The following is a 57,671-nucleotide window of genomic DNA, read 5'->3' on the forward strand; positions in this document are numbered from 1 at the left end:
CGTGCAGGTCTGGGTTTCGCCGTTGAGGTCGGTCTCGGTCGTGCCGTTGCGTACCGACCACACCCGCCCGCCCGGCCGCTTCCTGGCCTCGAGCACGGTCACGTCGTAGCCCGCCTTGCGCAATTCGTAGGCCGCGCACAGTCCGGCGGGCCCGCCACCGAGGATCGCGACCGACGCGCCCGCGGCCGACGTGCCGAGAAGATCGCCCCTGGCGGGGGACCGGAACGGCACCTGCGCCGTGGCGGGCGCCAGACCCAGCGTCGACAACGCTCCGTAGGCCAGCCCCGCGCCGCCGGTGACCCCGAGGCTCTGCATGAATGATCTTCTGGTGACTGCCATGGGGCGCTCCGTCCGCTGATCCGCGATGTCCGTTCCGTGAAAGTCTCGAAGGGCGCTGCGGCGGTGGCGCTACGCCGCGGAAAACGTTCACCGGGTGGCGAGTGAGAGGGGCGGCGGCACTTTCTCGCTCGGTGTCCACCGACGGACTCACCACCGCAATATCGCCGAAACCCGCTCTGGTTAGGGTCGCCCGCACCGGCGAGCACGCGTCGCCGGCGTGGGAGGTGTGTGGTGACTGCTCTGGCCGACGCGGTCGCGAGGTCGTTCGCGGCGGGCGAACCCGAACGGCCCGCGGTGTCGCCGTTGCGCGCGCTGGGCCGCAGGCAGCTCTCGGGCGTCGCGCTGCTCGGTCAGTCGGTGGCCACGACCGCGCCCGCCGCCTCGATGGTGCTGCTGCCGGTGACCATGCTGACCCACGACGCGCTGCTACCCGGGCTGGTCACGATCGTCGTCGCGACCGTGGTCGTCACCCTGATCGCGCACTGCCTGGCGCAGTTCACCCGACGGCTGTCCGCGGCGGGCGGGCTCTACACCTTCGTCAGCCATGGCGCCGGGCCGCGGGCGGCGCTGACCTGCGGGGTCGGCATGCTCGTGAAGTATCTCGGCAGTGCCGCGCTGACGATGTATCACGGCTCGCAGACCGCGCTGGCGCTGGCCGCGCAGCTCGGAATCACTGTGCGCGGCTGGGGGATCGGCGCGGTCTACCTCGCCATCGCGGTGCTCGTCGGCGCCGTGCTGGTGCGGGGTGTCCGGTTCGCCGCGATCGCGATCCTGGCGGTCGAGGCGTGTTCGCTGAGCTTCATCATCGGTCTGATGCTGGTGTCGGGGCCCGCGGTGCCGATCACCCCGGTCGCGCCGAATGTGCCCGCGGTGCTGGCGATCGCGCTGTCGGCGCTGTTCGCCCTGGCGGGATTCGAGAGTGCCACCTTCTTCGCGCCGGAGACGCGGCGTCCGCTGGTGACGGTGACCCGCACCGTGCTGTGGACCCCGATCCTGTGCGGTGCCCTGTTCATCTTCGCGTCCTGGGCGGCCTGGTCGGGGCGCGCGGGGACGGTGGTCAACGCGTATCTGCACGGCACGGCGGGCGGAGCCGGCCTGCTCGTGGTGATCCTGCTGGACGCGGGACTCACGTGTTCGTGGCTCGGCTCGTCGATGGCGTCGTCGAATGCCGCCTCGCGGCTGGTCTATTCGATGAGCGTGGAGGGTGTACTGCCGCGGGTGTTCGGCCGGGTGGGCGCGCGGCTGCGGACCCCGCACGTCGCGTTGATCGTCAGCACCGGCACGGTCGCGGCGGGCGGTCTGCTCTTCGTCGCGCTCGACGGGGTGCCCATGCCGGTGAAGACCGTCGTGCGGACCGCGCTGGCGCTGTCCTACATCCTGGTCGCGGTGGCGGCGGTGCGGTTTCTCGCCCGCATCGACGAGCTGAGCCACCTGGATCGCTACGCGGGCGGGACCGCGAGCTCCGTCCTCGCCGTCGTCCTCGGGTATCTGACGGTCTCCGACGCGCGGCACGGTGTCCTGATCGCGCCCGTGATGGTCGTCGCCGTACTGCTCGCGGGCGCGCTCTGGTACCGCTATCTCCGGCGGGCGCATCCCGAAAGCCTCCGCGCCATCGGGGTTTTCGACAGCCCCGAGTCGGCCGACGTCTTACCGGGCGCCGGGGTGTTCGCCGTCAACGCCCGCGGCGCGATCGCCCTGGTCGGGGTGCGGCGAAGCGGGGGGAATCAGGCCGGGCGGCGGCGGTTCGGCCCCGGCGAACGATGACCGCGACGACCCGCCGGGACGGCCCGACCGGACACGAGCCGCGCGCTGTCCAGAAGGCCCTGGCCCTGCTGGAAGCGGTGGCGCGGCTGGGCTCGGGCGCCACCGCGAAGGAGATCGCCGCGCAGACCGGGATCGCCCCGGCGACGGCCTATCGGCTGCTGAATCTGCTCGTCGCCGACGGCTACCTGGTGCGCATCGAGGACCTGTCCGGCTTCGCGCTCGGCCGCCGCACTCGCGAATTGGCCGGTGCCGCACCCGAACCCGCGACCGATCACCGTCAGGTACTCGAGGATGTGCGTGCCCAGGTGCGCTTCGGCATCCATCTCGCCGCGTTCACCGGCCACCGGATCCGGATGATCGACAAGGATCCCGATCACGAGCTGAGCGGGGAGAAGATGCTGGTCCGCCATCCGCATGCCTCGGCCATCGGCAAGGTGCTGATGGCACAGCACCCCGAGCTCGCCGAGGGCCCACTGCGCCGGGTGACGACCTTCACGATCACCTCCCCGGCCGAACTCGCCGCCGAATTGCGGCGGGTCAGCGCGCGCGCCGTCGCCACCGAGGTGAACGAATGTCGCGTCGGCCGCAGCGCCGTCGCGGTGCCGGTGCGCGCGACCGACGGCACCGTCGCGGGCGCGCTGGCGGCCATCGGCACGACCGGCCGGCTACCGGTGCACGACCGCGATCTCATCGATCTGCTGGCCGCCTCGGCCCTGCGGGTGAGTTTCTGAGGGGAAGACCCCGCGGGAGCCGCGCAGCCGGCCCCCGCGGGACGCGATCACTTCGCGTAGTCGTAGAACCCGCGGCCGGACTTGCGGCCGAGGCGGCCCGCGTCGACCATCCGGCGCAGCAGCGCGGGCGGGGCCAGGTGCGGCTCGGCGAACTCGGCGTAGAGCGACTCCGAGGCGGCCAGGGCGATGTCGAGGCCGACGGTGTCGAGCAGGGTCAGCGGACCCATCGGGTAGCCGCAGCCGCCCTTCATGGCCGCGTCGATGTCCTCGGCGGTGGCGTAGCCGGACTCGAGCATCCGGATCGCCGAGCACAGGTAGGGGATGAGCAGCGCGTTGACGATGAAGCCGGAGCGGTCACCGGCCTGCACGGTCATCTTGCCCAGGGTGTTCTTGGCGTAGTCGGTGACGGCCGCGGCCGCCTCCGGCGCGGTCACCAGGGTCGAGATGATCTCGACCAGCGGCATCACCGGCACCGGGTTGAAGAAGTGCACGCCGACCACGCGCTCGGGACGCTCGGTGGCGCCGGCCACCTTGATCACCGGGATCGAGGAGGTGTTGGTGGCGAGGATGCCCTCGGGCTTGACGATCTTGTCGAGCTTGCCGAAGATCTCGTACTTGACCGACTCGATCTCCGGCGCGGCCTCGATCACCAGGTCACGGTCGGCGAACTCGTCGATGTCCAGGGTGACCCGCACGCGCGCGATCGCCGCGTCGGCCTCCTCCTGGGTGATCTTGCCGCGGGACACGCCCCGGCTGATCGAGCTCGCGATCCGCTGCTCGGCCGCCTCGGCGAACTCCGGCTTGGTCTCGAGCACGAGCACCGAGCTGCCTGCCTTGGCACACACCTCCGCGATGCCGGCACCCATGGTGCCGCCACCGATCACTCCGATCAACTCCACTGCAGAACTCCCAACATCGCATTGCCCTGGCTGTCCCGGGGATTATTTCACCCGAGCTGGCACTGAGTGCCACAGGCTGGCGAAAGCGCTGGCCACCGGGGGCACGGACGCCCACCGGGCCGCCACCGCCTCGATGGTCGAGCGGTGGCGGCCCAGCGGGTTTCGGCTATCGGACGGGCGTCAGCTCCGGCTCGGCCGGCTCCCGTCGCCCGCGACCGAGGACCGAGTGCCGACGGCCGTAGGCGAAGTAGACGACGACACCGAGGGCCATCCAGATCACGAAGCGCAGCCAGGTCTCGATCGAGAGGTTCACCATCAACCACACGCACGCCAGCGCGCCGAGGACGGGCACCACCGGAACGAACGGGACGCGGAAGCCACGCGGCAGATCGGGGCGGGTCCGGCGCAGCACCAGCACACCGACCGACACCAGCACGAAGGCCACCAGGGTGCCGATATTGACCATTTCCTCGAGCGTGCCGAAGTCGACGAACCCGGCCAGCAGCGCGCAGACCACGCCCACGATCACGGTCAACCGGACCGGCGTGCCCTTCTTCCCGGTCTGGGCCAGGCCGCGGGGCAGCAGCCCGTCGCGGGCCATGGCGAACAGCACCCGGGTCTGGCCCAGGAACATCACCATGACCACCGTCGACAGACCGGCCAGCGCGCCGATCGCGATGATGTTCTTCACCCAGGTGGCACCGTGGATGGCGAAGGCCGTCGCGAGGGTGGCGTTGCCGTCGGCCAGCGCGGTGTAGGGGACCATGCCGGTGAGGATCAGCGAGACCGCGATGTAGAGCACGGTCACGATGGCCAATGAGCCCAGGATGCCGCGCGGGATGTCGCGCTGCGGGTTGCGGGTCTCCTCGGCGGTGGTGGCGACCACGTCGAAGCCGATGAAGGCGAAGAACACCAGGCTGGCCGCGGCGAGCAGGCCGTACCAGCCGTAGCTGGTGCCGCCGGAGCCGGTGAGGAAGGCGAACAGCGACTGCCGCAGGCCCTCGGCCTTCTCCGACGGTGCCGACGGCGGGATGTAGGGGGTCAGATTCGACGGCGTGAAGTAGGTCGCGCCGACCACCAGGACCAGCGCGATCACGCCCAGCTTGATCGCCACGGCAATGGCCGACACCCGCGAGGACAACTTGGTCCCGGTGGCCAGCAGCACGCCGACCACCGCGATGATCAGCACCGCGCCCCAATCGAAGTGCAGCGAGCCGATCTGCACCACCGGCGCCGACGACCCGAGCACATTGCCCAGATACTGCGACCATCCCTTGGCGACCACCGCGACCGCGAGTGCGAACTCCAGGATCAGATCCCAGCCGATGATCCAGGCGATGACCTCACCGAAGGTCGCGTAGGCGAAGGTGTACGCGCTGCCGGCGACCGGCACGGTCGAGGCGAACTCGGCGTAACACAGGGCCGTCAGGCCGCAGGCGACCGCCGCGAAGACGAAGGCGAGCGAGACCGCGGGTCCCGCCACCGTGCCCGCGGTGCGCGCGGTGAGGGTGAAGATGCCCGCGCCGATCACCACCGCGACACCGAAGATCGTCAGGTCCTTGGCCGTGAGATCCTTGCGCAGCTTGGACTCCGGATCGTCGGTGTCCCGGATCGACTGCTCGACCGATTTGGTGCGGAACAAGCCGCTCGTGCCGGTCATCAGAGCGACCGGGGGATGGCGTCGAGCCGGCGTTCGGCGAACCGGTTGGCGGCGGCGCCGGTCCCGATCCCTGCCGACAGCGCGGCGGCGATGATCTCGCGGCAGCGCGGGTAGATATCGGCGACCTCGGCCTCGACCTCGGCCGGAGCGGCGCCGCGCAGTTCACCCGCGACCTGGATGAGGCCGCCGCCGTTGGCGACGAAGTCGGGCACCCAGGTGATGCCGCGGTCGCTCAGCGCCTGCTCCACCTCGGGGGTCGCGAGCTGGTTGTTGGCCGCGCCGCAGATGAGCTTGGCCTCGATCGTCGGTGCGCTCGCCGCGGTGAGCGTGGCGCCCATCGCGCACGGGGCGTAGACGTCGACCGGGGCGGTGGCCACCGTGGACAGCAGCCGCACGGCGGGCTGTTCGTCGGCGATGCGCCGCAGGGCCGCCTCGTTCACATCCGTGACGCAGACCTCGGCGCCGTCGGCCAGCAGCAAAGCGGTGAGCTCGCGGCCGACCTTGCCGACGCCTTCCACGCCGACCGTGCGACCGGCCAGTGTCGGTGCGCCCCACACGGATTCGGCCCCGGCGCGCATCGCGTGAAAGACACCGAGGGCGGTCAGCCTGGCGCTGTCGCCGCTGCCGCCCGCGGCGACGCTGCGGCCGGTGACGTAGCGGGTGTGCCTGCCGATGACATCCAGGTCATCGGTGTCGGTGCCCACATCGCCCGCGGTGATGTAGCGCCCGCCGAGGGTCTCGACGAAGCGGGCGTAGGCCGCCAGCAGTTCTTCGCTCTTGGCGGTCGCCGGATCGCCGATGATCACCGCCTTGCCGCCGCCGAGGTCGACCCCGGCCGCGGCGGCCTTGTAGGTCATGCCCCACGACAGCCGCAGCACGTCCTGCAGCGCCGCGGACTCGTCGGCGTACGGGTAGAAGCGGGTGCCGCCCAGGGCCGGACCGAGCGCGGTCGAGTGGATGGCGATGATCGCCTTCAGCCCGGACCTGTCGTCCTCGCAGAACACTACCTGCTCGTGGGCGCGGGCGCTCAACTCGTGCGATCGGCCGAAGACTCCCGCTTCGGTGTGCACAACGGTCACTGTCGATTCCTTTCGGTGGCCGCGCACCACGGGTCGTGCCGGGGTGCGTCGGTGTTGTGGTGCCGCGGGTGTGCGGCGGTGGGGCGCACCACGGGGGTCGTGGTGCGGTGGCGCACGACGGTGGGATCGTCACCGCCGGTGCGCGACGGGTGTCGCGGAGCTCCGCAGTGGGCGCGCCGCAGGGTGTTTCGTCAGTACTCGATGCCGAGCTCGCGCAGTCTGTCGCGGTACAGCTCGACATTGGCGAGCTTGATGTCCTCGTAGCCGCGCACCACGTCGGGCAGCGCGGCGGCCGCGGTGGCGGTGTCGTAGTTCTCCGGGCGCAGCTCGGCCGCCAGCCGCCGCACCATGTCGGTGTAGTGGGCCAGCAGTTCCCGCTCGACCTTGCGGACGTGGGCATAGCCGAAGGGGTCGAGCTTGGTGCCGCGCAGGAACTTGCCCTTGGCCAGTACCTTCAGCGCCACATGCGATTTCGGCGCCAGCCCGATCTTCTTGCGCCTGCCCAGGGCCCGCAGTACCGGCGGATGCAGCCGGTAGGTGAGCTTCTCGCCGCCGGGGACCTGGGCCCCTACCTCGTCGAGGAATGCCGGATCGACCAGCAGCCGGGCCACCTCGTACTCGTCCTTGTAGGCGGTGAACTTGTAGAGCCCGCGTGCCACGGCCTCGCTGAAGTCGGTGCGGTCGGTGACCTTCCGCTCCGCCGCCCAGGCGATGTCGACGGTCTCGATGTAGCGTCGGGCCACCTCGGCGTTCTGGTAGCCGATCAGGTTCGCCGCCCGCAGCTCCAGGAGCCGCCGCACCTCGCCGTCGAAGTCGGTGTGCGCCAGCAGTTCCACCGGCACCCGCGGGGGAGTGCGTCGCGGCTGCCCCTCATCGACAGCCGCGGCGAACGCGGCCGGATCGGCGACGGCGACCCGCCCCCATCGGAACGCCGCGATATTGGCATCCACCGCGACCCCGTTGATCCCGATGGACTCCTCGATCGCCGCCACCGGCAGCCGCAGCCCACCGGACTGCACGGCCGCGCCGACGATCAGGAAGTTGGCCGCCGCGGTGTTGCCGAACAGGGTCTGCGCCGCCGCGAGGGCGTCGAGCTGGTGCGTCGAACGCGATACCGCCGCGAGCCGATCCAGCAGCGTCTCGGTGGCGGGGTAGGCCACCGACTTGTCGTAGACCATGTCGCCGGTGGGGGTCTGGCTCGTCGAGGCCACGGCCACGGTCCGGGCCGCGTCGCCGTACTGCAGATACCGCGATTCGGTGGCGGTGAGCAGGTCGACGGCGAGCAGGCAGTCCGCGCTGCCCGGGGTCAGCCGGTTGGCCGGCTCCAGCTCCGCACCCGAGAACCGCAGGTGCGAGACCACCGGACCGGCCTTCTGGCTCATCCCGATCTGGTCCAGGCTCTCCACCTCGTAGCCGGCGCGCAGGGCAGCGGTGGCCAAGACCTGATTCACCGTCACGATGCCGGTGCCGCCGATGCCGGCGATCAGCACGTTCTGGGTGCGTGGTGGCGCGCCGAGGCCGGGATCGGCGACGGTGGGCGGTGCGGTGGACTTGCGGCGCTTGGTCTTTCGGGGCTTGTCGGGCACCGTCTCCACCGTGACGAACGACGGGCAGTCGCCGTCGAGGCAGCTGTAGTCGGTGTTGCACGAGGTCTGATCGATGCGGGTCTTGCGGCCGAACTCGGTCTCGACCGGCTGCACGGACAGACAGTTCGACTTGGTGCCGCAGTCGCCGCAGCCCTCGCAGACCGCCTCGTTGATCACCACCCGGGTGTTGCGCACCGGCAGCGCGCCGCGCTTGCGCTGCCTGCGCGCGTCGGCGGCGCAGTGCTGGTCGTAGATCAGCACGGTGACGCCCTCGATCTCGCGCAGCCTCCGCTGGGCCTCGTCGAGCCGGTCGCGGTGCCACAGCAGCGTGCCTTTGGCGAGCGAGCGCTTCCGGTGCCGCCGAGGTTCGTCGGCGCAGATGATGATCTGCCGCACGCCCTCGGTGGTGAGCTTGTGTGTCAGCTGCGCGACGGTGAGCACGCCCTCCACGTCCTGGGCGCCCGTCATCGCGACGACCTCGTTCCAGAGCAGCTTGTAGGTGATGTTCACCCCGGCCGCGACACACGCCTGCACGGCCAGCTGCCCGGAGTGGAAGAAGGTGCCGTCGCCGATGTTCTGGAACAGGTGCGGCACATCGGTGAACGGCGCCTGGCCGATCCACTGACTGCCCTCCCCGCCCATCTGGGTCAGCCCGGTAACCGCGCTGTCGGCGCGTCCGGACATGGTCACCAGGGTGTGGCAGCCGATGCCGCCGCCGCCGATCGAGCCCTCCGGCAGCGCGGTGGACCGGTTGTGCGGGCAGCCGCTGCAGAAGTACGGCGTGCGCTTGGCGGACAGGACCTCCAGCGGAAGTGCCGGGGGCGCTGCCCTTTTCAGCTCCACCCGGCCGCGGAGGACCCGGCGCAGCGGGGCGAGCAGCCGACCGGCGGTGAGTTCGCCGTCGACCGGCATCAGGCGCGCGCCGCGCTCGTCGTGCTTGCCGAGGACGCGGGGTGCGTCCTGGGTGCCGTAGAGGATGTCGCGGATCTGGGTCTCGATGAACGCGGTCTTGTCCTCGACCACCACGAGCTCGTCGAGGCCGCGGGCGAACTCGGTCACCGCGGCCGCGCCGACGGGGTACGGCATGCCGATGCGCAGCAGCCGGATACCGGCCCGATGCATGGCCGCCTCGTCGACGCCCAGGTCGAGCAGCGCCTGGCGGACCGCGTCGAAGGTGGTCCCGGTGGCCGCGATGCCCAGCTTCGCCCCGGCCGGATCCACCTCGACCACGTCGAGGGCGTTGGCCGCCGAGTACGCCTGCACCATCGCCCAGCGCGGACCGTAGAGGTCCGCCTCGGCGAGCACGCTGTCGGCGGGCGCCGCCATCGGCCGCTGCCGGTAGCCGAACGGCTTGCCCTCCCACTGCACCTCGGGCACGGTGACGGCGAGATCGGCCACGCTCGCGTCGACGGTCCAGGCGCCGTCGGCCACGTCGGCGACGATCTTCAACGCCACCACGCAGCCCGAGGCCCGCGACAGCGCGATGCCCCGCATCCCCAGAGTGATGATCTCCTCGGCATTGCGCGGGAACAGCACCGGCACGCCCAGCGCGGCCAGCGAGCGTTCGCTCACCGCGGGCACGGTCGACGACTTCGACGCCGGATCGTCGCCCACCAGCAGCAGTACGCCACCCCGCGCGTTCACCCCGTACATGTTGGCGTGGCGGATCGCGTCGGTGGCGCGGTCGACGCCGGGCCCCTTGCCGTACCAGACGCCGACCACGCCGTCATGGGTCGCTGTGCCGGCGGGCAGCTCGGCCTGACTGCCCCAGACCGCGGTGGCGGCCAGTTCCTCGTTGAACCCGGGGACGAAGGTGATGTCGTGCTCGGCACGCACCTCCGGCATCCCGAGCAGCATCTTGTCCACCCCGCCCAGCGGACTGCCCTGATAGCCCGAGACGAAGGTCGCCACCCGGCGCCCGGCGCGCAGATCGCGCACATGCTGTTCCACGAGCAGCCGCGCGATGGCCTGGACGCCGGTGAGCAGCACCGGTCCGGCTCCGGAGCGATAACGATCGGCGAGGTCGTAGGGCGCGGCAGGCTCGGCCTGCGGCCGGGCGGTCGGACAGACGACGGTGGTCATGGACGCCTCACTGCAACGAAGGAACTTGCTATCGGTGCCGCGAAATCTGCCGTGGGTGGGTGATGGGTGTCAACAGTCAGTCGAAAAGTTGATCAGTCTGCTCAAAAGTGATCTACGCCACTGGGGTGGGGGTGTCAATCTGCTCGAGCGGGGAGACCTTGGTCACATCACGTCTGGTCCGTCTCGCCCGAGTCGCGCCCCACCCGCAGTACGGCGTCGAATCCCGCCGCGACGCAGTCGCGCAGCGCCGGGAGATCGGGAACGGCCGCGGTGTCGGCGTTGATGCCGACACCGCAGATCCCGGTATTCGTGGTGAGCGTGATGTTGAACGACGCGCCGAGCGTCGGGCTGAACGCGTACAGGCGATCGATGCGCGCCCCGGCGAGAAACTGCGGCACCGGGGAACCCGGGACATCCGAGGCGACGAAGTCGATGTGTTCCAGCATGCTCGAGATCAACCGGATCGGGACCGGTTGAGGACAGCGGCGGCCGCGCCCGAGTAGTGGACGCCCGGCTCGTTCCGCTGGGCGGAAACCGCTGTGTCCACCGCGAGCATCAGGTCGGTGGCATCGGCGATGTCCGCCGGGACCACGAAGCGGGCGAGGCTGATCCGATTGCCGCCGAGGGGATCGTCCGTGGCGCGCAGGCTGATCGGCATGGTCACCCGCAGCCGGTCGACGGTCGCGCCGTGCTGGTCGTGGTAGCGGCGCAGGCCGAGGAGGACCGCGGTCAGGAAGGCGTCGTTGATCGTGCACCCAGCGGTGTGCGCGCTGCGCCGCAACTGCTCGGCGGGAAGATCGAGCACCGCGAGCCTGCGTCCGGTGCTGCGTTCGGTCATGACCGGTGACAGGGTCGAGAGGACCGGTTTGACCAGGCGAGCGAGGGAGGTCACCGCCGTGGCGGCGCCCCGCACGGATCGCACGCGGTGGGCTGGGCCGGAACGCGTGGCGCCGGCCGCCGGTCCGGTGTCCGAGCGGTGCCCGGCTGCCTCGCCATCGCACATCGCGGACAGCATGCGCATACCGCCGACGCCGTCGGTCAGGGTGTGGTGGACCGTCAGCACCAGGGCGGCGGTGCCGTCATCGGGTCCCTGTATCAGCTGCGCTCGCCACAGCGGACGGGCGCGATCGAAGACCGCCATCGCCTCCGCGCGAGCGAACTCGAGCGCCACGGAGGCATCCACCGGGCGGTGAGTTCGCACCTCTCGCAGGTGCCACGACAGGTCGAAGGCCTGGTCCGGTACCCAGTGCGGCGGACGCAGGCCGAGGCGTTCGCCGACCAGCTTGCTCCGGAATCCCGGCACCGCCCGGGTCGCGCGCTCGACCGCGCCGACCAGCCGATCCCAGCCGGGTGCGGAATCGAGGATCAGCACCGCGACGATCGTCGGCCGCAGGATCGGGTTCTGCTGCAGCCGCCACGTGAGGAAATCGGTCTCGGAGAGTCGGGACCCGCGCATGGGTGCCTTCTGTCGTCGGTTGGTGCTGTCACCTCCAGCATCGTCGTCGGCCGATCGCCCCGGCCAGGGCCGCAGGTCCCGCAGGCCGAGGTCTTCCGTCGCCGTCGCGGCACCGGTCGGCGACGGCGAGTCGTCGAAGTGGCGACCCGACTCCGCTACGGCTGATTCGGCCGGTGGGTCAGATGGTCGACCAGCGGCAGGCTCCGGTAGCCGATCGGGGTGGCCAGCGCGAGCATGGTCTCGGTGTGGTTGACCCCGTCGATGGCGTGTACCCGCTGGATGATCTCCAGCAGGTCCTGCTGTGACCGCGCCGCGATGCGGACCAGCAGATCCGCCCGTCCGGTGGTGGCGTGCACCTCGAGCACGTGCGGGAAACCGCGCAACGTCTCGATGATCGGATCCATCTTGTTCTGATCGAGTTCGACCCCGAGGAACGCGTGCACGGCGAAGCCGATCGCCTGCACGTCGATGTCCGGCGGATAGCCGCGCACCGCGCCCGAGGATTCGAGGCGCTTCATCCGCGCCTGCACCGTATTGCGGGCGATTCCGAGCCGCTGGGCCAGCTCGAGGATCGGCGCCCGTGGGTCCGCGGCCAGTTCGGCCAGCAACGCGGCATCGAGTGCGTCGAACTTGATGGTCATGCCGCATTCTGGCACGGCGGAAGTGTCTCTTCCCCGGGCCGGGACGCGGAGTTACCGTTGATGATGGCCGAATCTGCTGACGTCATCGTCGTCGGAGCCGGACTCGCCGGATTGGTCGCCGCGGCGGAGCTGGTCGACGCGGGCAAGCGGGTGCTCATCGTCGAGCAGGAGAACGCCGGCAATGTCGGCGGACAGGCGTTCTGGTCCTTCGGCGGGCTGTTCCTGGTGAACAGCCCGGAGCAGCGCCGGGTCGGCATCACGGACTCCTATGACCTGGCATGGCAGGACTGGCTGGGCAATGCCGGATTCGATCGTGCGCGTGAGGACCACTGGCCGCGCAGGTGGGCGCAGGCCTATGTCGAATTCGCGGCCGGGGAAATGCGCGGCTGGCTGTCCCAACGCGGCTGGAAGTCGTTTCCGATCGTCGCCTGGGCCGAGCGGGGTGGCTACGGCGCCTACGGGCCGGGCAACTCGGTGCCGCGTTTCCACATCACCTGGGGCACCGGGCCGCGGATCGTCGACATCATCGCGTCGCGGGTTCGCGACGGCGTCGATCGGGGGCTGGTGACCTTCGCGTTCCGCCATCAGGTCGACGAACTGGTCGTCACCGACGGCGCGGTGACGGGTGTGCGTGGCACCGTGCTCGAGCCCTCGGACACGGCGCGTGGTGTCGCGTCATCCCGGAAACCGGTGGGGGAGTTCGAGTTCGGTGCGCAGGCGGTGATCGTCAGCTCCGGCGGCATCGGGCACAACCCGGAGCTGATCCGCCGGAATTGGCCGGCGAGTGCGGGTCGCGCGCCCGAGCACATGCTGGCGGGGGTGCCCGCGCACGTGGACGGGCGGATGCTCGAGATCTCGGAGCGCGCAGGTGCGAGCGTGATCAACCGCGACCGGATGTGGCACTACACCGAGGGCGTCATCGACTACGACCCCGTGTGGCCCAACCACGGCATCCGCATCGCCCCCGGTCCGTCCTCGCTCTGGTTGGACGCCACCGGCACGCGGCTGCCGCCTCCGCTGTTCCCCGGCTTCGACACGCTCGGCTCGATGCGGTACATCAACCGCACCGGCTTCGACTACACCTGGCTGGTGCTGGACCAGCGGATCATCGAGAAGGAATTCGCGCTGTCCGGGCAGGAACAGAACCCGGACCTGACCGGCCGCAACATTCGGCTGCTGCTGGAGCGGGTGAAGAAGGGCGCGCCGGGCCCGATCGAGGCGTTCAAGCGCAAGGGCGCCGACTTCATCGTCGAGAACGAACTGGACGACCTGGTGCGCCGGATGAACGAACTCGCCGGTGACGATGTGCTCGACGTGGCGAGTGTGCGGCGTGAGGTGACCTCGCGTGACCGCGAGCTCGACAATCCCTTCGGCAAGGATCTGCAGATCGCGGCGATCCGCGCGGCGCGCGCCTACCGCCCCGACAGGCTCATCCGGGTAGCCGCACCGCACAAGCTGCTCGACCACCAGGCGGGCCCGCTGATCGCCGTCCGCCTGCATCTGCTCACCCGGAAAACGCTGGGCGGCATCGAAACCGACTTGTCATCCCAGGTCCAGCGACCAGACGGGACGGCGGTCGAGGGCCTGTACGCGGCGGGTGAGGTCGCGGGATTCGGCGGTGGCGGGGCGCACGGGTATCGGGCGCTGGAGGGCACGTTCCTGGGCGGCTGCCTCTTCTCCGGACGCGCGGCGGGCCGCGCCGTCGCGGGCCGGGTCTGAGGCGGCCCCGCGGATCGGCGCAATAGTGTCGCGCACCAGAGTTCCGCTCTCGTCGGGTGATTCCCTGAATGGTGTCGAGTCGAGCGCCTTGACGCACGAAGGTCGAGCGCATATTTTGGGCTGCGGGCTTTGAGGCGAGGGGGAAAGAAAACTGGAGTCCGCGCTCGTCGTCTGAGCTGAGTCGGGCATTCTCTTGGGTTCCGGTCATTGCACGACCGTGCCCCGTGCGCGTTCGATGGGGGTGTGTGGCGGCGGGCTCGGCGAATTCGATAGGTGGCGTAGCTAACCATGTCGGCCCCGTGTCGAGGGCGCGATCCGGTTGGTGGCCAACCGGTTTCGTCCCGGCGGTGACCTGCCGGGCGCCCCTGCGCACGCGCGTCGCCGCATTCGCTCGGTCATATTCTCGGAGGTTGAAAACAAATGTGTGGAATTGTCGGATGGGTCGACTTCTCGAGAGATCTCGAGACGCAACGATCGATTGTTCGGCGAATGACGGAGACGATGCTCCTGCGCGGACCGGATGCCGGCGGGGAATGGATTTCCCGGCACGCCGCACTCGGGCATCGTCGATTGTCGGTCATCGATATCGAGGGCGGTGTCCAGCCGATGGTCCGCGATGACGTCGTGTTGACCTACAGCGGCGAGATCTACAATTTCCGGGAATTGCGGCAAGAATTGGAAGGCGCGGGTCACCGGTTCACGACCAAGAGCGACACCGAGGTGGTGCTGCGCGCCTACCTCGCGTGGGGCATCGCCTGCGTCGAGCGCTTCAACGGCATGTTCGGGTTCGCGATCTGGGACGAGCGCAGCCAGGAGTTGTTCCTCGTGCGGGACCGGGTGGGCGTCAAACCCGTCTACTACTACCCGACCCCCGACGGGATCCTGTTCGGCTCCGAGCCCAAGGCCATCCTGGCCAACCCGGCGGCCGAGCGAAAGGTCGATGTCGACGGTTTCGCCAGTTTCCTTGTGTTGCAGGCGAATATGTCGGGCCAGACGCCGTTCGACGGTCTGCTGGAATTGCAGCCCGGCGAATACCTGCGGGTCGGCAGAGCGGGAATCGAGCGGCATCGCTACTACCGGTTGACGGCCCGCCCGCACGAGGACGATCTCGACACCACCGTGGAGACGGTGCGCGCGTTGCTGGCCGACATCGTGGAGCGGCAGCTGGTGTCCGACGTGCCGATCGGCACGCTGCTGTCGGGCGGCATCGACTCGAGTCTGCTGACCGCGCTGGCGACTCGATCCAACACCGCGGCCGATGTGGTGCGGTCGTTCTCCATCGATTTCGTCGGGCACGCCGACTTCTTCGAGACCTCCGCCGACATCCTGCGCGCGACCGAGGACGCGCCCTTCATCCGCGAGGTGGTCGACTACGTCGGCTGCAAGCACGAGGGCATCGACGTGGCGACCGCCGCGCTCTGTGACCCCGACGTCCGGCGCCGGGTGCTGCGGGCCTGGGATCTGCCCAACCACCTGGGCGACATGGACGTCTCGCTGTACCTGCTGTTCCAGGCGGTGCGGGAGCGCTGCACGGTGGCGATCTCCGGGGAAGGCGCCGACGAGGTGTTCGGTGGGTACCCGTGGCTGCACGACGAGAAGGTCCTCGACGTGCCGATCTATCCGTGGATGGCGTTCCAGCTGTTGCAGGGGACCCCGTCGACGTTCAGCCTGTTCGACGGCGGCGTGCTGGCGCGTACCGGCCTGTTCGAGCGCATCGGCGGGATGTACGCGCAGGGCATCGCCGAGGCGCCCCGCCTCGACAGCGAATCACCCCAGGACGCGCGGATGCGGGCGGCCAACTATCTCGACCTCACCCGATTCATGCGGCCGCTGCTCGACCGCAAGGACCGCATGAGCATGGCGGTCGGGCTCGAGGTCCGCGTCCCGTTCTGCGACCACCGCCTGATCGACTACCTGTTCAACGTGCCGTGGTCGATGAAACAGCGCCCGGGCGAGAGCAAATGGCTGCTGCGCGCCGCCGCCGGTGATCTGCTGCCGGACGCGGTGCGCAACCGCCCGAAGTCGGTCTTCCCGGCGACCCTGGACACCGGCTACGACGACATGCTGCGCAAGGGCCTGAACGAGGTGCTGACCGGCGCCGACGAGCCGATCCGGGAGTTCCTGAACGTCGACGCGGCCACGGCGATCGTCGACGGCACCGATACCGCGGGCAGCGGCTCGTGGGCCCGCCTTCGGACCGAGACGATTCTGCGCGCCAACGCCTGGATCAAGGAGTTCGACGTCGATATGAGTGCGCTGACCTGACGGTGGTGCGCCGGGGAGTCGCGCTCTCCGGCGCCCCTTACCTCGCGGAGAAAAAGGGCGCACAATGATTCCGTACACCGGCTTCAAGGTTGCGACCGACGGGTAGCCGAATCTCTGCCGGGCTGGACTCCGGCGGGCATCGTGCCGGCAGTGTCTTCGTATCGGGTAGTGACGATTGGCTTCGCCGTCGGCATCGCGCACACCCCACTGAACGCCGGGCGCGGCGAACGCTGCCTGTAGCGACTGCGAGCCTTCGCCGGTTCGGCGTAACTACTGGATAGGACACGCCATGTCAGAGCAGAACAAGGCTGCCGCCAAGCGCATCTTCGACGCGTGGAACTCGCGCGACCTCGACGTTTTCGACGAGGTCATCGCGCCCGACTGCATCAACCACGATCCACAGAACCCCTTCGCCGAACTCCATGGACCCGACGGCCTGAAACGACTCGCGCAGATGTATCTCGCCGCGTTCTCGGATCAGCGTTTCCTGGTCAACGAACAGATCGCCGAGGGCGACTTCGTGACCACCCGATGGACCGGGACGGGAACCAACGACGGCGAGATGATGGGCATGCACGCCACTGGGAAATCGGCGGTCGTGCAAGGCATCACGGTCAATCGCTTCCAGGACGGCAAGATCATCGAGAGCTGGGCCTGCTGGGACACGCTCGGCATGTTGCAGCAACTCGGCGTCGTCCAGGCCGCCCACTCCGCGACAACCTGACCGCCCCACCGTCGCCGCTCGCGCGGAGGCCGCCACTGCCTCCGCGCGTCGTACTCGCAGCCCTGCTGACCGGGCCCTTCGTCGCCGAACCGGGAATACCGAGGGGCGACGCACGCGTTGAGGATCCTGGGTAAATCGTCGAAAAATCGTAGAGAGCAGGGGTGGACCCCGAAGATGCCCAGGTCAGCGGTGGTATAGGCTTTGTCGGTCATGAATTCGGCGCAGCATTTCCGCAGGTTCCCAAAATTGCCCGCTCGTTCCCGATATATCGCTGTTTTCGCAGGTGGATGGCTTTTCGGAGATCTTGAAACTGCCAGGTCATTCCCAAGAATTCCTGTACTAACCCGGGTGAATTTCGTAAAAAAATCGTAGAAAGTACCCGCAATGAAACGGGGGCCGGTGATTGGCCTGGGCAAGCCGTTCCTTAGCGCCAGTGCCAAACCCTCGGGTACGAATGGGCGCGGGCCATGGTCTTGATCTTGGTTCGTGTGCGCCAGCAAGTCGCAGGCTCGAAACCCGCTTCGCGACACGTTCGCGCAGAATGCAGGGTGTGGCCATCTGGATACTGCCGCGACTGCGTAGGTTGAGGAGCGGACCTGCTGACAGCTAGATGCAAACCGGCTAGAGAGGCTCGACGGTTCGTTCCGCCAGTGTGCGGACGGCCGTGGCGAACTCGCTGAGGGCGAGTCGCTTGTGTCCGCTTTGAAGTGCCTGCGGGCTGAAGCCGATTTCCTGGTACGTCACGATTTGGATCTCGGTGGGCACGAGCCGTGGCGCAGTGGTGTTTACCCATGGCCACCGTTCGCCGGCGTCAGGTGCTTCGCTACGGGCGGCAACGTAGTCGGGGTCGAATGTCGGCTCGTCGGCAATTTCAACGACGGCGTAGCATCCATGGGCGTTCTTTGAGTAGATGAGCACCAGGTCGCCTTGACGGAATCCTGGTTTGCCGCGTTTCGAGCTTGAGAACCAGCCCTCCCCGCGCCAACCGTCGAGGTATGGGTCGTGATGCTGGGCTTTGACCCAAAGGGCTCGTCCTGGATCGCGTGCGTCGGCTAGGAGTTGTTCGACGTCGCGGGTTGTCGGGGCTGACCCCCTGCCATTCGTTGGGACGTATTTGGCCGCTTTTGGGAGGTTGGCGGCTTCTGCGGCGAGTCGGGCGAGTCGATGGGAGTCGACCAAGTCACCAGTCCACCAGCTCGTCAGTATGTGGCGAGTTTCTTCGATAGCCTCCCCCTGGAGCAGTACGGACAGTTCGGCGTTCGATGTGGTTTGAGTGCCCAGCCCGGTACCGGTTAGATTCGCAGATCCGACGAGGGCGAAGTCGTCGTCGACAATGTAGGCCTTGGCATGTAGCCGCGGATGATGCCCGATTTCCACGCCGACGTCGAGCAGCCGTTGCAGCCCCTTGATCGGGAGGTAGCCGTTGGCCGTGGCGACCGGACTGAGGCAGGTCAGGAAGCGCCACTTCACTTCTGAAGACACTCGATCGGCTAGCCGCGTCGCGAGATCGATGGTGAGGTAGGGGCTGGCTAGGAACACGTCGCGCCTGGCCGAGGCGATGGCCTTCAGGAGGTGGTCGCCTGCGAGTTTCGTGATCGTGTGATCCATGTGTCGACGGTACCCGGATGGGCTTCAGTAGGGCTGCGACACTGGGTCCTTGGCGACTTGTATTCGGTGTCCGCCGCCGGCTGCCAACGCCCGTTCGTGCCTGCTGTATGGCGCGCCGAAGTTCACACCGCGAACGGATCTCAGCGGCAGGGGTGGATGCGTGCTGGCCGAAACCCTATGTGGGCCTTCCTGCGCGCCAAATCGCGTGGTCCACCTCCCACGGTGAAATGTCACGACCGAGTCGGTCGGTTAGAGATTCCGCCACCTCGCGCAGTAGGCGCCGCGCTCCCTTCTCGTCGACAGGGAATCCGGCTCGTGACAGCCATCGAAGTACGATCCGATCGGGCTTTACCGTCCATTGGTCGCCGATGAGCATCCACAGGTACCCACGCCTCACACCCGCAGCGCCCTCGCCCGGAACCCTGCGCAACGCGTGGTTGATCTGCTCGAACTTCTGATCGTTGGACAACGCGGCTCGCGCATCCGCCAACGTGTTGACACCGTGACGGTCCAGGATCCTCGCGTAGCGCAGGACGGCGTCTGCTTTGCGGATCCCGCCCCGTGTGGATGTGTTCTGCCGATTCTTCGTCACCGCAACAAGCGCATCCGAATCCGGATACCGACCGAGCAACGCACCGAGGGGGACCGGGTCGGCAGTCAGCGCCGCCGCTGCCGGAGCAGTCGCCGGGACATCCACTCCGAAGGTGGCAGCTACGCGCTCCACGACCGGCACAACGTGGTAGATGTAGTTCGCACCGATGCTGTACACGGCATCGAGGACACAGAAAGTCAGACTCACCCACTGCCGTTCGCGAGGCCGCGGATCCAGCCCTGCGACCACGTCGACCAGCGTGGTGATCGAAACGTTTGTCTTCATATGATCGGAATGTAGTCTTAGGCACCGACCTCCCTGGTTCTTCGGTGTGGTCACTCGGCTGGCCTCAGCGAAGTGACAGTCGGGGCGGCCCCCAAAGCGCCGGACTCGCGTCTATTCGTGGTGAATCCGCAACCGCCAAATCCATGCTCGCTTCTCAATGCCGTATGCGGGCCTTCGGCAACAGTCGACAGACGTCATCGGACGCTGGGGTCGGTGCTATAGCCGAGGTTGCGCCGATCGCTTCCCCTGCCTCGCGCCGCGGCAGGTCAGAACGGCCGCAGCCGATGATATTTGGGGCGGCGCCAATTACCTGTGCCGCCACGGTTCTCCGGGCAACTGTGAACGGGTGCCGTCACGGACTCCAGCCAACTCGGGGCCGGAAGTGATCTCGCCGATGATGAAGAGTTCGAGACCGGCTGCGGCGATCTCGCTTATGAGAGATTCCACAGCGGATTTGTCGACTGCTGCAACCAGTTCGAAGTCGACGGAGTCTCCGAAGACGAGGTCGTGGACTGGCACGGCCAGTACCTTGGCAGCGGCCGCGACCGAGTCTGACACAGGAATACGGTCGATGTCGACATCGATGCCGACGTTGCTGCCTGCGCATAGGGCCTGCAGTGCGCCGGTGAGTCCATCGGATGTATCGACGCAAGCTGTGACGCCCGAAGACTGGGCGAAGATTCGGCCATGCGCGAACCGAGGGGCCACTCGACGCCATGGGTGTAGCAGCACCTCGAGGTGGCTGCTTGAAAGGGATGGGACAAGTGTGGTCCGCGTGAAGTACTTCATGGCGGCTCCGGCTAGTCCAGTCATTCCAGTGAGAACGACCACCTGACCCGGTGACGCACCGGAACGGGTGAGCAGATTTTCGGGTTCGACTGTGCCCATCGCCGCTCCAGACAGAATGACTCGCTCGGCCGTGCCGATGTCACCGCCGACGTTCTCAGTGCCGGCCGCGCGGCAACCGTCGCGGATCCCGCGCATGAGTTCCTCAAACTCGGCATCTTGCATATCTTTCGGGTAGCGGACAACGCTAACCAGGCCGAGTGGGGCGGCACCCATAGCGGCGACGTCGCTCAAATTCGCGCCGGCGAGGTACCAGCCGATGTCGTAGTTTGAGAGCAAGCCCAGCTCGTAGAGCGAGAACTTGGTTCCGCGTACATAATCGGACCCGAAAACGATAGTTTGTTCACCGCTGATCTGAAACGCGGCGCAGTCGTCCTGTTCGGCCACGCTGAGTACTCGGGACGCAGTTGCCCCATTCCGGAGACCCTGCAGATTCGCTCGTGTGGGCCCGAAAAGGGGTGTAACGATTTCTGAAAGCTTTGTCGGTTCGTCGGAGTTCGACATGCTCACTCTTTCTCGCAGATCGTGCTCGGATGCGTAAATGCGGAACTGCAGGCGGAAAGCGTTTCTGAGGTTTCCTCTGACTCTGCTGAGCAGTCAAGAAGCCTTAACGAGGCATCGAATTGCTTTCCAAGAGCACCTATGAACCAGTCGACATCTTCGGGTGGCTCTGTGGATAAGGAGCAAAGGATTGCCCGCGTCACCTGGCGAATCTTTGGTCGGGGCTTGCCGGTGAACCACCAAGGACCGAGCGACCCGACGACGTAGCTATCCATCGATTGCGCCGCGTTCATCGCCGATTCTAGTGACGTAGCAGCTTTGACGTGAAGGAGGTTCTCGCAAAGGACCTTTTCAAGATCGGGCCACGTCCGCAATCTCGGGTCGATCGGGCACACGTGAATATGTGCGTGCCGTACGCACGACGGTCCCTCGTAGTTTGAGGAGAGGCCGTGCTCGAGCAAAATAACCGGTTGCTCGGCACATTTTGAAGAGATGCGGCATCTCGCCTGTTCTGCGAGCGCCCAAACGTCTAGGAACTCGATCGAAGTTAGTGCATCGGTTGATGTAACGTGAGCGACTGGCACGACTAAGCTGTGCCCCAACGACACAGGCGAGATGTCCACGAGAGCCGCACTTGTACGAGAGTTCATGTACCGACGTGCTGAATGAATAGAAGCACGGAACTCGTCAGCAGCCTGGCAGAGTCCGGAGTCGTCGCATCGGGTGACTGAAAAGCTCACAGGTCCAAAGCCTCCCGGAGCAGATGGAGGTTCAGTGTGGTACGGAGAAGGGGGAATGATTGGAATTTCTCCTGTCCAGCAAGGACGAGGTACATCACTCGCTGATACTCGGTGTCGATCTCTCCTTGGCTGAACTTGGCGCCTTGGTTTCCGAGCACACTAGCGAGCCTCTCGCGTACCGTCATCACCGACTTGGCCATTACCGTCAGCCTGCGTCGGGCGAAGTCGCCCCGGAATTGTGAAGCGATCTCGTAGGCATCGCCAAGCAGCGTCCTATTTAGTTCCCTGTCGACTTCGAGAAGGCAATGCGGATTAATATCCCGCGGGAAAGCCTTGAATCTCATCGAGGACTCAAGCATTACATAGTCCAGAAACAGGTGACCTTCTGTGTGTGCCCAAGCGAAGTCAATTAGATCTAGACCGAGAAGATCTGATAGTACGATATTGCTGGGGTGAAGATCGCCATGTATAAAGCTCGCGCGGAATTTCCCAACTCTGCGACGCTGCAGCTTCCGCTGGTGTGGGCCCAGTGGGTTGTGGGGAACTGCCACCCCGTGTAGATGCAATCCTTGGGGATTACCTTCGAACAGGCGCGCGATGCGACTATCGTGCTTTTCTCGCTGGTAGCGCCGAAAAACCTGACCGTACGTTGGATTTGGTCCGGAGCTGTTGATGAGAACGTGGGCCTTGCCGAATCGCCCCAGGGCGGCGTCCAGGTTTGGAAACAACTTCTGATTAGGCAAGTCTTCATCATTCGAATCTAGGCATATATTGTAGATGTCATTCAGGTCCGCGACGCCATCGCCTCCGTCCGCGCTCTCATGCAATTCATACAAGACGCCCTGAATGGAGATGCCAGCGACGCTGACGCGCACACCCATCCGAACTCCCGCAACCTTATTTTTGGCTAGTTCAAGTCCTCTCAGCTCCTCGGAAATGTCCTTCTCGGTGGATATCTTCAATATTTGAGGAACACCCGGTTCGTCAATACGCTCGACCACTAGCATCTTTGCGCCTGAGAATCCAAATCTAGTAAATGGCCTAACCGACGCCTCTGACCAGCCGCTTGTCTCAACCGCCTTTTTGACGATCTCGAATTCGTCTGAGTTCAGCAGGTCGACCTGTATCTGTGGATTCAATCGAATTCCCGTTCATTAGCGCCGCGATTAGTGTTTAAGTCGAAAATGGAGGGTTGGCGGCAGGTTCCATTTTGAACCAGCGCGCTGGGTCGGGCTATTTCGCTGCGGCCATCGCCATGCATCTCCTTCCCTTAACCTGGTGAACCTCGAAGATCGATCTGTCGAATTCGCTGACGGCTCAGCAACATTGCCGCGCACGGGTGCTCGCGGAGTCCGACGCGGTGAGGGGCGGCCTGTCTCGGGATGCAATCAGTGGGTGGAGGTCGGGTTGCCAAGCTGGCCCCGCCGTCGCCGTGTGACTGTCAGTCCCCATTGCGGGCGTGCCGTAACGCCGCACCAGCCGTATCCAGCCTCATCGAGCGCGCACCCTCCTCTGCTGCGGAGGCAGCCATAGCCCGCGGTACAGGTAGGGGCAGACCATCGCATGTCTGTGCCAGCGCTGGCTTGGCCTCGACCTGAAGACTTCGACGCGCATCCGCAGAGAGATCGCGCATTCGCAGCGAGGATATCGCACTACATGCAAATGTGCGCCAGTTCGCGACCTTTCACTGGTGAGTTCGATGTAGTGGTCGCAAGCGGTCGGACGCAGCTTCGCGCTTGTTCCGCCGCCGACGCTTCAGGTGTCAAGTAGAGCATCGCGCAGGTTTGTGCCGGATCCACCGAGGTCGCCTGGGCCCGCTCTGCCCCCGCAGGAAGTTCGCCGAAGGCGTCAACACGCCCAACGTCCACACTGAACCTCATCCCCGGCGACGCCGCCGCGGCGTCATGAACCAGGTTCCCGGTCGCCTTGGCTCGATCCTGCTGGGTACGAATCGACCTTGAGCACCGGAGGCCCGCTCTCACTCCTTGCCGTTCGCCGGCGCTGAGCTGCAGCACGGCAAAGGCGGTCCGCCTGTCGAACCCGCCGCGCGCGAGCACCTGTACGCGCCGATCACGGTGATGGCAGCCAAACCGGGTTCGTGATGAATGCACACCTACCGAGCCGGTGAAGCGAAGTGATCCGGCCGCAACCGAGATCGTGCGCGCCCACGAGCGCTGATCCGGCCGGAGAGACCTCGACGGGCAAACGCACCCGGTAGTGGTGCTGGCGCGGCAGGAGGCCCTCCGACGAGGGTCCCCTGCCGTGCATGTGGCCGATCCAGTTCGGGTGCTACGGGTTCCGGCTGATGTCGACGGGAGTGTGAGAGCCGGGGCGGATCTCGACTTCGAACTGCTGCCCATACAGGATGCACAGCACGACTCCGACCGTGATAGCTGGCCACTTCAGCTTCTTCGCCTTGCTCAGCAGCTTTCGTCCACTGAGCCGGAAGGAGCCGTGCATGACGACGTCGAACGAGAGGTCATCGAGAGTGTTCGGCTGATCTTTACCGGAACGAGACTTGTCGGGCGTACCTTGGGGCAAGGGCGTACCTCCTGTTGGTGATCTGACTGGGAGTTGGAGAACTAGCTGATGTGTTGCCGTTAGTGGCGCTTCCCCTGGCCGGGAGGCGCCACTTCTCTTGCGACGAGAAGTCGCCGCATTCCTCAGATTACTGCCGCGTAGGCGTATGTACAGCTACGATCGAAGTCCGAAAGTGGCGCGGCCTCCTGAACATCGAGGTCGGACCGCGACCACTGCGTCGGTGCTGTGGATTGGCCACACATTGGCGTCGATTCAGGGGGAAGGATGCCGGTCGCAGTGGTGGATTCGGCCGCGCGGAAGTCGGATGTCGCCCGCAAGCGCAATACGCGGGAAAAGATCCTGGACGCTGCGTATGCATTGGTCACCAACAGCTCCGAAGCCAGCTCGACCTTCCTGACTGAGCCGACTCGGGCCGCCTTGGCGAAGCAGGCGAACATCCATGTGTCGACACTTCGGAACCACTTTCACGACTGGGCCGAGGTCTGCGCGGCTCTGACCGAGCGCTGCCGCATCACCCCCGGGATCACGCCGCCGGACAACATTCGGCACTGGGCCCAGGAATATTACGACCGTGAGGGGCGCGACAAGATCATCGCCGCACCTATCGGTACCGAAGAACTGCGAAATCGGTTCGTGGCAGCTGCTGGCGCCGACGACGACGCTGATCTGGCGCGGTCGGGCCTTGCGTTGGTGACCAAGCTGTCAGGCAAACCCGCGGACCTGCTGATGCACGCGCGAGAGATCATCGAGTGCGCCAAGACTGTCCGCGCTCGCCTCGATGCGAGTTCGATTCACGAGGCGCTCCATTGCGCGTTGGCCATCAACGACGTTGCAGTGCAGGCTCACCGGCACTTTGCCAGCGGGCCGGGCGGTAGTGGGAACGGTGCTTCTGAGCAGGCACGGCTCATCCAGCAGATCAGTGACGACAGCGACGGCGACAGCGTCGAACAGACCCGCCAAATGGTCGAACGTGCACTGCACGAACCGCAGCACCTTCAGGCGATCATCCACATCAAGAGGTGGGACCAGCAGATCAGCGAGCGGCTCGGGCTGCGCGTCAGAGCAGTGCTGTCCAAGTTTCATGTTGCTCGTGCCGAGGCGATGATCGGCAAACTGCCAGAGGACGAGATCGCCTCCCTCAAGGAGGTCGTGGTCGCATTGCATCGTCTACGGAAGGGGGAACCGCCGGAGCACGCCGACACGACCGACATCGTGATGCTGGTCGCGCGCCTGGCCGGGGTGAGCCTGGCCTATCCGGAACTGCTGAAGGCCGGAGAACTCGACGAGACGCGTACCGACCTTCTCCGACTGTTCCAGACCAATGATCACGAGAACCGCCAGCTCAAGGTCGATGCACAAGCGCTGTTTAAGCTCGTGGACGGCGAATCAGTCGAGGCGACCGCGCTGCTTCGCGCGCTCCGCTTTCAAGGTCCGGGTGACTACCTGATCGCCCGCTACCTCGCAGACCAAGCCGATATGAGCGACCAGGACATTGAAGACCGCTTCGGCACATCACTCGGACCGCCAGACCACGTGCGGATCTTGTTGCTCAACCGAGCCTGCAGCTGCTTTGAGCGAGTGAGCACAACCTCGCGGGTGAGTGGCTGCGCCGCCCGGCTCGCCGGAATGTCGAGGGCTGACACCCTAGTCGCCCGCACGAAAATTGTTAGCCTCAGCGGCAATTCAGACCTTCCTTCGACGCCCACTGGCGAGCAGACTATCGACCACTTGCTGCGCAATATCAATGACCTCGTTCACCGTGCTGTTTTGGGCAATGTGATGGACAAGCGACAAGTCGCCACGCTGGTTAACGCCCTAGACCCCATTCGGACCTTCCTGATGGGTCGGGCAATACATAGGCTGTGACGGTCGTACGCCGCAGCTTGACGTTGTCTTGACGCACTCGGCCCGTACATCATCGAGCCACTCGGATACGCGGTAACGCCGCCCTTCTGATCCGTCCTGGCCAGTGTCACCCCTACGTACCAGCACGCATTGCTCGACGCGCGGAACCTGCTCCTGACAGAGCTGCGTTCGAAGCAATCCTTCGGCAGCGGGCTGCGGCAGACGAGCGCTTTGCCGAGAAACCGCAGAGTCCGCAAGTCTCAGCGCCAAAAGCCGACACTCGAACCACCCTGACCAGCAAAGATCCCGGAACGTGGTCACCGTCGCTTCCCGTTGCCGCCGATTGAGTGGTGCGACTACGGATGTCGGGGCGCTAACGGAGGCCCTCTGTGATTCGATGAAGGAGCCATGGTGACCCGCTCCTACCGTGGTGTGAAGAATCGGATCGCGTACGACCGCGGCGAACTCCTCAGCAAGATCGTCACTCCTGACAACGTCAACCAACGGATGGCCGAACGATACAACGGTCCGATCGGAGCGCTGAACCGGTGGGTCGACGGTGTCCGGGCGGCAACCGGCGAGAGCATCCCCTACTTCGATCCCCGAGCGGCTTCGGACGGCGCAAAGGTGCTACTCCTACTCCAAGACCCGTCAGGCGCGGCGGACGGCGAATCCGGGTTCATCAGCCGCCACAACAACGACCAGACTGCCCACAACGTGTACCGCCTGGGACTCGAGACATCGTTACGCTATTCCGACTGCATCGGCTGGAACGTCATACCGTGGTGGGTGGCAAACCCCGCGAAGGAACCGCGAACGCTTGCGGCCGAGGCGAGGCGTGCCCGGCCCTATCTGGAGGAGATCATCGAGCTCCTTCCTGGCGATCTTGCGGCAGTGATAGTGATGGGCAAGTCGCAGACGTGGCCTGCCTGGAACGCCGCGATCGGCCACCGTCGCCAACGCTTTCATGGCGCGGAGGTTCGGTTTACGGCCCATCCCGGGCCGCTGTCGATCAATCAGACGGACAAGGACACTGGCCGGCGCAACGGTGATCTAATAACCGAGGCGTTCACTGAGGTCGCGAGCATGTTGGCCTAGTCCGGACCGCTGCGAGCCTCGGCGATCGGGCCGTCCGTCATCGGTGTCCACCGTCGAGGCTTCCAGGGCAATGGCCATCGCCTGACACCGAATCCGACATCAAGTCGTGGTGCCGATCGACGTTGCGAGGGGCTTGCGGCGAACTCGGCAACACCATGGCCGACGAGTCGTTCACCGCTGACACACCGGCATCAGCGCCGTCTATTGGCGCTGGCGGATGCCTTCTCTGAGGCGGCGATGGATCAGCGCACAGAGGAGTTAACGGTCGGCGTTAAGGTTACCGCGGCGCCCTACGTGTAGCTTCCGCGCTAGGGCGGAAAATCGCACACTTGAGCTCGAAGCGGACACTTCGGCAGTTGTTTCGGTCTACCAATCCTCGCCATTGAGCCGTGCGAAGTAGGCGTCGTCCGCTGCCTGAATTTCAGCCTCGGTCATGGCAGCCGGGGCTGTACTCGCTAGGTTCGACGAGTCTGCCTGCAGTTCTTCGATGCCTGCGCGGAGTTGTGGGTCCGCCGCCTGGAGAAGACGGGCGGCTTGGGCTTTGATGTCTGTGCGTGCGCTGCGGTGGCACTCGACGAGGACGTGGCTGAGTTGCGCGGCGCTCCACGACATCGCGCCGGGTGCGATCCGCAGCGAGGTGATGTCGCCTGTGGCGTCGACTTCGACCGTGATGCCGCGGGCTGTGCCGTGACCTCGTAGTCGTGACAGGGCAGTGGAGAACTCGGCGGCGTGGTGGCGGATGTCGCGGAGCCGTTCGTCGAGTTCTCGGTCCCAGTCTGGTGCTGAAGTCATGGTTGGTCGTTGCCTTCGTCGTCGACGAACAGGGAACGGATCCCGGGCTTGTTCGAGATCATCTGGATCAGCCACAGCGGAGACTGTCCGCGGTGGTTCTCGATGCCGGCGTCCGCTCCCCGGTCCCGCAGTAGCCGGACGACCTCGGGGGTGCTCCACGGGCTGCGGAACGCATAGAACAGGGGGGTGTCGCCCTTGTCGTCTTGGGCGTTGGGGTCAGCACCTGCGTCCAATAGTGTTGCCACGGTGTCGATTCCGCCGTATTGGGCGGCGAAGTGTAGGGGAGCGAGGCCGGCTTCGTCGCGGTCGTTGGGGTCGTAGCCCTCGGTAAGCAGCTGTTGGATCTCCGCGGTGCGGGCGCCGTTGGTGTCGGCGGCGGCGTAGTGCAGTTCGGTGCGTCCCGCGCGGTCGCGTTGGATTTCTTGCTTCTTCGGTTTTTTCCACACAGTCGACCCCTTTATCTCGGCGCTTCGTAGATGTGTCGGGAGTTTCCGGGCGCGTCTTCGATTCGATAGAAGCTCGGATTGTTGACGTAGTCCCGGAATTCGGCCCACGTCATATTTTGTCGCATTGCTTCTTCGCGTAGGCGCCAGAACTCGTGACCTGCTTCGTGTCCCATGACCGGTGTCGAGTTGACAGGGTACTTCATGCCGTTGGCGCCGAGATAGTACTCATTGCGTGCGTCCATCGGGAGTTGCCGGATCGCTGGGTCGGAGTACTTGCCGCTCACAGGGATGAGCACAGTGGGGTCGGTGGCGCTGAGGTAGAACTCTTGCCCGTTGACCGTCACCTTCGGCGCCGCCTCCTGGACCGGTCTGGTGGTGGTCACCCGCAGATACGGCCGGGTCCGCGACAACAGTCGCAGGTCGTCCAACGTCAGGGGGTTGATCGCGCCGGTCGCCTCGGCGGTGGCCAGCCCGGCCTGGGCTGCCAGCAGCGGGGACAGTTCGGCGACCGAGCGGGCGAACGCGCCCGAGGCCGCGACGACCGGCAACCCGGTCATCTGCGCGGTGGTCGCGAGATTGCGGCACAGGGTGGCGATTCTGCTGCCCACGACAGCCGCCCGCGCGGCCAAGGCCGCGGTCCCGCCCGCCGCGGTCAGGCCGAAGCTGTAGCTGGCCAGACCCCAGGACACGACTTCGCCGATGACGAAGACCGCGGCGAACTCGCCGAGGAGGGTCAGGATCTCCTTGCGGGTGTTCTCGATCGCGAGGGCGTAGTCGGCGCAGGATTTCGCGAGGATCTTGAACTGGGCGGTGAGGGTTTTGCCCTGGTTCTCGAGGATGGTGATCTGGTCGAGGATCTGCTGGACTTCGGGGGTTTGCTGCCCGCTGATCGCGTCTCGGGCGGCTTGGAAGCTGTGGTAGGGCAGCAGCTCGTCGCCGTAGAAGCTCCACTGGGTGGCGACGTTGCGCAGATTCTCCGGGTTGCCGCTGGGCCACACCTCGCCCTGGGTGTACTCGGCGATCTTGTCCCACCACGACGGCGCTTCCGAGCTGCCACCGAACAGGGCAGGCAGGGTGATCGGTTGCATCCAGGCCAGCGAACCGGCGCCGAAGGCCAGGTCGGTGTCGGCGCCACCGATGACCGAGAGTTGGTTGGCGTTGGCGTGGTTGGTCGCGGTGGCCTCGAGGAGGTCGTGCATCTGGGCGAGTCCGCTCACCCAGGCCGCGGCCGCGGTCATCGCGTCCTTGGCGGCGGGGTCGAAGCTGGCCGACCAGTCCCGGCCGGGCTTGTCGCTGCCCGCGCAGCCACCGTATTGCTGCAGGTTGGCGGCCATGGCGCGGATCTTGGCAGACGCCAGGCCGTGGGCGTTTTCGAAGACTGTTGCCGCGGTGCGGATTTCGGTGGGAGTGACGATCACCGGCGCCATCTACGGCCACATCCGGGTGTTGTGGGTGATGGCTCGGGTGTAGTTGGTGTGCGCAATGCGGGCGACCTCACGCAGTTCGTCGAGGTTTTCCTGCATCTCATCGACGCCGGCGACCCATTTGTCGTGGGCGGCGCGCTGGGCGGTCGCGGCCTCGCTGGCCCAGCTCAAATGCAGCTCGGCGATGCGGCGTTCGACATCGGTCAACCAGCCCGCGACCTCGGCACCGAACGCTTCCATGGTCGTGATCGCGGCGTCGAGCTGTTCGAGGTCGACCCGGAACCGGTCATCGCCGGTCACGGCAGCTGTCCGTGGATGCGCTCGGTGGCCGCGGCGTTGGCCTGGTCTTGGGTTTCGTAGGCGTTGGCGGCCTCGAGGAGCTTGTCGGCGGACTCGGTCAGTGCCGCGGCGACGGTTTCGGCGCCGGCTTTCCATTCCAGCCAGCTCTCGTCGTAGGCGGAGGCGGCCTTGCCCTGCCAGCCATCGGCGAGGAGTTCCTTACCGATGGTGTCGTCGAGGTTCTTCACCCGGTCCCGGATCGCGGTTGCTTGGCCGGCAACAAACGCCGCGGTGCTGCGCAGCTCACCGACGTCGACATGCAGCTCACCCTCACCCGACACCAAAGATTCCCCCTCGTTCTCCAGCCGGCGACGCCGAACCCGTCTTCTTGCCTTGTTGGACGCGCCCGGTCCGGTTTCGGTTCCACAGAGTATCGGACCAGCGGCGAGGTCAGCGCTGTGCTTGCCCGGCCGGATTGTCCTTGTATTCGGATCTGGGGCGCAGTGCGTAGGCGGGTACGAGTTGATCGGTCAGCTGTAGCGGTGGGCGTCCGTCGGCGTAGGGGATCGAGTAGGTGACCCGGCCCAGCCAGTCCCCGGCGTAGGTGGGGACCCAGTGGGAGAGCAGGCCGGGGCGTTCTCCTGTCATGTCCAGTCCGGCGCCGTTGACGTGGCGGGGTGTGCCGGGATCGCGGATGACGATGGCGTCCAGGCGCACCCAGACCGGCTTCGGCGACTCCACCACAGTCCGTGCGAAGTGCCCCTGCAACTGCGGGTACAGCGGCCGCGGAGAGGTTCCTTCGGTCCGCGCGACCTTGCTCGACTTGTCCCTGCCGCCGCTCATCACACTCAGTCAGTCCACGGGGTCAGATCGACCAGCCGCATCGAAAACGCATACGTTCCGGGGGTCTGCAGGGTCGACTCGGTCCGGGCGTAAGCGTCGTCGATCTCGAGGATCCTGAACTGCGAGACCCCGCTCGTGCCGATCCGGACTAAGTCTCCTACCTCCACAATCGCTACTATAGTCGAACGTATGTTCCCATCGGTGTGTGAGTCGACGCGTGCTTACCTGCGCCTCGGGGTCTGGACGGAGCCCTCGCCGCGGTTCTGTCCGAACGGGCACCGGCTCGCCGCCGGGCGCGCGATCGTCGCCGCGATGCCATGCCGCCGAATCGGTGGGCACCACAGGGCCCACACCTGTCTCGCGTGCGGCGCCACGACCTACAGCCCGCCTGTGCACAACGACTGCGAGCACTGAACTCCGGCAACGCCGAGTACTCGAACCTGTTGGGCCAGCGACGGTTACGGTGAAGCCCATGAGCGAGTCCAGTACACGGACGAACCTGGCGGCGACCCGGTTGGACATGATGCTGAGTGGGCGAGTGGCGAACATGCTCGCGCGGGCCGGGATCGCAACTCTTGCCGACCTGCTGCACTACACCCGCCGCGACCTGGAGAGCCTCGTCAGCTTCGGTCCGCTGACGAGCGCCGAGATCGAGGCCGCACTGGCCGAACGCGACCTGCACCTCGCTGGACCCGCCCCTGACCTCGAACCAACGCTTGCGGAGGAGTTCGACGTGGTCCTCGCTCAACGTGACCAGCTCGTCGGGTTGATCGAGCGGATCGGCACCGCGGTCGATCTCGCCGCGGCACACCGCGAGATCGCGACGACGATGGCCGGCATCGACCTCACGCCCACGACCCGCCAGGCAGCGATCGCCCGACATCGCCACGAAACGTGAGGCCGAGACCGACCGTGGCGGGCGTACCACACCCCGTGGAGTGATCACGGTGTCCGTGGTCGCCGCGGCGTCGCCTCTGGTTGCCGGCGAGGTCTACTTCGCCGCGGTGAGGTCGACGACGGTGGCGCTTGCGGCGTTGGACTGCACCGAGGCGATGCCCTTTTTCGCCGCGTCCTTGGACTCATACGCTTGTGAGGAGGCGATGATCTCGCCGTTGCCCGCCTTGAGTCGCCACCGGAACTTACTCGACGCATCGGCGAAGATCTCGAACTTTCCTGCCATGACCGGGACTCGCTCTCACTCGAAGGAAAACGCGCCTACCAGTGCAGAATAGACCTCCTGGCAAGGGTCAATGCTCGAACTTCGCGCCGCGGTGCATGGCGAAGCGGGCCGAGGTTCGCCGCTGCCGGCTGCTGCGCTGTTCCTGCTCCGCGCTCGACGAATTTCGTTGCGAGCCCTCGGCTCGATGTCACACCACCGCTCGGACGAGGCGGACAAGGCGAAGGTCAGTCCAGCCAAGGCTGGTCGCAAACCTCGAGTACGCGGCGAGCAGCGAACCGGCTGCTGCTGCATGCCCGTTCCGGGTTCGGCCGCACCAACGAAACCAGGAAGGGTTTCGTCGCCGCAGGAACTCGTACAGTTTCGGCCTCTCCAGTGAGAGCGCGAAGGGGCTGGGCTCTGCCCCGGATTAACGGCAGCGCCGCCTGATTGATTCAGTCGGTGCTGTTGTGTCGGCGAGAGATGCCGTAGCAGACGAGCAGATCACTGATTCGCTGTTGGACAACCCAGACCTGCGGATCGTCCGGATCCAGGAGCGCTTGGCGGTCGACGGAGTCCATTCCCATGACCGGTTTGGACGGGCCAGGCGGCGTGTGAGTTCCCGCGGCGATGTGACTGACCTGCACTTCGCCTCATGTTGGTGGGAATGGCGGCCCGGTGTCGCGCCTCGTTGAGCGGCGGTGCCCGAGCTGACCGTGCCGGGTGGCTACTCGGTGGAGTGGCTGAACAGCAGAGTTGGCTCGGAGAGGATGTCGCGGCCGAGCTCAGCCAGGTAGATCGTGTCTACGCTGCCGAACTTCGCCTGGCTGTAGTCGAGTCCGAGGTCGGCTGCGGCACGGCGGACCGAGGATTCGTCGGGGCCCTCGATTTCTAGGAAGGTGGGCAGGTCCGGCCAGGTGTCGAGATCGAAGACGACATCGCCGAGGCTCCACTCTTCGCGGTAGTTCTCCTGGTACCGGGTCTGTGTGAGCCCAATCGCGGTGAGGATCTCGGCCATCGCGTGCAGGTCGCCGACGGCGGTCTCGACCTCGGTGGTGCCGTCGATAGTGGTCGAATCGGTGACGCGTTTGAGCGTCAACCTCGTTCGGGTGCCTTCATCTCGGAGGCGGACCCAGGCTCCTTCGGGCACCATCTCGCCATCGAAGATCTTGCGGGTCAACAAGGTCCGAGGGAACCGCTGTGTCGCACCGAGCGCCGCGAGCTTCGCTCTGATCGCGTCGACGTCCACCGCCAAGAAGGTGGCTTCGTATTCATGCTTCATCGAGCTCGCGCCCCTTCGTCGAGGTGTTCAGACTTTGCAGCGAAAAGTACACCCACGTGGGGGCGTGGTCGTGGACTTGGAGCAGTCCAAGGAACGGTTGTTCGATGAGCGGGGCACGCACCGTTGCGCGCCGGCCCTCTCGCAGGTTCGATTCCTCGGCGGGGCACATCGAAGATGGGAACGCGGATGACCTGGGCAGATGCTCCGGTGAGCTGATTGTCGAAGCGGATTTCGCACTTGGCTGAGGTGGGCTGCGGTGTTCACTCTTGCCTGTAGGTCCCCGATCGCTGGGCCTCGATCTCACACTCCCCCTCGGCCGATAGCTTCGGGCGTGGACCACGAGCGAAGTCGATCTCCCGGGTTCGATGATGATGGTGTCGAAGCCGGTTTCGTTCAACGAAACCGGCTCTCCTACTTGTCGGTGCAGCTGCCAAGCTCCCGCCAATTCTCCTCCAGGATCAGGCTTGCCAAGAGTCACCCCCGGGCTGTCAGACCGCTCCGATAGCCTGTGGCAGCGTCCCTAGTCCCTTCCAGAATCCGGAGAACCAGCCATCGTGTCTGTCCTGTCCGGCTTTGTGTGGAGTGTCGCAGACACTCTCCGCGGCCCTTACGCCGAGGCTGAGTACGGCTCGGTCATCCTTCCCTTCACGGTGCTGCGCCGCTTGGAGTGCGTCATGGCCCCGCACCGAGAGACGATGGCCGAGATCGTTTCGCGGTTTGAGGGTGAGCAGCAGCGTCGCACCCACCTGAAGATCAAAACCCGGACGGAGGACAGTGCGGGGCTGTCGTTCTGGACGACGAGTGACTACACGCTTGAGAAGGCGCTGCAGGACCCGGACAACCTCTCCGCGAACCTCATCGACTATGTCGGCGGATTCTCGACGAACCTGGACGTGTTCAAGTCCTTCGACTTCGAGAACGTGATTCGCACCCTCGATACGCGTGAGCGGCTCGCCCAGGTGGCCCGCCACTTTGAAGGGATCGATCTCTCACCTGCTGCCGTCTCGAACGCTGACATGGGCGATCTGTTCGAGAACCTCATCTACCGGTTCGCGGAGTCCGCCAATGATGGCGCCGGGCAGTTCTACACCCCCCGCGACGTCGTCCGGCTGCTCGTCGATCTGGTCTACGCCGAGGACACGGAAGCTCTGCGCGAGCGCGGAACGGTTCGCTCTATCTACGACCCCACAGTCGGTACCGGCGGCATGTTGACCGTCGCCGACGAACACCTTCACGGGATCAATCGTGACGCTTCGACGGCTCTATTCGGGCAGGAGATCAACCCACGCACCTACGCTATCTGCAAAGCCGACCTGCTGATCAAGGGGCAAGACCCCTCCAATGTCCGTCAGGGTGACACGCTCGTCGTTGACCGTTTCGAGGACAGGCGCTTCGACTACGTGCTATCCAATCCGCCTTTTGGCACCGACTGGAAGGCTGTGGAGACCCAGGTCAAGAACGAGCACGCCCGCGGCGGTCAAGGCCGTTTCGCCCCCGGGGTGCCTGCCGTCGGTGACGCCGCCATGCTGTTCTTGCTGCATGTCACATCCAAGATGCGTGACGTCGACGAGGCCGGCCGCGGAGGCAAAGCTGGCATCGTCCTGAACGGTTCCCCGCTGTTTAACGGAGGCGCGGGTTCAGGGCCCTCTGACATCCGGGGGCATATGCTCGAGAAGGATTTGGTCGAGGCTATTGTTGCCCTGCCAAATGACATGTTCTACAACACTGGCATCGCCACGTATCTGTGGATCCTCTCCAACGCGAAGCCCGACGATCGCAAAGGCAGGGTTCGGCTGATCGACGCCACCAGGCTGGGCTCGAAGCTGCGCAAGTCGATCGGCTCCAAACGCGTCGAGATCTCCAAGAAGCACCGCGATGCGATCGTACGAGTCTTTTCTGGGGCAGCGAACGAGGACGACGAAAGCGCGGTGCCAGTCAAGGTGTTCGCGAACCGGGATTTCGCATACTGGACCGTCACCGTTGAGCGTCCCCTTCAGCTCCGGTTCCAGTGCACGCCCGAAACGATTGCTGAGGTGGCTGAGCACAACACGTTGAGCAAGATCGCCGGACTGGTCGAGGCCCTTGAGGCGTTCGGGGACGAGCCGTACCTGAACCGGGAGAAGTTCAACCGGGAGCTCACCGGCCACCTTCGCGAGCACAACCTCAGCCTGACCGCGGCCCTGCGCAAGACCCTCTGGCAGACTATCGGCGTTCATGACCAGACCGCCGACATCTGCGAGTACACGTCAGGCGTCCGCAAGGGCGAGCCGGAGGCCGACCCGACGCTGCGTGCCACCGAGAATGTGCCTTTCGGATGGGGCGGATACCCCAAGACCCATGAGGCCCTCGAAGTGACTGCGCAGGCCTATTTCGACGCCGAGGTCAAGCCCCATGTCAACAACGCCTGGATCGACTGGACCAAGACCAAGACCGGCTACGAGATCCCATTTACCCGACACTTTTACACCTACGAGCCGCCCCGGCGGCTTGGGGAAATCGACGCTGACCTGAACCGAGTAGTCGGCGAGATTATGGATATGCTCCGCGAGGTGGAGGCGTGAGTTTCGTGGCACCGAGCGCCGTCGCGGAGCGGGTTCACAAGTGGCTGGGGGAACTTCCATCAGGATGGACGGGTGCCCGGCTGTTCGAGATCGCGGACGCCTGGACGAGCAATGTCGACAAGCACACGGTGGAAGGTCAGCTGCCGGTAAGGCTCTGCAATTACGTCGATGTATACAAGAACGACTCCATCGTGGGCTCCCTCGATTTCATGATCGCGACCGCCACGCGTGAGCAGATCAAGAAGTTCCGGATCCGAGTTGGAGACACACTTCTTACCAAGGACTCCGAGACCGCAGACGACATCGGCATCCCCGCGTTCGTAGAGTACGAAGCGAAGGACCTCATCTGCGGCTATCATCTGGCGATTGTCCGTCCAGATCGACGCAAGGCTGTACCGAAGTTCCTGTACTGGGCGCTGCGGTCCGAGCCCATCGCCCGCCAGTGGGGTGTCACCGCAGCGGGTGTGACCCGCGTCGGAATCCGCAGCACTGACCTGAGCAAGGTCACAGTCCCACTTCCGACGCTCGACGAGCAGAGCGCCATCGCCGATTTTCTGGACCACGAGACGGCTCGCATCGATGCGCTCGTGGCAAAACAGGAGGAACTGCTGAATCTGCTCGCAGAGCGGAAGCGATCGGTGCTCGATCACGAGCTGTCAGAGGTCTGTGGCGAAAAGCGTCGCCTTCGATGGCTTTACCGACCTTCCAGCGTGGCCAACAAACCTGATGAGGAAGTGTTGTCGGTCTACCGAGACCACGGCGTTGTCCCGAAAGCCTCGCGTTCGGACAACTTCAACAAGACACCGGAGAACGTCAACCGATACCTGTTGGTTCGCCCTCACGACTTGGTGGTCAACAAGATGAAGGCCTGGCAAGGGTCGCTGGGTATCTCTGCTCATCGCGGAATTGTCAGCGGCGACTACGAGGTACTTCGCCCGACCACTTCAGATCTGGATCCAGACTTCGCTCACTTCATTCTCCGGTCGCCAGAAATGATATTGGCTTACCGAGTTCGTTCCCGAGGGATTCGACCCTCCCAGTGGCGCTTGTACTGGCAAGACCTGGCCGACATATCAGTTGTCGTTCCCCCTTTGACGCAGCAGCGAAGTGCTGCCATCCGGATCAAGACAGAAACCGATGCGATCGACGCCCTGATCGCCAAAGCCAAAGAGCACATCGCCCTTGCCAAGGAGCGCCGATCTGCGCTGATCACGGCAGCGGTAACAGGGAAGATCGACGTATACACAGTATGAATGGCGGACTGAAGAAGATGGCGGCACACGACGGCACACGCGAGGCCGCGTTTGAGGCCGAGATCGCCGAATATCTCGGCGCGCACGGCTGGGAATACAGCGAGACTGATGACGGATACGACGTAGCGCGGGCGCTGTGGCCCGAAGACGTGTACAAGTGGCTGTCCGAGTCGCAGCCCGACGAGTACGCCAAGGTTGTCCGGGTCGGCACCGGGGCAGAACAGGCGGACCGTGAGGCGCTGCTGGACTCCCTCGTGTCTCGGCTGGACACGCCGATGAGCTCGGGCGGTGGCACTCTGAACGTACTTCGAAGGAAGTTCTCCCACACGCGCGGCGCGACGGCGCACCTGCGGATGTGCCAGTTCAAACCTGCCACGACGCTGAATCGGGAAGTCACCGAGCACTACCGGAATGTGCGGCTGCGGGTAGTTCGCCAGGTGCACTTCTCGCCGAAGCGCGGAGATTCCCGTTCGATCGATCTGGTGTTCTTCGTCAACGGACTACCGGTGGCGACATGCGAGCTGAAGTCGTTCTTCAAACAGCAGTGGCGCAGTGCGGTCAGTCAATACCGCACGGACCGGAGCCCAGCGGGACAGCCGCTGCTAGGGTTCGGCACTCGTGCGTTGGTGCACTTCGCGGTCGACGATGACCAGGTCCACATGACCACGAAGCTCGCCGGCGAGAAGACCTACTTCCTGCCCTTCAACCGAGGGCACGAGGACACGGGTGCAGCTGGGAATCCACAGAACAAGAACGGCGCCGCCACGTCCTACCTGTGGGAGCAGGTGCTGCAGCGGGATAATTGGCTGGCAATCCTTGGTTCGCAGATGTTTCTGAAGACCGAGGCTGATGAAGATCCCGCGACGGGAAAGATCAAGCGGTCTACGACGTTGATGTTTCCGCGGTACCACCAGTGGCGCGCGGTGAGGAAGCTCGTGCACACCATCACCGAGGAGGGGCCAGGTCGCCGGTACCTGATCGAGCACTCCGCTGGATCAGGTAAGACGAACACCATCGCGTGGACCGCGCACAGACTTGCTCGGCTTCACGACCCGGCGAACGAGAAGGTGTTCGACAAGGTACTCATCGTCTCCGACCGCCGAGTTCTGGACGCGCAGCTGCAGCAGGCCGTCGAGCAGGTCGACGACACCGTCGGCACCGTCGCGGTCATCGATTCCGCAGCTGTGCGCCGCTCCGGTGGCTCGAAGTCCCGGGCGCTGATGGATGCGCTGACCGGGTCATCGCTGATTATCGTGGTCACCATTCAAACGTTCCCGTACGTAAAGGGTCTCTTGGAGACCTCGTTGGGCGACCGGAACTTCGCGGTGATCGTGGACGAGGCGCATACCTCTCAGTCCGGGAAGACGGCCTCGGATCTGAAGAAGGTTCTCACCGACGACGGTCAGGTCTCGACTGAGGAACAGGTCGATACCCAGGATGTCGTCAATGAGCTGGTAGAAGCTGACGTAGCGCGGGAGAGGCAAATCGCTGCCGAGACCGCTGCCCGTGCCGGTGCGGCGAACCTGTCGCTGCTCGCGTTCACCGCGACCCCCAAGGCCAAGACGAAGATGCTCTTCGGCCGACAGGACGATGGCGGGAAGCCTGTGTCGTTCGACGTCTATCCGATGCGGCAGGCGATCGAGGAAGGGTTCATCCTCGACGTACTGCGCGGCTACCAGACATACAAAACTGCCTTCGAGATCGAGGTGCGCGGCGATAATGGCGTTGTCACCTCCATCACCGGCGGCGCTGGAACCGACGATGGCGGAGACCGTCTGGTCGATCCGAAGGTCGCAACCCGGAAAATCATGCGGACCGCGAACCTGGATCCGACCAACATCGGCCAGAGGGTCGAGATCATCGTCGAGCACTTCCGCACAAACGTCGCCCACCTTCTTGACGGGCACGCAAAGGCTATGGTCGTGACCGATTCGCGGCAGGCTGCGATCCGCTACAAGATCGAGACCGACAAGTACCTGGAGCAGAAGCGCTACGGGTATCAGACGATCGTGGCGTTCTCGGACAAGATCAGCGACGACAAGTACGGGGTGGTCGATGCCACCGAGGCAACGATGAACCCCGGCCTCGGCTCGGATCTGGCCCGTGAGTTCCGTCGCCCCGAGTATCGATTGATGCTGGTTGCTGACAAGTTCCAGACCGGGTTCGACCAGCCGCTGCTGTGCGCCATGTATGTGGACAAGAAGCTCCCGGACGTCCACGCGGTGCAGACGCTCTCGAGGTTGAACCGCACCTACCGGGCACCTTCTGGTGAGGTGAAGGACCGTACGTTCGTCCTCGATTTCGTCAACGACCCCACAGAGATCCAGGAGGCGTTCCTCACTTATTATCTTGAGGCGCACGTCGAGACCGCCACGGACCCCAACCTGGTCCATCGGCTCGCGGCGAAGCTCTCCGAGGCGAGGATCTACGTGCCATCCGATGTCGAACGTTACGCCGAGGCATGGTGGGCCCCCACCCAGTCGCACGCCGCGCTGGCGGCGGCGGTCACCCCCGCCCGTGACGAGTTCGCCGGCCGGTGGGCCGAGGCAGCCGACAAGCAGGATCAGCAGGCGCTCGATGATCTGAGGACCTTCCGCAAGGACTGCGGTTCGTATGTTCGCCTGTACGACTTCATGTCCCAGGTCGTGGACTACGGAACTAGCGACCTGGAGAAACTCGCAGAGTTTCTGCGCCAGCTGACCAGACTGCTCCCCACTGATGAGCCCGGTGCCGACGTCGACGTATCTGGGCTGGAGCTGCGACGGGTCCATCAGATCGACCAGGGCAAGGCTGATATAGGCCTATCCGGGGACCAGCCGACCCCGGAGCTGCGGGGGATCAGTGGGGTCGGATCACGGGCATCGCGTCAGGACCCACAGCAGGAGCTCTTGTCCGAAGTGGTAGCCCGCATCAATGCCCTGTTCGGCTCCGAATTCGCCGACTCGCAGATCGAAGGGTTCGTGATTGCCGCGGCAGGGATGGCGGGGGAGGATCCTCGCCTTGCCGAGCAGATCGATCACAATGCGCAGGACCAGTTTCTTGCTTCGCCCGACCTTCGCGAGACGTTGACCGACGCGGCCGTGTTGAACGAGGGCGCGTTTGGGAAGCTCACGGGCGCACTGACGGGTGACAACGACCGTGCGGACGAGCTCATCCGTATCATCGGTCAGTACCTCTACCAGTCGCGTCGGCTTCGGGTGACCGACGAGCCCATGCCGGGGGAGCCTGACGCAGCTCCGGGCGAGTGACCGCTTGGGCACGGCCGTCTTGAAGACCAGGTCGACCCCGGACTGTGGGCGGAGCTGAACTGAAACAACAGGTACGTCGCGGAGGGACGGTTTCATGGAGAACGCGCACCCGGCAGTTCGAGTCGTTCTTCAGGACCCCAAGGACTTACCATTCTCTGACCAAGATCGCAACTCGGTTGGATTGGAACAGACGACGAGCGTGTCCTTGGCGCGGGCTCTTGCCGTGGGGTGCCTCCACCGCCTCGATCCAGGTCTCACATCCGTTAATGTTTGGGATCCTGCGGCGGGTTCAGGATTCGCTGGCTATGTCCTCGTCGAAGCGCTGCGGTCGGCCGGAATAGGGGTCCGGTATCGCGGCCAGGACATCAGCGAGGCTGCGGTGTCGACCAGCATGCACCGTTTCGAGGGTGTTCCCGACGTCGAGCTCGCAGTCGGGAACACCCTGGAGCGGGATGAGTTCCGCGACTTCGCAGCCGATTTGGTGATCGTCGATGCGCCGTCGGGTATGAGCTGGACGAATTCGGCGAGGGCGGTCGAATCCCGTCAGAGCGAGGGCGAGTTCGGATTTGGCGTCCCGCAGCGTTCTGACAGCACGTGGCTTTTTATCTCACTTGCGCTAGAGAAGCTGCGTCCGCCGGTAGAGGGTGGCGGGCGAGTCGCAGCATTGGTCAACCCCGGAGCACTGAGCGCAGGCGGTGCCAGCGCTGCTGTGAGGCGAAGCATCCTGGAAGCCGGTCTGCTTGAGTCCGTGACGCGGCTGCCCGAGGGGTTAGCGCCGAACACGTCCATCCCGCTGTACCTCATAACCTTCACCAACAGGACAATCGAAGCCAGGCGGGGCCAAGCGCTGATCGCCGATCTACAGACGCAGTTCACCACTGAACGTAGGTATAGGGCGATGCCCGCGTCTGCATTGTGGGAGCTTGAGTCAGGTCTGAGGACGGGGAAGCCGGGACCCCGTAACCGACGCATCGGTCTCCGGCAGTTCATCCGCAGGGATGCCCGACTCTCTAGACGCTCGAGCGAAGGGCGCCAGCTCTCATGGCGCCTCACGACGTACAACGATACGGCGATCGACGCCCCGCTCGTGGAATCTCGCTACGGCCTGGGTTCCCACGTGTCGATTGACGAGGAGCCGCGTGAGACCTTTGACCTGGACCCCAGTCGCATCTTTGGAGACAACTCGCAGGAACTGCTGAAGGACATGCAAGTGAAAGGATGGCCGAGCCGACGGCTGAGCTGCCTCCTCGCGACAGAACCCGAAACGGTCCAGGGCCCAATCGAAGGGGCCCGCGAGGGGCAGCTGTTCATCCCGACGACCCGTGACAGGAGAGTCACGGTTGATATGCCTGACAACGAGCTCGGTGGTCGAATCCTTTCGGTCCGGCTCGACGGCGATCTGGTGCAGCCGGGGTTTTTGGCTGCGTGGCTCAACTCTGAGCAGGGGATTGCGAGTCGGCGCCGGGCGATCGACGCTAGCAGCTCAGGCACTTATGTGCGGGCACTGAGGTCAGACACAAGTTCGTTGATGCGCTGGGCCGACGACCTCATCGTCCCTGTGCCCGGACCGGCGACGCAGCTGGCGCTCGCTTCGGCGGACGAGCGCCTCGCCTCCTTCCACGCTGAACTGAACAGCGAGAGAGAGCGGGTCTGGGCTTCTCCTGAGAACGCGGAGGAGGTGGTGAGTAAGTTCGCGAACGCGTTTGACGACTCGCTCACCGTATGGTTCGAGCAGCTTCCATTCCCAGTCGCATCGGCGCTTTGGACCGCTGAAACCGCGACGTCGCTCGGCGACAAGCTACAGGCATACCTCCATGCTTGGGAGGCCCTTGTAACCTTTCACGCGACCGTGCTGCTGTCTGCTGGCCGCAGCGATCCTGGCAGCAGCGCCGAGGTCGAAGCTGCCATATGTAGGACTTTGCACGAACAACACATTGGCATCGAACGGGCCTCGTTCGGGACCTGGACGGTCATCCTGGAGAGGACTTCCAAGAACTTGCGGCGCACCCTCGAAAGCGGTGATTCGGACGAGGTCGCGCGCATTCGCGTAGCATTCGGCGACCTCAGCGAATCGGCGATCGAGCGGTTGATATCGAAGGATCTCGTGAAGAAGTTCAACGAGCTGAACGTCAAGCGCAACCGGTGGCGCGGACACGGAGGGCACACGTCTGAGGAGGAGCGCCGAGCACAAGTCGATTCCCTGGTATCCGACCTCCGGGAGCTTCGCCGGATTCTCGGGAACGTCTGGGCGCAGCTGCTTCTCGTCCGCGCCGGAAGCGCCAAGCGCGGGCGCGACGGGTACGCCCAAGCTGCAGAGCTCGCGGTTGGCACGCGATCACCGTTCGTCACAAAGGATTTTCGGGTGGGCGAGGCAATGCTCGACGGCGAACTGTACTTGCTGCAAGATGGATCGCAGTCTCCGCTGCGCCTTTGTCAATTCGTCCAGCTCCGCCCAACTCCGCGCACTGCTCAGTACACGAGCTACTTCTATAACCGCACTGAAGGGGCCAGCGTTCGTATGATCAGCTACCAGTTCGGGCCGGAAAGTGAAGTGGAGGACGATGCGGCGAGATTCCGCGACGAGTTCGGGGCGCTGGTGTTGGGATGCCGCTGATTCTCGGACCCACCCTCCACAGCGTCGGCATCGACCCTGTGGCCGGGCAGGTGATTCGGCACGCCTGTATCCACGCCTATGTCAAGGAGCGCAACCGCGATGGACAGCTCGTAGCACCACCATCCCGTGTCGTGGTGGGAAGAGGTTGACGCGTGGCTGAGACTGGGGTGCAGATGAGGTCAGGGATCTACGGGCGGGGTTCGATGGGGTTGGTCGACAGGTTCACCGGTTTCGACTACGGCTACCGCATGCTCTGCGAATGCGAAGCTCTGGTGACGTTGTCGGCGCAGCAGTACTGGGAACAGTCACACGGATCGCTCTGGTGTGAGGGGTGCCAGGACGACGTGAATTTCGGACCATACACGGTGCAGCTCCGAGACCCGGACGACCCACTGCTGTCAGACGAGGCGGTCGCTCGCCATGCCTGGTATCACACCTCGAAGTATCGGGATTGGCCAGCGGCAGAGGAGTTTCTGGAGGAACGGGCGAAGCTCTTTGCTGAGCATCCGATGCGTGGGTCGGTCGATCTGGAGGAGATCGCCGAGCTGGGTTCATCGAAGGCGCTGCACGTGGGGACGTACGAGACCGCCATCGAGAACATGCTGCGCCGCATGCGCGACCAGACAGAGGTGGGTGTCCCCTTTTACCTTCACCGTGTCGGACTTGAGCTCGGCCCTGGGGATCTCAACGAGGGGTACCTGGACGAAAACAACGATGGCGTGTCTCAGGTCGCGGTGTCCAAGCTGAGAGATCAAGGACTGCGGGCGCTGCGGTATCTGAACGTACGTGAGTCGATGGGTTCCCTCTCGTTGGCACTCGATCCAGCGGCGATAGCCAGTGTTCAGACGATCGCGCTGCCGGTACACGCACTTGCACCGGTGGCTGACCCCTCTCACCTTCGGTTGATGCATGAGTTCGACCAAGTCGAGAACGAGAACCGGGCCAAGAGCGCATCAGGTCTGGAGGCTGGCTTCCGGGCGCTTTTCGGCGACGATTATGAGCAACTCCGTCAGGCGAGGACGTCACGCGCCGCAGCCAGATATCGACCGAGTCCCGACAGTACCAGCCTATTGGAGACCTCGTTCCTGGATGGTGTAGGACAACCGGTGTGCGAGGACTTTAGCGATGCCCTGAGTCACTGGCACTCCGCTGAAGACGCTGACACGGCATCGTTTTACGAGCAATTCCGGGCCTTGTCCGCTGTATTGACCCGCGAAGAAGAAGTCGTCGCCGTCCTGAAAGCTCAGCCCCTGCGTCGACTCGTCTAGTCGGGTCCTCAGGCAGGCGTCCTGACCACGTGATACCCGTCCGGCCCGGCCCCAGGAAGATGGGCCGGACCGGCTAGTGCTCGGGTATGAGAGTTCGTGCTCGTCTGGGCCAACCCTGTACGGCTCAGATACCCGACAGCCCTCGGATGCGACGAGGGCTGTCGGGCCCAGGACTATCCGAGCAGAGCGGCGAGCTGTTCGCGAATTCGCTGAGCTGCGCTTTCAGCGTTGTGGTGCCGGTTGCGGATTCCTGCGACGATGTCGTCAGGCGCTTTCGACAGGAAGGCGTCGTTGTTCAGCTTCTTCTCGGCGGTCTCGATCTCCTTGAGCGCGCCGGCGAGATCCTTCTCGAGACGCCGCCTCTCGGCCTCGACGTCGATTGCCTGTGACAAGTCGAGACTGATGCGCGAATCGCCGACTGGCAGCGTGGCGGTGGGATCGAAGTCGGTGGTCGGGGGGTCGAGGCGCAGCAATTGACGGATGGCCACCTCGTGGTCGGCCAGGGCCGCGGTGAGGTCGAGCTCGGCGGGCACCCGCTGGCTCGAGCGCACACCCTGCTCGGATCGGAACCGTCGAATATCGGTCACGAGTTGCTGGAGCTGCGCGACTGTGGCTTCGGCGTCGGGGTCACGGAAGCCGGAGTCTTGCGGCCAGGAGGCGATGACGACCGATTCTTTGCCGGTGAGGGTTATCCACAGTTTCTCGGTGACGAACGGCACGAGCGGGTGCAGCAGGCGCAGCAAGGTATCGAGAACGTGCCCGAGGACCCGACGGGATGCCTCTGCGGGCGAACCACCTTGGGCGAATACAGCTTTGGACAGCTCCAGGTACCAGTCGAAGGTTTCATCCCAGGCGAAGTGGTACAGCAGGTCGGACAGTTTCGCGAACTGGTAGTCCTCGAAGTAGGCGTCGACTTCGGCGATCACGGTGTTCAGTCGCGAGAGAATCCACCGGTCGGTGACCGACAGTTCTTCGGTCGGGGGCAGCGGCCCGGTGGTGGTGGCACCGTTGAGGAGGGCGAATCGGCTGGCGTTCCACAGTTTGGTGGTGAAGTTGCGGCTGCCCGCGACGGTCTCTTCGGCGATGGGTGCGTCGGTGCCGGGGTTGGCGGCGCGGGCTAGGGCGAAGCGGAGGGCGTCGGTGCCGTAGGCGTCCATCCAGTCGATCGGGTCGACCACGTTGCCGAAGCTCTTGCTCATCTTCTTGCCGTGTTTGTCGCGCACCATGCCGTGCAGGGCGATCTCGGCGAACGGGGGTTGTCCGGTGGCGTAGAGGCCGAACATCATCATGCGGGCGATCCAGAAAAACAGCAGGTCATACCCTGTGAACAGGACAGTGTTGGGGTAGAACTTGGCGAGGCTTTCGGTGTGGTCGGGCCAGCCCATGGTCGAGAACGGCCACAGGGCTGAGGAGAACCAGGTGTCGAGCACGTCGGGGTCTTGGGTCCAGCCCTCGGGGGCGGTGTCGTCGGGTCCGACGCAGATGGTCTCGCCGGTGGGGCTGTACCAGATGGGGACGCGGTGTCCCCACCACAGTTGGCGGGAGATGTTCCAGTCGCGCAGGTTGTCGACCCAGTCGAAGTAGCGACTGGCCAGCTCGGGTGGGTGGATGGCGACGCGGCCGTCGCGGACGGCGTTACCGGCGGCTTTGGCCAGTGGTGCGACTTTGACCCACCATTGCATCGACAGGCGGGGTTCGATGACGGTGCCGCAGCGTGAGCAGTGGCCGACAGCGTGGGTGTAGGGCCGTTTCTCCGCGACGATGCGTCCCTCGGCGCGCAGGGCGGCGACGACGGCGCTGCGGGCTTCGAGCCGGTCGAGTCCTTGGAACGGGCCGGGGGCGGTGATGATCGCGTGCTCGTCCATCACCGTCAGCGAGGGCAGGTGGTGGCGATGGCCGATCTCGAAGTCGTTCGGGTCGTGGGCTGGGGTGACTTTGACCGCGCCGGTGCCGAACTCGGGGTCGACATGTTCGTCGGCGACTACCGGAATGCGGCGGCCGGTCATCGGCAGTTCGATCTCGCGGCCCACGAGGTGCTGGTATCTGGGGTCGCTCGGGTGCACGGCGACGGCGGTGTCGCCGAGCATGGTTTCGGCGCGGGTGGTCGCGACGACGATCTCGTCCTCGCCGTCGCCGTAGCGAATGGAGACGAGTTCGCCGTCGAGGTCTTTGTGGTCGACCTCGATGTCGGAGATCGCGGTGGCGCAGCGCGGGCACCAGTTGATGATGCGTTCGGCCCGGTAGATGAGGCCGTCGTCGTAGAGGCGTTTGAAGATCGTCTGGACCGCGCGGGATAGGCCCTCGTCCATGGTGAAGCGCTCGCGGTCCCAGTCGACGCCGTCGCCGAGGCGGCGCATCTGGTCGGAGATGGCGCCGCCGGATTCGGCTTTCCATTGCCAGACGCGCTGTTCGAATGCTTCGCGGCCGAGGTCGTGGCGGGAGAGGCCCTCTTTGGCGAGTTCGCGTTCGACGACGTTCTGGGTGGCGATTCCGGCGTGGTCCATGCCGGGCTGCCAGAGGGTCTCGTAGCCCTGCATGCGTTTGCGGCGGGTGATGGCGTCGATCTGGGTGTGTTCGTAGGCGTGGCCCATGTGCAGGCGGCCGGTGACGTTAGGCGGCGGGATGACGACGGCGTAGGCGGGTTTGTCGCTGGCGGCGTCGGCTGTGAAGTAGCCGTTGTCTACCCACCGTACGTACAGCTCGCCCTCTAGCTCTACCGGTACGAACGTCGTCGGCAGGGTGGTGGGGTCGATGCTGTCTGTGCGGTGGGTTTCGGTCACGGTGGACCAGCATATTGGCTGAGCATCGATGCTTTCACGGCCGCCGGTCGGAGTCGGGTTCGGGTTGGGCCCTGTCATGGAATCCCCAGCACGTCGATGGGACTGCCCAGGGTGGCTTTGCGGCCCCGGGCGAGGGTCAGGGCTTGGTCGAGGTCGACTGCGGCCATGTGGAGCAGTTCGGTCAATCGGTCGGGTTTGCTCGCGCAGACGAAGCCGGCGAGTTCGGCGGCGGGCCGGTTGTCGGCGAGGATCGTCTGGAAGTAGTCGAGGTTCTTCTCGACGGTGAGGCGTACCGCCTGGAGTTCATCGACCTGAGCGACCGACAGGCGCGCGAACCGGGCGTGCACCCGGTATTCGTGGAACGGGCCCGGGATGCACGCGATCGTGTTCGGGTGGCCGCGCCGATGCCGGGCGGCGAGCAGGTCGATGGCGAAAGACCAGTCCTGCCATTTGCGGATCCGAGGGTCGTAGCCGCCCGCGGCGAGGGCATCAGCGCGCCGGTACACGATCGACATCGGCGCGTGGTGCTTGCGGACCAGCAGCTCTTCGCGGCACGGGTATGCCGAGATCGTCAGGCCTTGGAAAGTGCCGAACATCTGCGAGTAGGTGTGGACGAACGCTAGATCGGGCTCGGACTCCAAGAGCCGCACTGCCCGTTCCGGGTAGCTGCCAGTAACGAGGAGCGCGGTGTCGTCCGCCAGTCGGTCGTCGGAATCCAACGGAAGGACATACGGGTATCGGGCAGCATCCAGCCCGGCGTTGCGGGCCGCCTGCGCCCCCTGGTTCTCGCCGAGTCGCACCACGCGAACCTCAGGCAAGGCCGAACAAGCATCGAGGCTGGCCAAGGTGTCCGGGTCGTCACTGCCGTCATCGATGACCACGACCTCACCGCGGAACGACAGCCGTTGTCGGAGTGCGGATTCGACGGCCTCGCGCAAGAAGGTTCCGCTGTTGTAGCAGGGCACGATCACGGTGAGCCCGAGCGTATTTCGGCTCATGAGCGGACCTGGCTGTTGGTGGTGCGGTAGGCGCGGACGGTGATCTTGTTGGCCTCGAAGTAGTTGCCGGGGGAATCGGTGTTGCGTTCGCAGTGCCGACTCAGGCTCATGTGGCAGCTCCATCCGTGGTAGAGCCGTTCGATTGTGGTGCGGAAGGTGTCGGCGGTGTAGGCGGCTTCGTTTTCGATCAGTACCCGGCGGCCCTGCCTGTCGGTGCGCGTGATGTCGGTGAACACTTCGAGAAAGTGACCGGTGCCAACGGGTGCTCGCTGGACGCAGCGGGTCAGGATTTCGCGGACCTGGTCCTGTCGTAGGTAGTGCAGGACGTCCTTGGCTATGACGACTCCGAATCGTTGTCGCACGGGGTAGTTCTCGATGCGTTGCTGGACCAGTTCGATCCGGTCGGCCCAGTCGTCGGGGCCGACCAGGCGGGTGCGCATGATCTCAGTCGGGACCTGGTCGACGGCGACGACGTCGAAACCGGCGCGGGCCAGGGCGACGGTGTAGGTGCCCATGCCGTAGCCGAGGTCGAGCGCGGTTCGCGGTGTGTGCGGATCGAGGGCGTTCAGGAATCCGGCGAACCGGTCGGAGACTGGTGCCGAAAGTCGTTCGGCCGTTGCCGCGTTGCTTGACAGCGCGGCGAGATAGAAGGCGGTGACTTCCTTTTGCGAGCGTTCTGTGCACATAGGTTTGCTCCTAGAATCCGTCGACTTCCACGATCTGGCCGGGTATCCGTAGCGATAGCGCGAGGGCCTCGGTGACGCGCATGGGTAGGTAGTGGTCTTGCAGGCGGCTGCGGGTTTCGGTGCCGCGCAACCAGTTCTGCATCAGGGCGCGGTTGCTGTCGCTGTGGAAGAGTCCGTCGAAGGTCTCGCGGGTGACGTAGTCGTCGTCGGTGAGCAGCGAGGCGTTGGCGCGGGTGAGGATTTCGGCGACCGCGCCGATCTTGTCGGCGTCGGGGCCTCGGGGGACGTCGTAGCAGTGAACGTGGACCGAGTACAGCGTCGAGAGCTGGGCCTCCAGATCGACACTGCTGGTCCGGCCGTTCTTGTTGTACACCCCGTCCGGGAAGGTCGACCAGTTCCGGATCGATGGTGTCGTCTGCTCGAAGGACAGCGTGCCCAGGGTGATTGTGGCGTCAGTGTCGGCATCGACCAGCCGGAACGTCGAGGTGATGTCGGTCTCGCCGAAGCGTCGCGGTTCACGTCGCAGCACAGCGCATTTCGCGTGGCCGCCGAGCAACTTCGTCGCCAGCGACGACACCCTGCTGCCTTGGTCGGCGGGAAACGCCCCGAACGAGCTGATCTGCAACCGCAGCGGCCGGCCAGCGAAGAGCAGCTTGTTGAGCGCGAGGACCTGCACGGCGAGGTCGATGTAGTGGTAGCTGCCGTGCATCAGCATTCCGTACCCGTACCGGTAGGGGTGGTCGTCGCGGGTCACGAACTCGTGCTCGAGATTCCAGACACCACCTGCGGCCCGTAGGTGGAACGAGGTCACCGGCGCCCGCCAGGCGAGCATCCGTTCCCGTAGTGGCGCGATGAGCCGATCGTTGTAGATGCTGTGATAGCGGCTCAACGTCATCACCGAGTGCCGTGACCGCTTGGCCGAGGCGCCAGCGATCAGCTCGGACATGGTTGTCGAGATCTGGGTGGGATCGAATGCGCCCGCGTTCATCGGTGCCAGGACCGGTTTCTCCACCAGCGAGGCGATGCCCTCTTCGACGCAGCGGCGCAGGTAGGGCTCGTGCGAACCGACCTCGGTGGCGATGTAGGCCAACATCGGCAGACCGGGAACCCGCAGGAATCGCAGCGCGGTGAGTGCGGAATCGAGAGCCAGTGCGCGATCGCCTCGATCGGCCTGGACGAAGAACTTCATGCGCGGCTGCGGATCCGCGCCGAGCAGGCGAGCCTCGATCACCTCACGCTCGGATTCGAGGTCAATCAGCGACCAGGAATCGAGATGGCCCTCGTCGATTGCCGTTTTGATCACGGGCATGTACTTGTTGCGGACGATCTCGTCGTATCCGATGACGACCAGCTGGTGGATGCTCATCGAGTCCTCCATTCTCACGCGGCGGTTCTCGATGTCCGTCGCCTGGTAGGTGGGCCACCAACGGCGTCTACCTGCCGGTGGGGCGTTGAAGGGTGTGAAGGTCTAGCTCCCGTGATGGCTTGAACGTCCGATCACCGCGCCGAGGGGCGAATGACAAATCGGAAGGTCTCGCTCGTGGGAGTGGCTGACGCTCCTTCGGCTAGCTCTGACGGTGGCCAACGGCGGCGTAGGCGCTGAGGTCGTACTTCGGTGGGTGAAAGGCCTGATGTGCCAGGTCGCCTATGTCTGGCCGCCAGTGGTGCGGTGAGACCAGGCCGGGCTGCAGTAACTCGTAGCGGTCGAGCATCGCGGTCACCGTTGCGCGGTCGCGCGGCTGATAAGGGAGCCCGTTTCGGACGAGGTTCTCGGCCGATCTACGGACTTCCTCGCTGAAGACGTCGTCGGTGAGGTGGCTGAAGATGATCCAGGTGTTCGCTGGTCAGTTCCGTGAGCACGTCAGTCGCGTTGGGCAGGAGTTCAGCGGTGCCGGACAGACACAACGCGATCGGTTGGCCGAGGTCGAGAAACGCGGTGATTTGGTCGAGAACGGCGGCGGTGTCGGTGATGTCGACCAGGGCGAAGCGGCGGTCCAGGCTGCGTTCGAGCAGGGCGCGGGCGTAGACGGCGACCAACGGATCGTGATCGAGGTAGAGAACGCGCCCGATCTCGCCGCGGTGCCTAGCGGCATCACCCACGTCCGGAGGGCAGCGGCATCCCGCAGCCGAGGTCGACGTACTGGTGCACACCGTGTTCGGTGCTGAGGACATTGACCGCGCGCAGCAGGAACCGTCGTGCCTCGCGCAGCGCGACGACGAACCTCTTGCTCACTGTCGCGGCGACGACACCGTCTATGTCGTAGTTATCCTTGCCGCCGAGCAGCTTGTTGACCACACGGGCGCTGCTGGGCACGTCGTAACGTAGCGCGACGCCATGATCGGCCATGTCGAACAACTCCCGTGATGAGAAGGAGGCTGACGGGCCCGACCCGTCCTGGCCGTGACGAGGGATACGGCCGAGCGGCGGTCGGGCCCGGGCAGCGGGTCAGGTGGTCAGATGCCGGGGCCGACGTGCTCGGCCAGGGCACGGTCGAGCAGGGCGCGGGCGTGCTCGCCGTAGAAGGCCTGGTCAGAGAGCAGGTCGAAGGTGCGCAGCGCGAGGGCGATCTCGTCCGCGCCTGTGGTCTCGACCGATCCGGTCACGGTCTCGATCGCGACTGCGGTTTCGTCGCGGATGACGAAGTTGTCGGCCTGGCCGATGAATTCGGCGTCGAGAGGGATGATGCCGATCTCGACGTTGTCGCGGGTGGTCAGGATGTCGCCGAGCTGGCGGATCTGCGCCGCCATGATCGCGTGGCTGCCGACGGTGCGCCGCAGCGCGGCCTCACCGATCAGCAGGTGGAAGCGGTGCGCGGGGGCGTCGAGCACGGCCTGGCGCTGCATCCGTGCGGTCGCGGTCGCCTCGCTGTCGTCGGGCAGGCCGAGGGCGGCGCTGCACTTGGTCAGGATCGCGCGGGCGTAGTCGAGGGTTTGCACCAGGCCGGGCAGGATCTCGGGGCTGTGGCTGCGCTGGTATTTGGTTTCGGCTTCGATGTCGATCAGGCTGCGCTGCAACGTTTCCAGGCCCGTGTTGTCGGTGGCGTCGTACCAGCTGGAGTAGGACATGATCTAACCTCTATTCTGCTTTTCGGTGGTTCGGTAGGCCGATGGAAGTCCACCGGGGGTGGCTGCTGGGTGTTGGGGTAGAGCCCCCGGAGGTGCCGGGGCAGTGCCCCCCGGGGGCGATTCCCCACCCTCGGGTCGACCGACCAGGTGCCCAGCCAGGGAACGACCCGAGGTCTTCGGGGTGGTCAGGCGCGGGCGATGGAGCTGATGCGGGTCGTCCCGTCGAGGTTGCGGGTGGTGATGATCTGCCGCGGTGCGAATGGCTCGCGGTCGGGGTGGTATTCGGTGACAGTGACCGCCCACAGGTCGGCGTCGCCGAGGCTGACCAAGGGGGAGATCGTGACGCAGTGGTGGGTGCCAGCCGGTGTCGCGTCGATCCCGGCCTGCAACCGGTCACCAGAGCGGAGCAGGGCGTCGCCGGTGAGGAACCGGCGTGCCTGCCCGGGGGAGCGTTGTACGTAGTAGGCGTAGTTGAAGCCCAGGATCGCGCCAGGGCCGGTTTCGGTGTTACTCGGCCCGAAGCCGGTCACCGCACCCGATGGCGAGGTGATCTCGGCACAGGTGAAGGTGGGCGAGCCCGCGGTGCTCTCGGGCGCAGAGACGATCGCGATCGTGGTCAGGGCTGCGAGGGCGCCGAGTACCGTCGCAGCGATCCAGCGGCGGTTGTGTGAGCGAGGCGTGGCAGTAGTGTCGAATTTGGCATACATGGGGATGGGGATTCCTTGGCTCGGGCGGGTTGTCGGGTGTGGCCCCGGAGTCGCCGGGAAACAACTCCGGGGCCGCGGGGCCACGACCGGGTGAGATGTCTCGGGGTATCTCGCCGGGTCACGTGCGGAGGCCATTCGGATGGTCGGGGCCATGACGACCGGCGTCAGGGCTGGAGGTAGAGGCGTTCGTTGGGCAGCCGGGGCAACCCGGTGCACCGGCCGGGATACACGGCCACCGTTCCGGGCCGGTGAACAGCTGCGTCGCAGACGAACACCAGCGCGGCGGTGATGCAGGCGGCGAATTCCATTCGGACGCTGGACATCAGGACGGAGAGTCGGACGTCGGGTTCGTCGGGGCGCGGTGACCGTCTGCTGTCGGGCTTCATTGCCGAGCTGTCCTGGCTAGGAGTGCTCGGGCGCATTCGATCACGACTTCGCCGGAGGGGCGGAACGTGCCGGTCGCCGGGGATATCCAGGTGCGGATCATCGACGAGTCTGGGATGGGGGAGGGCAGGGCGATGTCGCCGTCGCGGATGACGATCACTCGGGCGTGCCACAGCTGGGAGACGACTGCGGGGTCGGCGATGGGCCGGATGTCGGCGCGTACGAGGAATGTCCACATGCCTGCGCGGGGGTGTCCGATGATCGATAGCGGAGCGACGCCGCGCAGATCGAGGCTGTTCTTGACCTGCTGTGCCAATGCGGTCGGCATCATCACCGCCCCGACCAGAGACCCGGCCTTCATCGTGATCCGCCCGCTCTGTGGGTCAACCACGGTCGGGAGCGAGCACATGCGTCGGTAGAACTGGGACCGGCTGTGGGGAGACTCGGTGAACGGCTGCACCGGCGCGGTGGTTGGCGTCATCGCAATTCCCCGGACGGCTCGGTCGCCCTGGTCACCCATCCGGCGACCGTCATCGCGTCGAGCTGCCGGACCATTGTCGACGGCGAGCGGTCGAAGGCACGAGGAGGCTCGGGGTCGGCGAGGGCGCCGGCTGACTCGCCAACCTCGGCCTGCCTCACCGCGGGCTCGAGTGAGTTCGGCTCGTTGCTGCCGTTCATGCGCGACCTCCCTGATGCGTTTCTGATGTAGAGGGAGCCGGATCGGCGGTGGTGGCCATGGTCTCCCTCGGAAACGGATTCCTGGTGAAAATCGTGGCCCGTCAGCGGTATCGGGAGGAACCGCACAGTGTTGGCACAGTGTTGGCGTAGCGTAGGTATTTCCCAGTTCAGCAGCGGGAATGAGGGGACCGCATGATACGAGGGCGGGCATGGACCGGCTTCGAGGCCGCCGTGTTGCAAGAGGCGATGAGACAGCCGATCCGGCAGTTCGCCACGATGCTCGGCGTCGAAACCACCACGATCAGCAACTGGAAGTCGGGGCTGAGCGCGGTCAGGCTCCGCACGCACACCCAAGCGATCCTGGACACCGCCTACGCCCAACGCGCGACCTCGGAAGACCGTGAACGGTTCGAGCAGATCGTGGCCGAAGGCGAAGCCGCCTGGCGTGCGCGCCACGCGAAAGGCGCGCGGCACAACAACGCGGGCTCGAACAACGACGACGCGTCGAGCACCGACCGGGGCGCACCGCGACCCGAGCCAGCCTCGGCCAAGACCAACTCCCCGCTGGCCGAGGGCGACGACTTCTCTGCGCTGGTACCTGATGTCGAAACTGCATTCTGGATGTCAGGTGAGGGTGCCGATACGGGGCCACTGCGCTCGATGTCCACTCTCCTCGCCGCAACCCGGGCGGTGACGAGACTCAACATGGCCGGCGAGTACACCACCCTCGCTCTGCTGGTCGGGCCGTTGATCACAGACCTCTACCGGCACACCCGCGAAGGCACAGCTGACGACCAACGAGTCGCCTGGGACCTATTGACGCAGGTCGCGTTCGACACCTCCGTCGTGATGCGTGCCAGCGGACACCTCTCGGTCGCCTGGAGCGCCGCGCGCGCCGCCGAAGACGCCGCCCGCAGTATCGACAGCGGACCGGGAGCTGCTGCTGCGGCGTTCGTCAGCAGTCAGGTCCTGCTCGCGCGACCGGCCTCGGCGAAGGCCGCCCTGCATCGCGCGGAACATGCAGCGGCGGTTGTCGGTGCGCGTGCACGCTCGGCCAACGAGGTGCAGACGGTGGGGATGCTGCACCTACAGGCGTCGTTGGCGACCACCGCAATCGGCGGTGATCCTCGCGATCATCTGGAACACGCCGCCGAGTATGCAGGACGCCTCGACGGCCCCATCACAGCCGACGCTTCGACCATCGTCGCCAACCCCACATTCGGCTCGTCGAACGTCGGGCTGTGGAAGATGTCCATCGCTATGGAAGCCGGGGAACCTGAGGTCGTGCTCGACCTGGCGAAGAAGCTCCAGCCGCATACTCTGCCGACACCGGGAAGGACGGCCCAGTACTGGGTCGAAATCGGACGCGCAGCGGCCTCACGTCGCGCCGACGAAGCGGCGCTGGAAGCCTTCCTTCGAGCGGAAAGTATTGCGCCGGAACAGTTCCGAAACACCGACGCGGTACAAGACACCCTTACCCGGTTGCTGCAGGAAGCCAGGCGTGGCCTCACCGCGGGCAAGCTGGGCGAGCTCGCCCACCGTGTAGGCGTAGTGGTGGTGTAGCGCGGGACGTGGTCTGGGTTGGCTGCCATGATGGGCTCATGACTGAGCGTACTAGGGTGCTGTATGCCATCGTGACCGGCGCGTCACCTGCTGACACGGTCGGCGAGCTGGTCGAACTCGCCCAAGCCGTGGGCTGGGACGTGTGCGTCGTCGCCTCACCGAACGGTGCCCGATTTCTCGATATCGAAGCGTTGGAAACGCAGACGGCTCACCCGGTGCGCTGGGAATTCAAGCAGCCGGGCACCGATGACCTCCTGCCCCCGGCCGACGCGATCATCGCAGCACCGCTGACCACTAACTCGATGGCGAAATGGGCAGCCGGTATTGGTGACACTCTGCCGCTCGCCTTGCTGGTCGAAGCTGTCGGCGGCGGAATGCCGGTGGTCGCCATCCCCCACGCCAAACAGGAACAAATGAACTTCCCAGCCGTACGCGAGGCACAGGCACGCCTGACGGAGTGGGGCGTGCGGTTCGTTCGCATTACCGAGGACAGTGACACCGGACGTCTTCCCTGGACGCAGGCGCTGAACGCGCTGCGTGAATCGTTCGCGGCTACCGTCTATCGGAATCGGTGAACGAGCAGAGGCACCGGTAGGTCTTGCCCGAGTACAGCGGAGGCGGTGCCCACTCTCTAGACAGAGTATCCGCCGCCAACTGGGCCTGAGACAGACGATTACACGCATTCCGGCGTGGGCGGTGCTGACGGTGCAAGCCAAGCCCGACGACCTTTAAGAGCGGTCCCCCAGCGGAATTCGCTCCACTGCATCCCACTCGTACATGTTGTTCCGTACCGTGAGTGAAACTAGCGTGGCGGCGGATACCTCGATTTCAGCCACGCCATGATTCGCGCTTGCGGCTATAGCGCCAGCGGCATCAGCCATATCTTCGTATTTTGGATAGGCGATTGTTATGTGGGGGCTCGAATTGGTTTCCCTTATGCAGGCGTAGGGAAAAGTGGACAGGGTTGCTTTCCTGAGTGTATCTCGTAGTTCGAGGATTGGCGTTGGCGGGTTTACGATGAAGCAAACAGCGCCGCGAATATTGTTAAGGCAAGTGATCGGAATAGTGAAAGGCATTAGATCCCGGCAGGCTTGCCGGGATGCGTCCACGACCAGATCGAGTGATTCTTGGGTGATTTTGTGTGGCCGTGCGATTCTGTCCAGTGTGAGGTGTAGTCCGTCAATGGGTGTGGCTGCGAATTGGTCCGGATTAACTGACTGTTGACACTCCTTCACTATGGCGTGAAACTCGATGCAGTTTTGAAAGGTTAGGAACCAGTAGTGCCCAAGTGGTCCATTTTCCAGCGGGCGGGGAGCCGGGTTTTCCGGGTGGCCCTTCACGAATCGTCCTCCTTGCTAGTCAGTGCATCTCGGACGCTCCGAAGTTGTGCGGTGTCGCCCCACCTGCGGGCGACATCGTGTAAAAACTCAGATGCTCGGCGATGAACCTGAGTCATGGGCTTTCCTTGGGTCGTCGTCTCAAGAGCATCGTGCATGATCGCCACAGCGGTGTCTAGATCTCCGCTCTCGGCTATGACGTGGGACCGTGCGATGTCAATCATTACCAGTGACCGGCCCCATGGCGAGTTTGTATCGTTCATGTCTGTCAATGCGATTTCGGCGTACCGTTCAACCTCTTCCGGTATTCCGAGCGATAGATACGAGGTTGCAGCGTTGCCTGCTAACTGAGCGGTGCTGTAACTGCCAAGCGAGATACTAGATGGCACTCCAGGCGGCGCCTCACCCTTTGAAGCCAGCTCATGCGCCAGGTCGACAGCGCGTTCTACGCCCTCCGTATCGCCGAGCTTGCCCATCGCCCGCGCGACACCGTTGATGGCCAACCGGACACTTTGGGGGCCTCCCCCGGCGTGTAAGAGCCCATTCTGCGCAAAATCGCGTGCCTGCTCGTACCGTCCCGCGTAATACTCGCAAAAGCTCTGTAGGCCCCGGGCCCACGCGGTGAGGTTGGAACTTTCCGCGTTTTCGCCGAGATGGAACGCTTCGAGGCAGTAGGCGCGCGCCAGGGGGTAGTTTCCGGTGCCGACCGATATGTAACCCAGCAAGCCCGAGGTTTCACTTGCGATCTCGAACAATTCGCCCCGTTGCTTTGGGTGACCGCATTCATCGATGAGCTCATCGAGCCACACTCGCTGTTCCTTAAGCGAATGGACGAGTCCAGCGGGATCGACAGTCTCGTATCGGGCGATAGTATCCAGAGTATTTACTTGCAGTTGTTCAATGATGTCTGGGTTGACCGAGCGGCTGTGTTTGTGGACTCGCCTCAGCACGGCCAAGAGTTCGGAACTGCTTTCAGGACTGTCTCGGACCTGTCCCTCATCGCTCAAAAAGGGGGCATCAGAGGGTACGCCGGGTTTGGTCGCGTTAGGCGGATGTCGCTGCCGCCAGACTGCTTCACCTTCCGCGACTATCTGCTCGAACCGTGCTCTATCTTCGCCGGTTGCATGTTGTGCGAAGGTGGTGTCCAGGATCGCCTGCGTTGAAGAGCGAGGTTTGACCGCGCTCAACCGCGACCTCCAGTTATCGATGGTCGTGGTCTCGACACCGAGCATGGATGAGAATTCTCGTACCGACTTTCGCATTGCTTCCTGGAGCGCGGCAGCCTCGAAACCCGTCCACGCCCGC

Annotated in this window: 50 protein-coding genes (1 of these 50 only partly in view); 15 read left to right on the plus strand and 35 right to left on the minus strand. The window is 65.1% G+C overall.

Annotated features, from left to right (window positions below):
- Positions 1 to 315, minus strand: the 5' end (the start) of a protein-coding gene (locus tag ATM97_RS18720) for an FAD-dependent oxidoreductase (RefSeq protein ID WP_218719382.1). Its footprint begins 1,251 nt before the window's first position; only the first 315 of its 1,566 coding nucleotides appear in the window; it begins with the start codon at positions 313 to 315; its stop codon lies off the left edge, out of view.
- Between the two features lie 255 nt (positions 316 to 570).
- Here ATM97_RS18720 and ATM97_RS18725 point away from each other — a divergent pair, with 255 nt between their 5' ends.
- Together ATM97_RS18725 and ATM97_RS18730 are read left to right on the plus strand one after the other, a co-directional pair.
- Positions 571 to 2,103 carry an APC family permease gene (locus ATM97_RS18725; RefSeq protein ID WP_218719327.1) on the plus strand — a complete coding sequence of 511 codons (1,533 nt, stop codon included), beginning with the start codon at positions 571 to 573 and terminating at the stop codon, positions 2,101 to 2,103.
- Positions 2,100 to 2,834 carry an IclR family transcriptional regulator gene (locus ATM97_RS18730; RefSeq protein ID WP_218719328.1) on the plus strand — a complete coding sequence of 245 codons (735 nt, stop codon included), beginning with the start codon at positions 2,100 to 2,102 and terminating at the stop codon, positions 2,832 to 2,834. The genes ATM97_RS18725 and ATM97_RS18730 overlap by 4 nt, the downstream gene beginning before the upstream one ends.
- 47 nt (positions 2,835 to 2,881) lie before the next feature.
- On the opposite strand, the gene ATM97_RS18735 is transcribed toward ATM97_RS18730, so the two are convergent.
- The 7 genes from ATM97_RS18735 to ATM97_RS18760 form a co-directional block, all read right to left on the minus strand.
- On the minus strand, positions 2,882 to 3,733 hold the full coding sequence (locus tag ATM97_RS18735; protein WP_218719329.1) for a 3-hydroxybutyryl-CoA dehydrogenase: 852 nt from the start codon (positions 3,731 to 3,733) through the stop codon (positions 2,882 to 2,884).
- Positions 3,734 to 3,899: 166 nt separating this feature from the next.
- Positions 3,900 to 5,393, minus strand: coding sequence for an APC family permease (locus ATM97_RS18740; protein ID WP_218719330.1), 1,494 nt, complete (start codon positions 5,391 to 5,393; stop codon positions 3,900 to 3,902).
- On the minus strand, positions 5,393 to 6,472 hold the full coding sequence (locus ATM97_RS18745) for a Glu/Leu/Phe/Val dehydrogenase dimerization domain-containing protein (protein ID WP_218719331.1): 1,080 nt from the start codon (positions 6,470 to 6,472) through the stop codon (positions 5,393 to 5,395). The genes ATM97_RS18740 and ATM97_RS18745 overlap by 1 nt, the downstream gene beginning before the upstream one ends.
- A 191-nt stretch (positions 6,473 to 6,663) precedes the next feature.
- Positions 6,664 to 10,140 carry an indolepyruvate ferredoxin oxidoreductase family protein gene (locus tag ATM97_RS18750; RefSeq protein ID WP_218719332.1) on the minus strand — a complete coding sequence of 1,159 codons (3,477 nt, stop codon included), beginning with the start codon at positions 10,138 to 10,140 and terminating at the stop codon, positions 6,664 to 6,666.
- Between the two features lie 167 nt (positions 10,141 to 10,307).
- On the minus strand, positions 10,308 to 10,586 hold the full coding sequence (locus tag ATM97_RS34500; RefSeq protein ID WP_255588012.1) for a WS/DGAT domain-containing protein: 279 nt from the start codon (positions 10,584 to 10,586) through the stop codon (positions 10,308 to 10,310).
- An 8-nt stretch (positions 10,587 to 10,594) separates the two neighbouring features.
- Positions 10,595 to 11,596, minus strand: a complete 1,002-nt coding sequence (locus ATM97_RS18755) for a wax ester/triacylglycerol synthase domain-containing protein (protein ID WP_255588013.1) — start codon at positions 11,594 to 11,596, stop codon at positions 10,595 to 10,597.
- A gap of 155 nt (positions 11,597 to 11,751) precedes the next feature.
- Positions 11,752 to 12,237, minus strand: coding sequence for an Lrp/AsnC family transcriptional regulator (locus tag ATM97_RS18760; RefSeq protein ID WP_218719333.1), 486 nt, complete (start codon positions 12,235 to 12,237; stop codon positions 11,752 to 11,754).
- 63 nt (positions 12,238 to 12,300) lie between these two features.
- On the opposite strand from ATM97_RS18760, the gene ATM97_RS18765 reads away from it, so the two are divergent.
- The 3 genes from ATM97_RS18765 (at position 12,301) to ATM97_RS18775 (ending at position 16,945) form a co-directional block, all read left to right on the plus strand.
- Positions 12,301 to 13,956 (plus strand): FAD-binding dehydrogenase, encoded by a 1,656-nt coding sequence (locus ATM97_RS18765; RefSeq protein ID WP_218719334.1) that lies wholly within the window; start codon positions 12,301 to 12,303, stop codon positions 13,954 to 13,956.
- A gap of 420 nt (positions 13,957 to 14,376) precedes the next feature.
- Positions 14,377 to 16,221, plus strand: coding sequence for an asparagine synthase (glutamine-hydrolyzing) (gene asnB, locus ATM97_RS18770; RefSeq protein WP_218719335.1), 1,845 nt, complete (start codon positions 14,377 to 14,379; stop codon positions 16,219 to 16,221).
- Between the two features lie 289 nt (positions 16,222 to 16,510).
- The gene (locus tag ATM97_RS18775; RefSeq protein WP_218719336.1) at positions 16,511 to 16,945 is read left to right on the plus strand and encodes an ester cyclase; all 435 of its coding nucleotides are present in this window, start codon (positions 16,511 to 16,513) and stop codon (positions 16,943 to 16,945) included.
- Between the two features lie 621 nt (positions 16,946 to 17,566).
- Here the strand turns inward: ATM97_RS18775 and ATM97_RS18780 are convergent.
- From ATM97_RS18780 to ATM97_RS18805, 6 genes are all read right to left on the minus strand, one after another.
- On the minus strand, positions 17,567 to 18,553 hold the full coding sequence (locus ATM97_RS18780; protein ID WP_218719337.1) for a phosphatidylserine/phosphatidylglycerophosphate/cardiolipin synthase family protein: 987 nt from the start codon (positions 18,551 to 18,553) through the stop codon (positions 17,567 to 17,569).
- A 175-nt stretch (positions 18,554 to 18,728) separates the two neighbouring features.
- Positions 18,729 to 19,430 carry a hypothetical protein gene (locus tag ATM97_RS18785; protein ID WP_218719338.1) on the minus strand — a complete coding sequence of 234 codons (702 nt, stop codon included), beginning with the start codon at positions 19,428 to 19,430 and terminating at the stop codon, positions 18,729 to 18,731.
- A gap of 306 nt (positions 19,431 to 19,736) precedes the next feature.
- Positions 19,737 to 20,663, minus strand: a complete 927-nt coding sequence (gene thiL / locus ATM97_RS18790; RefSeq protein WP_218719339.1) for a thiamine-phosphate kinase — start codon at positions 20,661 to 20,663, stop codon at positions 19,737 to 19,739.
- Positions 20,664 to 20,782: 119 nt separating this feature from the next.
- On the minus strand, positions 20,783 to 21,427 hold the full coding sequence (locus tag ATM97_RS35040) for an HIT domain-containing protein (protein ID WP_374104879.1): 645 nt from the start codon (positions 21,425 to 21,427) through the stop codon (positions 20,783 to 20,785).
- Positions 21,428 to 21,513: 86 nt separating this feature from the next.
- Positions 21,514 to 22,656, minus strand: coding sequence for a hypothetical protein (locus ATM97_RS18800; RefSeq protein WP_218719341.1), 1,143 nt, complete (start codon positions 22,654 to 22,656; stop codon positions 21,514 to 21,516).
- A gap of 1,150 nt (positions 22,657 to 23,806) precedes the next feature.
- Positions 23,807 to 24,058 carry a hypothetical protein gene (locus ATM97_RS18805; protein WP_218719342.1) on the minus strand — a complete coding sequence of 84 codons (252 nt, stop codon included), beginning with the start codon at positions 24,056 to 24,058 and terminating at the stop codon, positions 23,807 to 23,809.
- 264 nt (positions 24,059 to 24,322) lie between these two features.
- On the opposite strand from ATM97_RS18805, the gene ATM97_RS18810 reads away from it, so the two are divergent.
- The gene (locus tag ATM97_RS18810) at positions 24,323 to 25,924 is read left to right on the plus strand and encodes a hypothetical protein (RefSeq protein ID WP_218719343.1); all 1,602 of its coding nucleotides are present in this window, start codon (positions 24,323 to 24,325) and stop codon (positions 25,922 to 25,924) included.
- Positions 25,925 to 26,314: 390 nt separating this feature from the next.
- Complete coding sequence (locus ATM97_RS18815; protein WP_218719344.1) at positions 26,315 to 27,001, plus strand: hypothetical protein; 687 nt, start codon at positions 26,315 to 26,317, stop codon at positions 26,999 to 27,001.
- Between the two features lie 366 nt (positions 27,002 to 27,367).
- Here the strand turns inward: ATM97_RS18815 and ATM97_RS18820 are convergent, their stop codons facing one another.
- The 6 genes from ATM97_RS18820 to ATM97_RS18845 form a co-directional block, all read right to left on the minus strand.
- Positions 27,368 to 27,793, minus strand: a complete 426-nt coding sequence (locus ATM97_RS18820; RefSeq protein ID WP_218719345.1) for a hypothetical protein — start codon at positions 27,791 to 27,793, stop codon at positions 27,368 to 27,370.
- Entirely contained in the window at positions 27,790 to 28,239 is a 450-nt protein-coding gene (locus ATM97_RS18825; protein WP_218719346.1) for an ankyrin repeat domain-containing protein, read from the minus strand. The genes ATM97_RS18820 and ATM97_RS18825 overlap by 4 nt, the downstream gene beginning before the upstream one ends.
- Before the next feature lie 11 nt (positions 28,240 to 28,250).
- Positions 28,251 to 29,666, minus strand: a complete 1,416-nt coding sequence (locus ATM97_RS18830; RefSeq protein ID WP_218719347.1) for an HNH/ENDO VII family nuclease — start codon at positions 29,664 to 29,666, stop codon at positions 28,251 to 28,253.
- A complete protein-coding gene (locus ATM97_RS18835; RefSeq protein ID WP_308248544.1) occupies positions 29,667 to 29,963 on the minus strand; it encodes a WXG100 family type VII secretion target in 297 nt (98 codons plus the stop codon).
- The gene (locus ATM97_RS18840; RefSeq protein ID WP_218719348.1) at positions 29,960 to 30,283 is read right to left on the minus strand and encodes a WXG100 family type VII secretion target; all 324 of its coding nucleotides are present in this window, start codon (positions 30,281 to 30,283) and stop codon (positions 29,960 to 29,962) included. The genes ATM97_RS18835 and ATM97_RS18840 overlap by 4 nt, the downstream gene beginning before the upstream one ends.
- Positions 30,284 to 30,392: 109 nt before the next feature.
- Positions 30,393 to 30,785, minus strand: a complete 393-nt coding sequence (locus ATM97_RS18845) for a hypothetical protein (protein WP_218719349.1) — start codon at positions 30,783 to 30,785, stop codon at positions 30,393 to 30,395.
- Between the two features lie 523 nt (positions 30,786 to 31,308).
- Between ATM97_RS18845 and ATM97_RS18850 the strand changes: the two genes are divergently transcribed.
- Entirely contained in the window at positions 31,309 to 31,683 is a 375-nt protein-coding gene (locus ATM97_RS18850) for a DNA-directed RNA polymerase subunit alpha C-terminal domain-containing protein (RefSeq protein WP_255588038.1), read from the plus strand.
- Positions 31,684 to 31,776: 93 nt separating this feature from the next.
- Here ATM97_RS18850 and ATM97_RS18855 read toward each other — a convergent pair whose 3' ends face one another.
- Complete coding sequence (locus ATM97_RS18855; protein WP_218719351.1) at positions 31,777 to 31,965, minus strand: DUF1508 domain-containing protein; 189 nt, start codon at positions 31,963 to 31,965, stop codon at positions 31,777 to 31,779.
- Positions 31,966 to 32,668: 703 nt separating this feature from the next.
- Positions 32,669 to 33,190 carry a class IV adenylate cyclase gene (locus ATM97_RS18860; RefSeq protein ID WP_218719352.1) on the minus strand — a complete coding sequence of 174 codons (522 nt, stop codon included), beginning with the start codon at positions 33,188 to 33,190 and terminating at the stop codon, positions 32,669 to 32,671.
- Between the two features lie 608 nt (positions 33,191 to 33,798).
- Here ATM97_RS18860 and ATM97_RS18865 point away from each other — a divergent pair.
- The 5 genes from ATM97_RS18865 to ATM97_RS18885 all read left to right on the plus strand — a co-directional run bounded on the left by ATM97_RS18865 (position 33,799) and on the right by ATM97_RS18885 (position 44,167).
- Positions 33,799 to 35,784, plus strand: coding sequence for a class I SAM-dependent DNA methyltransferase (locus tag ATM97_RS18865; protein ID WP_308248545.1), 1,986 nt, complete (start codon positions 33,799 to 33,801; stop codon positions 35,782 to 35,784).
- Positions 35,781 to 37,037, plus strand: coding sequence for a restriction endonuclease subunit S (locus ATM97_RS18870; RefSeq protein WP_218719353.1), 1,257 nt, complete (start codon positions 35,781 to 35,783; stop codon positions 37,035 to 37,037). Before ATM97_RS18865 ends, ATM97_RS18870 begins: the two co-directional genes overlap by 4 nt.
- Positions 37,034 to 40,285, plus strand: a complete 3,252-nt coding sequence (locus ATM97_RS18875) for a type I restriction endonuclease subunit R (RefSeq protein ID WP_218719354.1) — start codon at positions 37,034 to 37,036, stop codon at positions 40,283 to 40,285. The genes ATM97_RS18870 and ATM97_RS18875 overlap by 4 nt, the downstream gene beginning before the upstream one ends.
- Positions 40,286 to 40,379: 94 nt before the next feature.
- Positions 40,380 to 42,899 (plus strand): class I SAM-dependent DNA methyltransferase, encoded by a 2,520-nt coding sequence (locus tag ATM97_RS18880; protein ID WP_218719355.1) that lies wholly within the window; start codon positions 40,380 to 40,382, stop codon positions 42,897 to 42,899.
- Between the two features lie 152 nt (positions 42,900 to 43,051).
- A complete protein-coding gene (locus tag ATM97_RS18885; protein WP_218719356.1) occupies positions 43,052 to 44,167 on the plus strand; it encodes a hypothetical protein in 1,116 nt (371 codons plus the stop codon).
- A gap of 173 nt (positions 44,168 to 44,340) precedes the next feature.
- On the opposite strand, the gene ATM97_RS18890 is transcribed toward ATM97_RS18885, so the two are convergent.
- The 11 genes from ATM97_RS18890 to ATM97_RS18940 all read right to left on the minus strand — a co-directional run bounded on the left by ATM97_RS18890 (position 44,341) and on the right by ATM97_RS18940 (position 53,308).
- Entirely contained in the window at positions 44,341 to 46,947 is a 2,607-nt protein-coding gene (locus ATM97_RS18890; RefSeq protein ID WP_374104881.1) for a valine--tRNA ligase, read from the minus strand.
- A gap of 74 nt (positions 46,948 to 47,021) precedes the next feature.
- Entirely contained in the window at positions 47,022 to 47,945 is a 924-nt protein-coding gene (locus ATM97_RS18895) for a glycosyltransferase family A protein (protein ID WP_218719358.1), read from the minus strand.
- Positions 47,942 to 48,631, minus strand: a complete 690-nt coding sequence (locus tag ATM97_RS18900) for a bifunctional 2-polyprenyl-6-hydroxyphenol methylase/3-demethylubiquinol 3-O-methyltransferase UbiG (RefSeq protein WP_218719359.1) — start codon at positions 48,629 to 48,631, stop codon at positions 47,942 to 47,944. The genes ATM97_RS18895 and ATM97_RS18900 overlap by 4 nt, the downstream gene beginning before the upstream one ends.
- A 10-nt stretch (positions 48,632 to 48,641) precedes the next feature.
- Positions 48,642 to 49,997 (minus strand): hypothetical protein, encoded by a 1,356-nt coding sequence (locus tag ATM97_RS18905; RefSeq protein WP_218719360.1) that lies wholly within the window; start codon positions 49,995 to 49,997, stop codon positions 48,642 to 48,644.
- Positions 49,998 to 50,196: 199 nt separating this feature from the next.
- Positions 50,197 to 50,460, minus strand: a complete 264-nt coding sequence (locus ATM97_RS35045; RefSeq protein ID WP_218719385.1) for an SAM-dependent methyltransferase — start codon at positions 50,458 to 50,460, stop codon at positions 50,197 to 50,199.
- Positions 50,411 to 50,803: an SAM-dependent methyltransferase gene (locus ATM97_RS18915; protein WP_255588019.1), complete on the minus strand. Its 393-nt coding sequence runs from the start codon at positions 50,801 to 50,803 to the stop codon at positions 50,411 to 50,413. The genes ATM97_RS35045 and ATM97_RS18915 overlap by 50 nt, the downstream gene beginning before the upstream one ends.
- The gene (locus tag ATM97_RS18920; RefSeq protein WP_218719362.1) at positions 50,724 to 50,978 is read right to left on the minus strand and encodes an SAM-dependent methyltransferase; all 255 of its coding nucleotides are present in this window, start codon (positions 50,976 to 50,978) and stop codon (positions 50,724 to 50,726) included. Before ATM97_RS18920 ends, ATM97_RS18915 begins: the two co-directional genes overlap by 80 nt.
- Before the next feature lie 107 nt (positions 50,979 to 51,085).
- A complete protein-coding gene (locus ATM97_RS18925) occupies positions 51,086 to 51,697 on the minus strand; it encodes a DUF5753 domain-containing protein (protein ID WP_218719363.1) in 612 nt (203 codons plus the stop codon).
- A gap of 185 nt (positions 51,698 to 51,882) precedes the next feature.
- Positions 51,883 to 52,404 (minus strand): hypothetical protein, encoded by a 522-nt coding sequence (locus ATM97_RS18930; protein WP_218719364.1) that lies wholly within the window; start codon positions 52,402 to 52,404, stop codon positions 51,883 to 51,885.
- Positions 52,405 to 52,568: 164 nt separating this feature from the next.
- A complete protein-coding gene (locus ATM97_RS18935; RefSeq protein ID WP_218719365.1) occupies positions 52,569 to 52,727 on the minus strand; it encodes a hypothetical protein in 159 nt (52 codons plus the stop codon).
- A gap of 59 nt (positions 52,728 to 52,786) precedes the next feature.
- Positions 52,787 to 53,308 (minus strand): DNA-directed RNA polymerase subunit beta, encoded by a 522-nt coding sequence (locus ATM97_RS18940; protein ID WP_218719366.1) that lies wholly within the window; start codon positions 53,306 to 53,308, stop codon positions 52,787 to 52,789.
- A gap of 404 nt (positions 53,309 to 53,712) precedes the next feature.
- Between ATM97_RS18940 and ATM97_RS18945 the strand changes: the two genes are divergently transcribed.
- Positions 53,713 to 55,029, plus strand: coding sequence for a hypothetical protein (locus ATM97_RS18945; protein ID WP_218719367.1), 1,317 nt, complete (start codon positions 53,713 to 53,715; stop codon positions 55,027 to 55,029).
- A 38-nt stretch (positions 55,030 to 55,067) separates the two neighbouring features.
- On the plus strand, positions 55,068 to 55,604 hold the full coding sequence (locus tag ATM97_RS18950) for a flavoprotein (protein ID WP_218719368.1): 537 nt from the start codon (positions 55,068 to 55,070) through the stop codon (positions 55,602 to 55,604).
- A 153-nt stretch (positions 55,605 to 55,757) separates the two neighbouring features.
- Here the strand turns inward: ATM97_RS18950 and ATM97_RS35050 are convergent, their stop codons facing one another.
- Both ATM97_RS35050 and ATM97_RS18955 read right to left on the minus strand, forming a co-directional pair.
- Complete coding sequence (locus ATM97_RS35050) at positions 55,758 to 56,369, minus strand: 2'-5' RNA ligase family protein (protein WP_374104880.1); 612 nt, start codon at positions 56,367 to 56,369, stop codon at positions 55,758 to 55,760.
- Entirely contained in the window at positions 56,366 to 57,598 is a 1,233-nt protein-coding gene (locus ATM97_RS18955) for a hypothetical protein (protein WP_218719369.1), read from the minus strand. Before ATM97_RS18955 ends, ATM97_RS35050 begins: the two co-directional genes overlap by 4 nt.
- Positions 57,599 to 57,671 lie beyond the last annotated feature (73 nt).

It is taken from the genome of Nocardia sp. MH4 (assembly GCF_019266065.1).
GTDB classification, from domain to species: Bacteria; Actinomycetota; Actinomycetes; order Mycobacteriales; family Mycobacteriaceae; genus Nocardia; species Nocardia canadensis.

What these genes read in the sequence shown, in the direction of transcription:
- ATM97_RS18780 (WP_218719337.1), bottom strand. Translation starts at nt 18,553, where the DNA reads ATGGATCACACGATCACGAAACTCGCAGGCGACCACCTCCTGAAGGCC.
- ATM97_RS18775 (WP_218719336.1), top strand. Translation starts at nt 16,511, where the DNA reads ATGTCAGAGCAGAACAAGGCTGCCGCCAAGCGCATCTTCGACGCGTGG.
- ATM97_RS18940 (WP_218719366.1), bottom strand. Translation starts at nt 53,308, where the DNA reads ATGGGTGACCAGGGCGACCGAGCCGTCCGGGGAATTGCGATGACGCCA.
- ATM97_RS18730 (WP_218719328.1), top strand. Translation starts at nt 2,100, where the DNA reads ATGACCGCGACGACCCGCCGGGACGGCCCGACCGGACACGAGCCGCGC.
- ATM97_RS18850 (WP_255588038.1), top strand. Translation starts at nt 31,309, where the DNA reads ATGCTGAGTGGGCGAGTGGCGAACATGCTCGCGCGGGCCGGGATCGCA.
- ATM97_RS18915 (WP_255588019.1), bottom strand. Translation starts at nt 50,803, where the DNA reads ATGTCCTCAGCACCGAACACGGTGTGCACCAGTACGTCGACCTCGGCT.
- ATM97_RS18935 (WP_218719365.1), bottom strand. Translation starts at nt 52,727, where the DNA reads ATGTCCAGCGTCCGAATGGAATTCGCCGCCTGCATCACCGCCGCGCTG.
- ATM97_RS18765 (WP_218719334.1), top strand. Translation starts at nt 12,301, where the DNA reads ATGGCCGAATCTGCTGACGTCATCGTCGTCGGAGCCGGACTCGCCGGA.
- ATM97_RS18950 (WP_218719368.1), top strand. Translation starts at nt 55,068, where the DNA reads ATGACTGAGCGTACTAGGGTGCTGTATGCCATCGTGACCGGCGCGTCA.
- ATM97_RS18920 (WP_218719362.1), bottom strand. Translation starts at nt 50,978, where the DNA reads ATGGCCGATCATGGCGTCGCGCTACGTTACGACGTGCCCAGCAGCGCC.
- ATM97_RS18880 (WP_218719355.1), top strand. Translation starts at nt 40,380, where the DNA reads ATGGAGAACGCGCACCCGGCAGTTCGAGTCGTTCTTCAGGACCCCAAG.
- ATM97_RS18945 (WP_218719367.1), top strand. Translation starts at nt 53,713, where the DNA reads ATGAGACAGCCGATCCGGCAGTTCGCCACGATGCTCGGCGTCGAAACC.
- ATM97_RS18740 (WP_218719330.1), bottom strand. Translation starts at nt 5,393, where the DNA reads ATGACCGGCACGAGCGGCTTGTTCCGCACCAAATCGGTCGAGCAGTCG.
- ATM97_RS18760 (WP_218719333.1), bottom strand. Translation starts at nt 12,237, where the DNA reads ATGACCATCAAGTTCGACGCACTCGATGCCGCGTTGCTGGCCGAACTG.
- ATM97_RS18930 (WP_218719364.1), bottom strand. Translation starts at nt 52,404, where the DNA reads ATGTATGCCAAATTCGACACTACTGCCACGCCTCGCTCACACAACCGC.
- ATM97_RS18845 (WP_218719349.1), bottom strand. Translation starts at nt 30,785, where the DNA reads ATGAGCGGCGGCAGGGACAAGTCGAGCAAGGTCGCGCGGACCGAAGGA.
- ATM97_RS18895 (WP_218719358.1), bottom strand. Translation starts at nt 47,945, where the DNA reads ATGAGCCGAAATACGCTCGGGCTCACCGTGATCGTGCCCTGCTACAAC.
- ATM97_RS18925 (WP_218719363.1), bottom strand. Translation starts at nt 51,697, where the DNA reads ATGTCCTACTCCAGCTGGTACGACGCCACCGACAACACGGGCCTGGAA.
- ATM97_RS18955 (WP_218719369.1), bottom strand. Translation starts at nt 57,598, where the DNA reads ATGCTCGGTGTCGAGACCACGACCATCGATAACTGGAGGTCGCGGTTG.
- ATM97_RS18855 (WP_218719351.1), bottom strand. Translation starts at nt 31,965, where the DNA reads ATGGCAGGAAAGTTCGAGATCTTCGCCGATGCGTCGAGTAAGTTCCGG.
- ATM97_RS18830 (WP_218719347.1), bottom strand. Translation starts at nt 29,666, where the DNA reads ATGGCGCCGGTGATCGTCACTCCCACCGAAATCCGCACCGCGGCAACA.
- asnB (WP_218719335.1), top strand. Translation starts at nt 14,377, where the DNA reads ATGTGTGGAATTGTCGGATGGGTCGACTTCTCGAGAGATCTCGAGACG.
- ATM97_RS34500 (WP_255588012.1), bottom strand. Translation starts at nt 10,586, where the DNA reads ATGCTGGAACACATCGACTTCGTCGCCTCGGATGTCCCGGGTTCCCCG.
- ATM97_RS18755 (WP_255588013.1), bottom strand. Translation starts at nt 11,596, where the DNA reads ATGCGCGGGTCCCGACTCTCCGAGACCGATTTCCTCACGTGGCGGCTG.
- ATM97_RS18750 (WP_218719332.1), bottom strand. Translation starts at nt 10,140, where the DNA reads ATGACCACCGTCGTCTGTCCGACCGCCCGGCCGCAGGCCGAGCCTGCC.
- ATM97_RS18900 (WP_218719359.1), bottom strand. Translation starts at nt 48,631, where the DNA reads ATGTGCACAGAACGCTCGCAAAAGGAAGTCACCGCCTTCTATCTCGCC.
- ATM97_RS18905 (WP_218719360.1), bottom strand. Translation starts at nt 49,997, where the DNA reads ATGAGCATCCACCAGCTGGTCGTCATCGGATACGACGAGATCGTCCGC.
- ATM97_RS18820 (WP_218719345.1), bottom strand. Translation starts at nt 27,793, where the DNA reads ATGACTTCAGCACCAGACTGGGACCGAGAACTCGACGAACGGCTCCGC.
- ATM97_RS18785 (WP_218719338.1), bottom strand. Translation starts at nt 19,430, where the DNA reads ATGAAGACAAACGTTTCGATCACCACGCTGGTCGACGTGGTCGCAGGG.
- ATM97_RS18875 (WP_218719354.1), top strand. Translation starts at nt 37,034, where the DNA reads ATGAATGGCGGACTGAAGAAGATGGCGGCACACGACGGCACACGCGAG.
- ATM97_RS35040 (WP_374104879.1), bottom strand. Translation starts at nt 21,427, where the DNA reads ATGAACTCTCGTACAAGTGCGGCTCTCGTGGACATCTCGCCTGTGTCG.
- ATM97_RS18810 (WP_218719343.1), top strand. Translation starts at nt 24,323, where the DNA reads ATGCCGGTCGCAGTGGTGGATTCGGCCGCGCGGAAGTCGGATGTCGCC.